41 protein-coding genes, 7 tRNA genes and 2 pseudogenes are annotated in these 49660 nt (G+C 72.4%); 25 read left to right on the forward strand and 25 right to left on the reverse strand.

Going from position 1 to position 49660, the window contains the following annotated elements; all coding sequences use genetic code 11:
* Positions 1-51 precede the first annotated feature (51 nt).
* A complete protein-coding gene (locus AB0M46_RS35710) occupies positions 52-2049 on the reverse strand; it encodes a hypothetical protein (protein ID WP_363343504.1) in 1998 nt (665 codons plus the stop codon).
* Positions 2050-2155: 106 nt separating this feature from the next.
* Between AB0M46_RS35710 and AB0M46_RS35715 the strand changes: the two genes are divergently transcribed.
* Entirely contained in the window at positions 2156-2458 is a 303-nt protein-coding gene (locus AB0M46_RS35715) for a hypothetical protein (protein WP_363343506.1), read from the forward strand.
* Between the two features lie 3 nt (positions 2459-2461).
* Here the strand turns inward: AB0M46_RS35715 and AB0M46_RS35720 are convergent, their stop codons facing one another.
* The 3 genes from AB0M46_RS35720 to ung form a co-directional block, all read right to left on the reverse strand.
* Positions 2462-3121 (reverse strand): response regulator transcription factor, encoded by a 660-nt coding sequence (locus tag AB0M46_RS35720; RefSeq protein ID WP_363343508.1) that lies wholly within the window; start codon positions 3119-3121, stop codon positions 2462-2464.
* Positions 3122-3423: 302 nt separating this feature from the next.
* Entirely contained in the window at positions 3424-5211 is a 1788-nt protein-coding gene (locus AB0M46_RS35725; protein ID WP_363343510.1) for a DUF5931 domain-containing protein, read from the reverse strand.
* Between the two features lie 28 nt (positions 5212-5239).
* Complete coding sequence (gene ung / locus AB0M46_RS35730) at positions 5240-5914, reverse strand: uracil-DNA glycosylase (protein WP_363343512.1); 675 nt, start codon at positions 5912-5914, stop codon at positions 5240-5242.
* Positions 5915-6005: 91 nt separating this feature from the next.
* Between ung and AB0M46_RS35735 the strand changes: the two genes are divergently transcribed.
* Positions 6006-7304 carry a hypothetical protein gene (locus AB0M46_RS35735; RefSeq protein WP_363343514.1) on the forward strand — a complete coding sequence of 433 codons (1299 nt, stop codon included), beginning with the start codon at positions 6006-6008 and terminating at the stop codon, positions 7302-7304.
* On the opposite strand, the gene AB0M46_RS35740 is transcribed toward AB0M46_RS35735, so the two are convergent.
* Complete coding sequence (locus AB0M46_RS35740) at positions 7294-7956, reverse strand: class F sortase (protein ID WP_363343515.1); 663 nt, start codon at positions 7954-7956, stop codon at positions 7294-7296. The genes AB0M46_RS35735 and AB0M46_RS35740 overlap by 11 nt on opposite strands.
* On the reverse strand, positions 7953-8399 hold the full coding sequence (locus AB0M46_RS35745; RefSeq protein ID WP_363343517.1) for a hypothetical protein: 447 nt from the start codon (positions 8397-8399) through the stop codon (positions 7953-7955). Before AB0M46_RS35745 ends, AB0M46_RS35740 begins: the two co-directional genes overlap by 4 nt.
* 234 nt (positions 8400-8633) lie before the next feature.
* On the opposite strand from AB0M46_RS35745, the gene AB0M46_RS35750 reads away from it, so the two are divergent.
* On the forward strand, positions 8634-9917 hold the full coding sequence (locus tag AB0M46_RS35750) for a citrate synthase (protein ID WP_363343519.1): 1284 nt from the start codon (positions 8634-8636) through the stop codon (positions 9915-9917).
* Positions 9918-10078: 161 nt separating this feature from the next.
* Entirely contained in the window at positions 10079-10696 is a 618-nt protein-coding gene (locus tag AB0M46_RS35755; RefSeq protein WP_363343521.1) for a hypothetical protein, read from the forward strand.
* A 439-nt stretch (positions 10697-11135) separates the two neighbouring features.
* On the opposite strand, the gene AB0M46_RS35760 is transcribed toward AB0M46_RS35755, so the two are convergent.
* Both AB0M46_RS35760 and AB0M46_RS35765 read right to left on the reverse strand, forming a co-directional pair.
* A complete protein-coding gene (locus tag AB0M46_RS35760; RefSeq protein WP_363343523.1) occupies positions 11136-11465 on the reverse strand; it encodes an STAS domain-containing protein in 330 nt (109 codons plus the stop codon).
* Between the two features lie 95 nt (positions 11466-11560).
* The gene (locus AB0M46_RS35765; RefSeq protein WP_363343524.1) at positions 11561-12526 is read right to left on the reverse strand and encodes a sodium:calcium antiporter; all 966 of its coding nucleotides are present in this window, start codon (positions 12524-12526) and stop codon (positions 11561-11563) included.
* A 243-nt stretch (positions 12527-12769) separates the two neighbouring features.
* Between AB0M46_RS35765 and AB0M46_RS35770 the strand changes: the two genes are divergently transcribed.
* The 12 genes from AB0M46_RS35770 to AB0M46_RS35825 all read left to right on the forward strand — a co-directional run bounded on the left by AB0M46_RS35770 (position 12770) and on the right by AB0M46_RS35825 (position 16122).
* Positions 12770-13546 (forward strand): hypothetical protein, encoded by a 777-nt coding sequence (locus AB0M46_RS35770; RefSeq protein ID WP_363343526.1) that lies wholly within the window; start codon positions 12770-12772, stop codon positions 13544-13546.
* A gap of 52 nt (positions 13547-13598) precedes the next feature.
* Positions 13599-14012 carry a response regulator gene (locus tag AB0M46_RS35775; protein ID WP_363343528.1) on the forward strand — a complete coding sequence of 138 codons (414 nt, stop codon included), beginning with the start codon at positions 13599-13601 and terminating at the stop codon, positions 14010-14012.
* A 70-nt stretch (positions 14013-14082) separates the two neighbouring features.
* A complete protein-coding gene (locus AB0M46_RS35780; RefSeq protein WP_363343530.1) occupies positions 14083-14703 on the forward strand; it encodes a hypothetical protein in 621 nt (206 codons plus the stop codon).
* A 97-nt stretch (positions 14704-14800) separates the two neighbouring features.
* On the forward strand, positions 14801-14926 hold the full coding sequence (locus AB0M46_RS35785; RefSeq protein WP_363343532.1) for a hypothetical protein: 126 nt from the start codon (positions 14801-14803) through the stop codon (positions 14924-14926).
* A gap of 56 nt (positions 14927-14982) precedes the next feature.
* Positions 14983-15055, forward strand: a tRNA-Trp gene (locus AB0M46_RS35790).
* 34 nt (positions 15056-15089) lie between these two features.
* A tRNA-Leu gene (locus AB0M46_RS35795) sits at positions 15090-15163 on the forward strand.
* 54 nt (positions 15164-15217) lie between these two features.
* Positions 15218-15661, forward strand: coding sequence for an HNH endonuclease (locus AB0M46_RS35800; RefSeq protein WP_363343534.1), 444 nt, complete (start codon positions 15218-15220; stop codon positions 15659-15661).
* 46 nt (positions 15662-15707) lie between these two features.
* Positions 15708-15780 (forward strand) — tRNA-Ala (locus tag AB0M46_RS35805).
* Between the two features lies 1 nt (position 15781).
* Positions 15782-15855 (forward strand) — tRNA-Leu (locus AB0M46_RS35810).
* Between the two features lie 8 nt (positions 15856-15863).
* Positions 15864-15948, forward strand: a tRNA-Ser gene (locus AB0M46_RS35815).
* Between the two features lie 11 nt (positions 15949-15959).
* Positions 15960-16032, forward strand: a tRNA-Arg gene (locus AB0M46_RS35820).
* Positions 16033-16036: 4 nt separating this feature from the next.
* A tRNA-Ser gene (locus tag AB0M46_RS35825) sits at positions 16037-16122 on the forward strand.
* 16 nt (positions 16123-16138) lie between these two features.
* Here AB0M46_RS35825 and AB0M46_RS35830 read toward each other — a convergent pair.
* From AB0M46_RS35830 to AB0M46_RS35840, 3 genes are all read right to left on the reverse strand, one after another.
* Complete coding sequence (locus AB0M46_RS35830; protein ID WP_363343536.1) at positions 16139-17041, reverse strand: glycosyltransferase family 2 protein; 903 nt, start codon at positions 17039-17041, stop codon at positions 16139-16141.
* Positions 17042-17355: 314 nt separating this feature from the next.
* Positions 17356-20058 carry a hypothetical protein gene (locus AB0M46_RS35835; RefSeq protein WP_363343538.1) on the reverse strand — a complete coding sequence of 901 codons (2703 nt, stop codon included), beginning with the start codon at positions 20056-20058 and terminating at the stop codon, positions 17356-17358.
* Positions 20059-22572: 2514 nt separating this feature from the next.
* A complete protein-coding gene (locus AB0M46_RS35840; protein WP_363343540.1) occupies positions 22573-23961 on the reverse strand; it encodes an MFS transporter in 1389 nt (462 codons plus the stop codon).
* Between the two features lie 77 nt (positions 23962-24038).
* Here AB0M46_RS35840 and AB0M46_RS35845 point away from each other — a divergent pair, with 77 nt between their 5' ends.
* Entirely contained in the window at positions 24039-24617 is a 579-nt protein-coding gene (locus tag AB0M46_RS35845) for a hypothetical protein (RefSeq protein ID WP_363343541.1), read from the forward strand.
* A gap of 1 nt (position 24618) precedes the next feature.
* On the opposite strand, the gene mgrA is transcribed toward AB0M46_RS35845, so the two are convergent.
* The 11 genes from mgrA to AB0M46_RS35900 form a co-directional block, all read right to left on the reverse strand.
* Positions 24619-25617 carry an L-glyceraldehyde 3-phosphate reductase gene (mgrA, locus tag AB0M46_RS35850; RefSeq protein WP_363343543.1) on the reverse strand — a complete coding sequence of 333 codons (999 nt, stop codon included), beginning with the start codon at positions 25615-25617 and terminating at the stop codon, positions 24619-24621.
* A 123-nt stretch (positions 25618-25740) separates the two neighbouring features.
* Positions 25741-27444, reverse strand: coding sequence for a S8 family serine peptidase (locus tag AB0M46_RS35855; RefSeq protein WP_363343545.1), 1704 nt, complete (start codon positions 27442-27444; stop codon positions 25741-25743).
* A gap of 99 nt (positions 27445-27543) precedes the next feature.
* A complete protein-coding gene (locus AB0M46_RS35860; protein ID WP_363343547.1) occupies positions 27544-27789 on the reverse strand; it encodes a ribosomal protein L7/L12 in 246 nt (81 codons plus the stop codon).
* 81 nt (positions 27790-27870) lie between these two features.
* Positions 27871-29001: a dipeptide ABC transporter ATP-binding protein gene (locus AB0M46_RS35865; protein WP_363343549.1), complete on the reverse strand. Its 1131-nt coding sequence runs from the start codon at positions 28999-29001 to the stop codon at positions 27871-27873.
* Between the two features lie 11 nt (positions 29002-29012).
* Entirely contained in the window at positions 29013-30092 is a 1080-nt protein-coding gene (locus AB0M46_RS35870; RefSeq protein WP_363343551.1) for an ABC transporter ATP-binding protein, read from the reverse strand.
* A gap of 52 nt (positions 30093-30144) precedes the next feature.
* Positions 30145-31146 (reverse strand): ABC transporter permease, encoded by a 1002-nt coding sequence (locus tag AB0M46_RS35875; protein WP_363343553.1) that lies wholly within the window; start codon positions 31144-31146, stop codon positions 30145-30147.
* A gap of 151 nt (positions 31147-31297) precedes the next feature.
* Complete coding sequence (locus AB0M46_RS35880; protein WP_363343578.1) at positions 31298-33061, reverse strand: ABC transporter substrate-binding protein; 1764 nt, start codon at positions 33059-33061, stop codon at positions 31298-31300.
* A 203-nt stretch (positions 33062-33264) separates the two neighbouring features.
* Positions 33265-34266, reverse strand: coding sequence for an ABC transporter permease (locus AB0M46_RS35885; protein WP_363343555.1), 1002 nt, complete (start codon positions 34264-34266; stop codon positions 33265-33267).
* 490 nt (positions 34267-34756) lie between these two features.
* Positions 34757-35572 (reverse strand): exodeoxyribonuclease III, encoded by an 816-nt coding sequence (locus tag AB0M46_RS35890; RefSeq protein ID WP_363343557.1) that lies wholly within the window; start codon positions 35570-35572, stop codon positions 34757-34759.
* 19 nt (positions 35573-35591) lie between these two features.
* Positions 35592-36602 carry a LacI family DNA-binding transcriptional regulator gene (locus AB0M46_RS35895; protein ID WP_363343580.1) on the reverse strand — a complete coding sequence of 337 codons (1011 nt, stop codon included), beginning with the start codon at positions 36600-36602 and terminating at the stop codon, positions 35592-35594.
* A 299-nt stretch (positions 36603-36901) separates the two neighbouring features.
* Positions 36902-37285: a hypothetical protein gene (locus AB0M46_RS35900; RefSeq protein ID WP_363343559.1), complete on the reverse strand. Its 384-nt coding sequence runs from the start codon at positions 37283-37285 to the stop codon at positions 36902-36904.
* An 85-nt stretch (positions 37286-37370) separates the two neighbouring features.
* Here AB0M46_RS35900 and AB0M46_RS35905 point away from each other — a divergent pair, with 85 nt between their 5' ends.
* Together AB0M46_RS35905 and AB0M46_RS35910 are read left to right on the forward strand one after the other, a co-directional pair.
* Positions 37371-37895: an AAA family ATPase gene (locus AB0M46_RS35905; protein ID WP_363343561.1), complete on the forward strand. Its 525-nt coding sequence runs from the start codon at positions 37371-37373 to the stop codon at positions 37893-37895.
* Positions 37896-38043: 148 nt separating this feature from the next.
* Positions 38044-38166 carry a hypothetical protein gene (locus AB0M46_RS35910; protein ID WP_363343562.1) on the forward strand — a complete coding sequence of 41 codons (123 nt, stop codon included), beginning with the start codon at positions 38044-38046 and terminating at the stop codon, positions 38164-38166.
* Positions 38167-38180: 14 nt separating this feature from the next.
* Here AB0M46_RS35910 and AB0M46_RS35915 read toward each other — a convergent pair whose 3' ends face one another.
* Positions 38181-41327: a penicillin acylase family protein gene (locus AB0M46_RS35915; protein ID WP_363343564.1), complete on the reverse strand. Its 3147-nt coding sequence runs from the start codon at positions 41325-41327 to the stop codon at positions 38181-38183.
* Between the two features lie 183 nt (positions 41328-41510).
* On the opposite strand from AB0M46_RS35915, the gene AB0M46_RS35920 reads away from it, so the two are divergent.
* The 3 genes from AB0M46_RS35920 (at position 41511) to AB0M46_RS35930 (ending at position 45598) form a co-directional block, all read left to right on the forward strand.
* A complete protein-coding gene (locus AB0M46_RS35920) occupies positions 41511-44423 on the forward strand; it encodes a DEAD/DEAH box helicase (RefSeq protein WP_363343566.1) in 2913 nt (970 codons plus the stop codon).
* Positions 44420-45034 carry a DUF3105 domain-containing protein gene (locus AB0M46_RS35925; RefSeq protein WP_363343568.1) on the forward strand — a complete coding sequence of 205 codons (615 nt, stop codon included), beginning with the start codon at positions 44420-44422 and terminating at the stop codon, positions 45032-45034. The genes AB0M46_RS35920 and AB0M46_RS35925 overlap by 4 nt, the downstream gene beginning before the upstream one ends.
* Before the next feature lie 69 nt (positions 45035-45103).
* A complete protein-coding gene (locus AB0M46_RS35930) occupies positions 45104-45598 on the forward strand; it encodes a YcxB family protein (RefSeq protein ID WP_363343570.1) in 495 nt (164 codons plus the stop codon).
* A 47-nt stretch (positions 45599-45645) separates the two neighbouring features.
* Here AB0M46_RS35930 and AB0M46_RS35935 read toward each other — a convergent pair whose 3' ends face one another.
* Both AB0M46_RS35935 and AB0M46_RS35940 read right to left on the reverse strand, forming a co-directional pair.
* A complete protein-coding gene (locus AB0M46_RS35935; protein ID WP_363343572.1) occupies positions 45646-46500 on the reverse strand; it encodes an NAD-dependent epimerase/dehydratase family protein in 855 nt (284 codons plus the stop codon).
* A gap of 128 nt (positions 46501-46628) precedes the next feature.
* A complete protein-coding gene (locus AB0M46_RS35940) occupies positions 46629-47666 on the reverse strand; it encodes an NAD-dependent epimerase/dehydratase family protein (RefSeq protein WP_363343574.1) in 1038 nt (345 codons plus the stop codon).
* A gap of 114 nt (positions 47667-47780) precedes the next feature.
* On the opposite strand from AB0M46_RS35940, the gene AB0M46_RS35945 reads away from it, so the two are divergent.
* The 3 genes and pseudogenes from AB0M46_RS35945 to AB0M46_RS35955 form a co-directional block, all read left to right on the forward strand.
* Positions 47781-48434, forward strand: a complete 654-nt coding sequence (locus tag AB0M46_RS35945; RefSeq protein ID WP_363343576.1) for a glycosyltransferase family 2 protein — start codon at positions 47781-47783, stop codon at positions 48432-48434.
* A gap of 84 nt (positions 48435-48518) precedes the next feature.
* Positions 48519-49148, forward strand: a pseudogene (locus tag AB0M46_RS35950) (DUF2064 domain-containing protein); the annotation flags it as partial.
* A 266-nt stretch (positions 49149-49414) separates the two neighbouring features.
* Positions 49415-49660, forward strand: a pseudogene (locus tag AB0M46_RS35955) (hypothetical protein); the annotation flags it as partial.

A 49660-nucleotide genomic window follows, 5' to 3' on the forward strand; every position in this document is an offset into this window, starting at 1 on the left:
GCCCGTGCTCGGTCGCCGACAGTACGCCGACGAGGCCGTCTTGTTCGAAGATCAGGTGCCGGTGGAGTGCAGGGCCGCGGCCACGGTCACGCCCGCGCCGGCCGTGGCGGTCGCGACGGTCCCGGCGTTGGCGCACCGCCGGCCCAGCAGCCGCGCGGCCAGGGTGACCAGCGCCAGCCCGGCCGTGGCGCCGAGGAGGGCGGGCGGGATGGGGCCCTGTTCCGCCGTACCGAAGCCGAGGAGGCGCGACCCGGCGGCACCGGCCACGGGCAGGCAGAGCAGGGCCACGACGGCGGCCGGGAGGCCGAGACGGCGATCGGCCGCGCGGGCGGCGAGCACCATGGACAGTCCACCGAGGACGGTGTAGGCGGCCAGGGTGACCCCTGGTCCGGCCAGCCCGGCCAGCGCCAGGTGCACGGCCACGAACGGCGCGACCGCGACCGCCCACCGGTCGGACCGCAGCGCGGCGAGAGCGAGCAGGGCCAGCGCGACACCGTCCACAGTGCACACCAGGGCCGGCGCGGGCGCGGTCAGCGCGGCGGGCGCGGCGAAGGCGACGAGGGCGGCCGTCGTCCACGGTACGGCGCGGTGGCGCAGCAGCAGCCACAGCCCGACGCCGAGCAGCGCCAGGCCGGCCGGCTCCTGCCAGTCGAAGAGCCGGCTCGCCAGCCAGTCGGCCCGCGGATGCCACGCGGGCAGCGAGTGGGCGACGGTCTGCACGGCGCCGAGGGCGGCGAAGTACGCGTACGGCGCGGCGAACCCGGCCGTCACCACCAGGGCGCCGACCCTGGTCCCGCGGCGAACCTTCTCCGGCGTCACGATCGCGACCCCGGCCAGCAGCAGGGCCAGGGCGGCGAACGCGGCGTAACGCTGCTCCGGGAACAGCTCGGCGGCCATGCGCGCCCCGGCGGGCGCGAGGAGGCCGACCGCCACGCCGGCGCCGAGCTGCACGGTCCGCTCGTGGGTCAGGCCGGCGACCACGACCAGCGCGGCCAGCAGCACCATGACGGCGAGGATCCGGGCGGCTCCCGCCACCCCGTCCACAGTGGCCAGTGCGTGCAGGGCGGGCGGCAGCGCCGACAGCACCGCGACGCCCGCCGCGATCCAGGCGAGCCTGTCGACGGTACGGCCGATCAGCACGCCGACCGCCGCGGTGCCCACGAACACGAGGGTCCAGCCGGTCGCCCCGAAGCCGTGGTGCAGCGCCAGCAGCGGGAGCACGGGCTGGACGGCCACGACGGCGGCCAGCCGCGGCGCGCGCAGGCGGGTGGCCAGCGCGTACCCGCCGGCGATGGCCGCGGTGACGGCGAACGTCAGCCCCGCGTACGTGGCCGGGATGGTGGCCTCGGCGAGCCCGGCGAGGTCCGCGTACCAGGCGGCGTACCCGTCGAGGAGCACGAGCAGCACCCCGAGCGCGGCGAACGTCTCCGCGGTCGCGCGCAGCCGCCGGGCGAGGGCCACCGGCGGGACGGCGAGGGTGAGCAGCGTGACGACGGCGAGGATGGCCGCCCGGCCGAGGACGCCGAAGCTCGCCCAGGCGACGGCGGCGAAGACGATCGCGGCGCTGCCCAGGAGCAGGCCGCCGAGGATGAACAGGGCGTTCTGCACGGTGCGGGGGGCCGCCTCGGGCCGCTGCCCGAGGAGCGCCTCGCCCGTGGGCGCGGTCCCCGCCGGCCACGGCATCGCCCCGGCACCGGCGGGCTCCGCCCCGGGCCCGGCCAGAGCCGCGGTCGCCTCGGCCGGCCAGGTCGCCTGGGCCGCGCGCCGGGCTGCGGTGTCCCGCGGCGAGAAGGCCGGCAGCGTCGCGGCGGCCACGGCGGCCTTCACCCGCGCGGCGAGCACGTTGCGCTCGGACTGCACCGCCGTGTACCGCTGCACCGCCGCCCCGTAGCTGTAGCGGGCCGCCTCGACCTCGGCGTACAGCTCGATCGTGCGGGCATTGAGGCGCAGAACCTCCGCGGCCTCGGGGTACGGGGGCCGGCCGCAGCCGCTGCAACCGGTCTCGAGCCCGGCGGCGGCGCCGCAGAACGGGCAGGGATAGCTCACCATGCCGATCAGGATGCCCTCGGGCGGCCACCCCGCGGATCCGGTGCGCTACTCAAAACCGCCTGAGTACCGTCTTCCTGCGCCGTCGCCGGAGCGGCATGCTGTCGGGATGCGGTTACTGACCGAGGCCGAGTACCTCGCGACGATGGAGCCCGAGCCGGCACGCATCGGCCCGGAGGCCGAGCCCCCGTTCGACTTCTGGACCTACTTCGACGAGATCCCGGAGCCGGACCTGGGCGGCCACGACTTCTCCGCCGGCGACGTCACCTACGCGTGGCACATGCCCGCCCGCAACCTGCAACACGTCCTGGTCGACTGCGAGCAGCCGAACGTCTTCCTCGTCCTGGTCCTCGACCTCGACCGGTCCGAGGTCCTGGGCCACTACCTCCTGGACATCTACGGCGTGGCCTGAGCCTCACTCGTCGAGCCCCCGCTCGATGGCGTACCGCACCAGATCCACCCGGCTGTGCAACTGCAACTTCCCGAGCGTGTTCTGCACGTGGTTCTGCACCGTGCGGTGGGACAGCACCAGCCGCTCCGCGATCTCCTTGTACGTCACGCCCTTGGCCACCAGCCGCAGCACCTCGGTCTCCCGCTCGGTGAGCCGCGGCGCGTCGGGGTCCTCGGCCCGCGTCAGGCCGGCCAGCCGCCGGAACTCCCCGAGCACCAGCCCGGCCAGCCCCGGCGTGAACACGGGATCCCCGTCCGCGGTCCGCCTGACCGCCGCGAGGAACTCCTGCCGGGCCGCGGACTTGACGAGGTACCCGGTCGCCCCCGCCTTCACCGCGTCGAGCACGTCCTGCTGCTCGCCGCTGGCCGACAGCATGAGGATGCGCGCCTCCGGGCACGACCCGAGAATCCCCTGGATGACCTCGACCCCGGACCGGTCCGGCAGCTGCAGGTCGAGCACCACCACGTCGGGCCGCACGGACGCGGCGATCCGCACCGCCTGGGCGCCCTCCCCGACGGCGGCCACCACCTCGTACCCGCCCTCGGTGAGGTCCCGGGCCACGCCTTCGCGCCACATGGGATGGTCGTCGACCACCATGACCCGCAGCATCGCCCCGTCGTCCATCCCAGCACGATAGACGCCGCCCGCACACCCCTTCCGCCCCGAGCCCATCGAATCCCACGATTCGCACGAACCCCGCCACCCCACCCGTCGATCCCGGACCGCGAGCCGCCCCGGGCTTGCGCGTGGCGGCGGCGGGACCAGGCCGGGCGATGACCGGTGCCGTTCGGGTGTTGCGTGCCTGGCGGCGGGTCGGGCCGGGCGGAGGCCGGTGTCGCCCGGGGATTGCGTGGGTGGCGGCGGCGGGGTCGGGCTGGGCGGTGACCGGTGTCGCCCGGGATTGCGCGGGTGGCGGCGGAGTCGGGCTATTTCGGGACGTTGAGTTCGACCTCGGTGCCGGCGCCCGGCGTGGAGGTGACGGCGACGGTGCCGCCCAGGTCGCGTACCCGGCCGCGGATGGACTGGGCCACACCCAGGCGCCCGGCGCGCTCGGCCTCGGCCAGCCGGCCGTCCGGGATGCCGCGGCCGTTGTCGCGAACCGTGACGGTGATGGAGTCGCCGAGGTCCTCCAGCAGGATCCAGGCCCTGACGTCGCCGCCCGCGTGGCGGGTGACGTTGTCCAGGGCCGCGGCCACGGCGGCGGTCACCTCGGCGGCGACCGCGGACGGGAGCAGGACCTGGGTGGCGGGGGCGGCGATCGTCACCGTGGCCGAGCCGTAGGGGTCGAGCAGCGTCCGCAGATCGGCGAGCTCCGCCGGGGCGGGGCCGGTCCCGGGCGGCGGGGTCCCCCGCGCGGCTCGCCGGGCGGCGGCCTTGGCCAGCCGTGGGAACCGTCGCGCGAGCGCGGAGCGGGCCGGCACGGCAGTGGATGCGGCGGACGCGGGCCGCGAACCGGCCGGTGCCCGGGGCGCGTCGCCGGCGTTGACCGGCGACGAACCCGCGCCCGTGGCCACGAAACCGGGTGCGGCGGTGGCAGCGGAGACCGGTGTCGCGGCGGTAGCGGAAGTCGGCGTGGTGGCGGTGGCCGCGGAAGCAGGCGTGGGCGCGGCAGCGGAAGTCGGCGCGGCGGTCGTGGCCGCGGAAGCGGGCGTCGGCGTGGCGGCGGTGGCAGCGGAAGCAGGCGTCGGCGTGGCGGCGGAAGTAGGCGTGGGTGCGGCGGGGGAGGTCGGCGTGGCGGTGGTGGCGGCGGAAGTCGCCGTCGGCGTGGCGGAGGAGGCAGGCGTGGGTGCGGCGGCGGAAGTCGGCATGGGCGCGGCGGCGGACGTCGGCGTGGTGGCGGCGGACGCCGGTGTGGGCGCGGTAGTGAGGGCGCCGGGCCGGGCCGCGGACGGTGCGGAAGAAGAACGCCCGTGGGTGGGAGAAGAAGGCGTGGGGGCGGGAGCAGAAGGCGTGGGGGAGGAGGGTGCGTTGGGGGCGCGGCGGGGCCTGCGCTGGGGCGGCGGGGCCGAGGTGACCAGGGTGCGCAGGACGGCCTCCTGCTCCCCGGCCAGGCGGCCCAGCTCCGCGGCCTCGCCGCCCAGCTCCGCAGCGCGGCGCTGGACCAGGGCCAGGACCTGCAGGACCGAGTCGTGGATGCCACGGGCGAGGCGCTCGCGCTCGCGGGTGGCGGCCTCCAGCTCGATGGCCTGCTGCATGCGGGACTCGGCGTCGATGGCCAGGCGGGCGATGTGGCCCACGCCGATGCCGGCCAGGATCATCAGGACCGGGCCGTTGGCGGTGGCCTGGGAGAAGCCGTTGCGCACGACCACGTCGGCGGCGCTGAGCAGGATGGCGGCGATGGCGCCGCGGCGGCGGCCGCCGGAGATGGCCCAGGCGACGACCGGGGCGGCGACCCAGGCCATGGGCAGGGTGGGGGCGCCCAGGCCCAGGCCGGCGGGGGCGACGATCCAGCGGGAGGCGAGCAGGCAGCCGGCGGCGACGGCGAGGTCGGCGGTGAGCAGGGGCCAGCCGCGCCGCTCGGGGCGGGCGTAGGCCAGGCTGCTCACCGCCGTCCACACGGCCATCAGGCCGACGATCAGCCAGCCGCCCGGGGGCCAGGCGTAGTGCCGGAAGTTGTTGAGCATGAGCACGGCGGCGTAGCCGAGGGCGGTGATGCGGAAGACCAGCAAGGCCCGCCAGAGCGGACCCTCCAGCCCCGATCCGGTGCCCGGCACGGTTGGCCGCTCGCCGCCGCGGACCATGTCAGACCCAGTGCACCGGGGGAAGGCCGGCCTCGTCGAGGGCGGCGTTGACCTGGCTGAACGGGCGGGAGCCGAGGAAGCCGGCCGGGTTCATCGGGCTGGGGTGGCCGGCCTCGATGACCCGGTGCTGGGGGTTGGTGACCAGCACGGCCTTCTTGCGGGCGTAGCCGCCCCACAGCACGAACACCACGCGCCGCTCGAAGGAGTTCAGCGCGTGGATGGCGGCGTCGGTGAAGTGCTCCCAGCCGTGGCCGGCGTGTGAGGCGGCCTTGCCGGCGCGGACGGTCAGGACCGCGTTGAGCAGCAGGACGCCGTCGGCGGCCCAGGGGGTCAGGTCGCCGTTGGCCGGCGGCGTGACGCCGAGGTCCTCGCGCAGCTCCTTGTAGACGTTGCGCAGCGACGGCGGGACCGAGACGCCGGGGCGGACCGAGAAGCTCAGGCCGTGGGCCTGGCCCTCCTTGAAATACGGGTCCTGGCCCAGGATGAGCACCCGCGCCTGCTCGGGCGGGCACAGCCGGAACGCGGTGAACAGGTCGGGCAGCGGCGGGTAGACCGGGCCGGCCGCATACTCGGCCTCGACATACGACTGCAGGCGTTGCACCACCTCCAGGTCGAGGTGCGGCTTCATCACGTCCCGCCAACCGGCGGGGAGGAGTTCCAGCAGATCCAACGACATGCACGGCACTCTACGAGCCGGGTACGACAGTTCTGCATCGGCGTTTCCGAGTACCGGCTGAAAGTAGTATCGAAACGGATAAAATGGGCCCATGACGCAGGTCGGACCCGTTGGCGGCGGCGGTGAGCCGCTCACCGTGCTGTGGGCCTGGCGGCAGCGGCTCGAGGAAGCGGACGAAGGCCGGCAGAAGGAGCCAACCGGCGAACGCCGCGGGAATCCCGCAGATGCTGGGGGAAACGCCGGGCCAAAGAACAGCATCGCACAGGACGGGCCGGTCGACGGGCCGAAACAGGGCGATCAGGGCTATCTGCCGCAGCTGCAGGCGCGGCTGCGCGACGCCGTCGACGATGTGCCGGCGGTGGTACGGCGGCTTTGCGACGCGCCGCCGCAGGAGCGCACGATCCTGCACACGGCGATCGCCGCGGACCCGGCGGCGGCCGGGCGCGGCCTCGCGTGGCTGCTGGAGCACTTCGGCCAGCCCAGTGCCGTCGTGCCCGCCCTGGCCCGGTTCGCACCGGCGATCGAGGCGCTGCTCACGGGGCGCGGCCGCCAGCTCGACCTCTTCGGCGACGCGCTGGTGGCGGCGGTGCGCGAGGCCCGCGGGGAGCGCTGGGCCGACGAGGACGCCGCGGCCTGGCGCGACGGCTGGCGCTTCGCGGTCGGCTGGCTGCGTCAGGCGGCCCAGCTGCACCACGGCGAGACGCCCTTCTGGACGGGCACCGTCCTGGCCCACGACCGGCGCCGCGACGACGTGGCGGTGCTGACCGTGCGCACCGACCTGCCGTACCCCTTCCGGGCCGGCCAGCGGGCCATCGTGGAGTGCCGGTCGGTGCCGGGGACGTGGCGGCCCTGCTGGATCGGCGACTCGCCGGCGGCCGACAGCCACATCGAGATCCACGTCCAGGCGCGGCCCGGCGACCGGGCCACCGGCGCGCTGGTGCGCGACACCCACCCGGGCGACCCGATCCGGCTGCACCGGGCCGAGGGCGACTTCGTCATCGGGCGCGGCGCGACCGGGGCGGTGCTCATCGTGGCCGAGGACGTGCACGTCACCCCGATCAAGGCGCTGCTGTCGGAGCTGGCCGAGCGGCGCGACGAGCGCGTGGTGCATCTCTTCTGGGGCGTGTCGACCCGCGACGACCTCTACGACCTGGAGTCGCTGCGCGAGCACGCGGCCCGCTGCGCCCACGCCACCGTCCACCCGGTGGTGGCCCGCGGGCCAGCCCACCCGTACCTCTCCGGCTCCCTCCCGCAGGTCGTCGTCGACTTCGGCGAGTGGACCTCCCACGACGTCTACGTCAGCGGCAGCCCCCTGGCCGTCGGCGTCATGCGCAACATGCTGCTGCAGCGCGGCGTGCAGGCGCGCCGCATCCACGGCGTCACCCTGTGAAGCGGGCGGTCACGACCGTGTTGCCGAGGTAGTTGGCGGTCCGGCGGTCGAACGTCCCCCCGCAGGTGACCAGCTCCAGCCGGGCGTCCGAGGCCGGGCCGTACACCAGGTCCGCCGGGAAGGCCGACTTGTCGAACAGCCGCACCGCCTCGACCGCGAACGTCGCCGCCGACCCGTCCTGCCGGGTCACCGTGATCGCGTCGCCCGGCCGCAGCCGCCCGAGCTCGTAGAAGACGGCCGGTCCGCTGGCGGCGGTGTCCACGTGCCCGACGAGCACGGCGTTGCCCCGCTCCCCGGGGGTCGGCCCCCGGCGGTACCACCCGACGGTCTTCGGCTCCTGTAGCGACGGCGGCTGGAGCATGCCGTCGCCGGAGACGTCCACCCGCTCCACGGGAGCGTCCACCCCGATCGTGGCGATCGCCACCCGCACCGGAACGGACGCCGACGTCATGACCCTTCCCGTGAGTCCGGACAGCCCGGAGACGACGGGCACGACGGGCGGCCCGGAGCCGAGCGAGGTGCCGATCAGCGCCACCCCCGCGATCACCAGGGCGATGACGAACAGCGCGGGCAGCGCCCGCCAGCGCCCGTCGGGGCGAACGAGCGCGGTCGAGGCGCCGGGGTGCCGGCGGTGGCGGTGGGGCGAGGTCACACCGCCCGGCGTCGCAGCGCGAGCGCACCCGCCGCGCCGACGGCCAGCAGGCCACCGCCGGCGGCCATGAGCGCGTGGTTCGGCGGCCGCGAGGTGGCGCCACCGCCGGTTGGCACCCCGCCCGCGGGCGAGACCACCAGCTGGACGACGGCCGACGTGCCGTCCCCGCAGTCGATGCTGACGTTGAACGTCCCCGTCTGCGTGTTCGCCGGGATGCCGACGGTCACGGAGAAGACGCCCGAAGTCTTCCCCGGCTCCATCGGGATGCGCTCGGGCAGCCCCAGCGGCCCGCCGGCCACGTCCGCGTCGCGTACCCCTTCGGCGCAGACGACGCTGAACGTGACCGGGTTGCCGGCCGTGACGGTGTCCGGCGTGACCGCGCCGCTCGGGCCTGTGGAAGGGGCGAGCGCGACGGCGCCGAGCGCAGCGAGGAGAGTCTGCATGTGCAACATATCACCAGAAACCCGGGTGAATGGTGCACACCCCCGCTGGGCGGTGGGACGATGAAAACTCGGGAGTGAGAAAACTGGAGAGTAGGAAATGTCGCAGTCGAGCGCCCCGCCGCAAGCTGCTGGACATTCATCTGTAATCCTGCGCCGAGGCGCCATAAGCGCCGGTCGCGGGCGATGGCGGCCGCGGCCAGCAGCCGGACTGCGGACGAGACGGGAACGACGCTTATGAGTGAGTACAACATCACATACCCGGATGGCGAACTCGACCTCAAGGTTCGCAAAGCGACCGAGGGACCGTCCGGCCTGGAGATCGGGTCGCTACTCAAGCAGACCGGGCAGGTCACCCTCGACACCGGCTTCGTGAACACGGCCTCCTGCGTATCGTCGGTCACCTACATCGACGGCGACGAGGGCATCCTGCGCTACCGCGGCTATCCGATCGAGCAGCTGGCCCAGGGCTCGACCTTCCTGGAGACGTCCTACCTGCTCATCCACGGTGAGCTGCCGAGCGCGCAGCAGCTGGAGGCCTTCACCAACCGCATCCAGCACCACACCCTGCTGCACGAGGAGATGCGCCGCTTCTTCGACGGCTTCCCGCGCGACGCGCACCCGATGGCGGTCCTGTCCTCGGCCGTCAGCGCGCTGTCCACCTTCTACCAGGACAGCCTCAACCCGTTCGACGAGGAGCAGGTGGAGATCTCCACCATCAGGCTCATGGCCAAGGTGCCGACCATCGCGTCGTACGCCTACAAGAAGGCCATCGGCCAGCCGATGCTCTACCCGGACAACTCGCTGGGCTATGTCGAGAACTTCCTGCGGATGACCTTCGGGGTGCCGGCGACGCCGTACGAGATCGACCCGGTCATGGTCAAGGTCCTCGACATGCTCCTGCTGCTGCACGCCGACCACGAGCAGAACTGCTCCACCTCCACCGTCCGGCTCGTCGGCTCCTCGCACGCGAACCTCTTCGCCTCTGTATCGGCTGGCGTCAATGCACTCTTCGGTCCGCTGCACGGCGGGGCCAACCAGGCCGTGCTGGAGATGCTGCAGGACATCAAGGCCGCCGGCGGCGACGTGGCGTCCTTCGTGCGCAAGGTCAAGAACAAGGAGGACGGTGTCAAGCTCATGGGCTTCGGACACCGCGTCTACAAGAACTACGACCCCCGCGCCGCGCTGGTCAAGAAGGCCGCCCAGGAGGTGCTGGGCCGCATGGCGCAGCCCGACCCGCTGCTCGACCTGGCCATGCAGCTCGAGGAGATCGCGCTGGCCGACGACTTCTTCGTGTCCCGCAAGCTGTACCCCAACGTCGATTTCTACACGGGTCTCATCTACAAGGCGATGGGCTTCCCGACCACCATGTTCACGGTCCTGTTCGCGCTCGGCCGGCTGCCCGGCTGGATCGCCCAGTGGCGCGAGATGATCAACGACCCGGACACCAAGATCGGTCGTCCCCGCCAGGTCTACACCGGTTACGGGGCCCGGAATTACACCCCGATTGCCGCTCGGTAAAGACCCGCTGCGCCGAGCGGTTCTTGCTCGTTTGTCTACTTGACGGAGATCGACCCCAGCTGTCTCATACATGAGTCCGTCTGGGGTCGTTGTCCGTTTTCGACTGGAGCAATCGGAGCAGCATGAGCGCGCCAACGTTGTCGCCGTTACTGTCCGCAGCGGTGCAGGACCGGACCTCGGGCGCCACCGGGGTGGCCCGGCAGGTGCTCGACGGCCTGGCCGAATTCCTGTACGATCCGGGCGCCCTGCGCGCGATGGTGGCACCCCTGCCCGGACTGCTCCCCGGCTACGCCTCGATGTGGCACATCGCCCGGGCGGCCCACGCCACCGACCCGGGCCCGGCCCTGCGGGCCATCCGCGAGCAGCTCGACCGCGACGTCGAGCGCTCGGTCGCGACCGCCGTGCGCGTCCTGCAGCAGCGCGCCGGCTGGGTGCGCACCGCCCCGAGCAGCGCCCTGGTCAAGGCGACCGTGGCCGGCCTGCCCGCCGGCACCGTCGACGTCCCCGGCACCGAGGGCCTCGCCCCGGTCACCGGGCTGGCCGGCGCCGACGCGATCAGCCCCACCCGGGTCCTCAACATCAAGGGCACCCTGCAGCTGGCCCGGGCGGTGCCGACGATCATCGTCACCACCTCGCTGAAGCTCGTGCCGGAGCGCGTCTTCGAGGGCCTCGGCTCGCCGCTGTTCGAGCGCATCCCGCTCGAGGCCTTCTGGGCCGTCGTCCTCGACGGGGAGCTGCTCACCCCGGCGGAGGCCGGCCGCCGCGCCGGGCAATGGTGAGGCGAGGAACCGCTCACCCCGGCCGATGAGCCCGCGTTGGGCGCCGCGCCGCGTTGGGCGCCGCGCCGCGTTGGGCGCCGCGCCGCGACGGGCGCCGTGAGGGGCAACGGCGCGGCGACGCGCTGCGCCCCCACGAGGGCCGCCCGGCACGCCGGGCAAACGGTAAACCTTAATTCCAGCTCAACGAGGAAACCCAGTCCTGGCAACGATTTGTGCGATCGTGTGCGGTCATGTGTTCCACATTGGACAGATCCACACGGTCCGGAAGACGGCACGAATTAGGGGCTGTGCAGCGGCTCGCCGGGGGAGTACATTTCGTGCCAACCCAAGGACGGCCGGGGCCGCCGCTTCCCCCGTGGCGGCGGCCCCGGTCCTTGGATCGACGTTCGGCGTGCTGAGCCCGCGGAGGCCGGCCCGACCGCATCTCGCTCGATCGAAGCTAGCCCTTCTGCGAATCCCCAAGATCGACCGGCACGCCCGATACGGGCGCGTCGTCCGGCATGTCGGGGAGCCCGAACAGCTCGGTCAGGCCGGTAATCTGCAGCAGACGGTGCACGAATGGTGACGGGCTGTGCACCTCCATCGTGCCGCCGACCTCGCGCGCCTTGTTGTTGATGGCCACGAGCGTCCCGATGCCGATCGAGTCCATGAACGGCACCCGGCGCAGGTCGACGGTCAACCGGCTCGGCCGGCAGGTCTCCACGGTCTCGAGCACCACGGAGCGCAGCGCCCCCACCGTCGCCGCCTCCAGCGGCCCCAGCACTTCCACCTCGACCGTGCCACCAGGAACGTCCCCGGAACGATGCGTCCGGACCATTGCCTCGCCCATTCGACCCGCGTACCCAGCCTCCCGAACCAAAAACGTCACGGGCTGGCCGAGATCAACAACGGCAGCATGAGACCGTACGCGCACAACAGCACGCATGCCTCCGGCCGGGTGATCCGGCTCCCCCGCTTGAGCAGCAGCCAGGCCAGCACGCCGGCCAGCACCATCGCGGTGACCGCGGCGAAGCCGAACGGCGCGATGCGGTCCCGCCCGGCCGCCAGCCCCACCACCGCACCGCCGATGAGGCTGTTGAACAGGTTGCTGCCCAGCAGGTTGCCGACCATGAGGTCGCCCTCGCCGCGCCGCTGCGCCTGCACCGACGTCATCAGCTCCGGCAGCGACGTGCCGCCGGCCACCAGTGTGAAGCCGATCACCGTGTCGCTGACCCCCCAGCTGAGGGCCAGCGTGGAGGCGTTGGCCACGACCAGTTGCGCGCCGCCCAGGGTGGCGGCCAGCCCCAGGGCGATCCGGATCGCCTCCACCCACCAGCGGCCGGGCGGCGGGGACGGCTCGACGAACGCGGCGACGTCGTCCGGCAGGGGATCATCCGGCGGTACCCGGGAGAGCCGCACCAGCAGCACCAGCGCGCCGATGCTGAGCAGGGCCAGCAGGACCCCGGCCACGAGCTTGAGCCCGACCAGCGCGAACGCGCCGAACACGCTGACCCCGGCGACCATCAGCGGCGCCTCGCGCACCGGCACCGACGATCGCACCAGCACGGGCGAGACGACCGCCACCACGCCCAGGATCAGCGTCACGTTGAGGATGTTCGACCCGACCAGGTTGCCCAGCGCCAGGCCGGCGTTGCCGCGCACCGCCGCGGTGCCCGAGACCACGAACTCCGGCGCGCTCGTGCCCAGCCCGATGACCACGACCCCGACGATGACCGGCGCCACCCGCAGCACGGTGGCTAGCCGCCCGGCCCCCACCACCAGCTGGTCGGCGCCGAAGGTCAGCAGCACCAGGCCGGCGAGACCGAGCCCGGCCACCAACAGGGTCGACATCGGCCTCCTCCCGCGCGCGCCTGGGTCGACACCATACCGGCCCGGCCGGTGAAGATCGACGACCGCCGCGAAATCCGAAACCGGTTCCGGCGGATTGACCGCCTCCACGGCTGGCGCAAAAGCGCGGAGCGCTCTACAGTTTTCAGCGAGACCGGCGTCTTCCCCCGTGGATGCCGGTCTCACCATGTTCCGGCCACATTTTGGGCCTGCCTCCACTTTGGACCCCCACGGTAGGGTGTGGCGGTGCAATGTCCTAGGTGCGCGGCCGAAGGCGTCGACGCCGCCGGCTACTGCGTCAACTGCCGCCTGTACCGCGGACCGGTCATGCCGCCGCCCGGGTTCGCGCCGCCCCCGGCCCCGCGCAACCCGCTGCTGATCCCCGGCATCATCTTCGGCGTCGTCTGCGCGCTCGTGGTCGCCGCGGTGATCGTCTACGCCGCCACCGCCGACTCCGGCGGCACCCCCGCCGCCCAGGCCAGCGCCGCCGCGAGCCCGACCGCCACGGCCGACCGGCCGAGCCCCACCGCCGCGGAGGTGCCGGCCTCCGCCGAGCCGAGCGCCTCCGGCTCCGCCCAGCCCAGCTCCTCCGCCGCGCCGCTGTGCCTGCTCGGCGTGTGGCTGGAGACCCAGCACGACGAGCAGGTCCAGGTCGTCAACGTCGGGGAGTTCACGTTCAGCGGCGCCGGCGCCTACCAGCGCTACAGCGACAGCGGCCGCGTCGTCGTCGACTACGGCGACGGCCTGCACCTCAAGGTGAACGGCACCAACAAGTACGAGTACATCCTGGCCGGCGTGATCTCGTACCAGTACAAGATCGACGGCGGCCTGGTGACCTACTCCTCGCCCTCGCCCAGCGCCGACGGCACCGAGACCTTCGTGGTCAACGGCCGCGTCGCGCAGAGCGGCAAGCTGCAGGCGCGCGCCCCGCGCCCGATGCGGCCGAACTGCGGCCCGGTGGCCATGACGCTGGCCAACGACACGCTGCACATCGACCTCAAGCGGACCAGCCCGACGCCGTAGGTTTGCTCAGGTCGCGCACCCGGCGGCCGATCTGGCGGCCGAGGAGGGCCGCATGGACAACAAGCTCGCCATGGTCATCGACGACTCGCGTGCGATGAGGGGAATCCTGAAACGGATCCTGCTCCCGCTCGGCTTCGAGGTGCGCGAGGCGACGAACGGCAAGGACGCGCTCGACCAGATCTGGGACGGCGACCTCAAGCCGGCCCTCGCGCTCATCGACTGGAACATGCCGGAGATGAACGGCCTGGAGTTCGTGATGGCCGTGCGCAAGCAGAAGCACCTGCGCCAGATGACGCTCATGATGGTCACCACCGAGAGCGAACACGGACAGATCGTGCGGGCCCTGGCCGCCGGGGCCCACGAGTATGTGATCAAACCGTTCACCGCGGAGGCGATCGTCGACAAGCTGACGTACCTCGGACTGGTGCCGCTGGAGGGCTCCGAGCCCGCGACCACCGGATCTTGACCTGAAACCGCAATGTTCTCGGTCCGATAGGCGACGGAAGAACCCCAGGCGCCGAACTACCGTGCGACACATGACGATCGACTTCCCGCACGGCTGGTGGGGTACGGACCTGGGCACCGCCCGGGCGAGCATGGGTACCTACGAGCTCTACCCCACCGAGAGCCTGCCGGCCGTCGACCCGTCGCGCTTCGACGGCACCTTCTCCTGGCTGGTCCCGGACGCCCCGCACGACCCGCTGCGGGCCATGGAGGTGGCCGCGCTCGGCGAGCACATCGTCCTGCCGGCGCCCTTCAAGCGGTTCATGAGCAGCCAGGTGCTGATGGACGCCATCCCGTCGTGCACGGGCTGCGACTTCGACCTCGCCCCGCGCCCGGTGCCCAGCCCGGTCGAGCCGAGCGCCCAGCTCGTGCGGTTCCTGCGCGACCAGCGCGATGCCGTCATCTGGTATCTCTACCTGCGCCCCGGCGCCGAGCCGTTCGTGCTCGCCTCGCCCTGGCTGCTCGAGGTCGTCGGCCTCGAGGAGGTCGACCGGGACACCCTCGTGGCCAACATGGTCCACGCCTCCGACAGCTTCGAGCAGTTCGTCCACCGCTTCTGGCTGGAGAACTCGCTGTGGTTCAGCGTCAACGAGGGCGACGAGTCCACCGACGAGATGAACCTCTACCTCGCGCATTACCAGGCCGCCATTTAATGTCTTGCGCCACCACGGTGGCGGCCCTATCTTTGAATACGTCAAGGACACAGAGACCACGAAGAACGCGACGGGCATCCAGAAGGGGGACGGGACGATGATCGGACACCGCGAGTCACGATTGGCCGCGCTCGCCGCGCGCCGTCGCGCCGTGCTGTCCGCCGGCGTCTCGTCCTGGCTGCTCAGCGGCCTGGCCGAGTCCTCGGGCAGGTTGCGGGATTAGGGGCACGTCCCCGAAGCCACCGCAGCCGCCCGGTCGACCCGGGCGGCTTTTTTCATACGGGTGTAGCTCAACTGGCAGAGCACCGGCCTCCAAATCCGGCGGTTGTGGGTTCGATTCCTACCGCCCGTGCATTGCATTATTAATCGTCGATTATCTATTTATCGCCGTGGTAGCCCAATCGGGAGAGGCGCCCCCCTCAAACAGGGGCCAGTGCGGGTTCGACTCCCGCCCGCGGCACGCAACATCGTTTGGTTGTGCAAGTCCGAAGTACAGATGAAGGGAGGAGGCCCGGTGACCGCGGTTCTCGTGCTCAATGCCGACCTCGGACCCCTGCACCGGGTCTCACTCCGCCACGCCATCCGCATGCTCCTGCGTGAGGTGGCCGTCGTGCACGAGGCGGAGCCGGACCGGTTGATCGGGGTCTACCCGCTCCCGCGGGTGGTGCGGCTCGTGTCCTACGTCGTCACCCGCTGGCGGTTCAGCGGCGGGCCGGCCTGGTCGCGCGCCGGCGTCCACGCCCGCGACGGCCGCCGCTGCGGCTACTGCGGGGCCGAGGCGACCACCATCGACCACATCATGCCCCGCTCGCGCGGCGGCCGGAACAGCTGGAAGAACACCGTTGCCGCCTGCACGGGCTGCAACCAGCGCAAGGGCGACCGCACCCCCGCCGAAGCGGGCATGGTGCTGCGCGTCAAGCCGTCGATCCCGACGTGGGGCGCGCTCGTCCAGCGCTGACACGGGCCCCGGCGGGCGGCTCATCACCGCCCGCCGGGCCTCCAGAGGGCCTGTAGCTCATCAGGGAGAGCGCCGCTCTTGCACAGCGGAGGTGACCGGTTCGAGTCCGGTCAGGTCCACGCCCGGGTAGCCCAAGGGGAAGAGGCACCTGATTCAGGGTCAGGAGGTTGGAGGTTCGAATCCTCTTCCGGGTACGCAGTAAGGAGAGTTGGCCGAGAGGTAAGGCTGCGGCTTGCTAAGCCGTCGACGGGGGAGACCCCGCGGGGGTTCGATCCCCTCACTTTCCGCGCACGTCCACGCCCTTGTAGCTCAGTGGAGAGAGCGCCTGGCTACGAACCAGGAGGCCGGAGGTTCGAATCCTTCCAGGGGTACCGAGGAGAGGCCAGCCGACTGGTGCCGGCACCCGTCTCGAAAACGGCGTTGGGTTCACGCCCGTGTGGGTTCGACTCCCACCCTCTCCGCACCGGCCGTCGGCCGTCAGCCGATCGGCCCCTGCCCGAACGCGTACCGGGTCAGCACCCGCACGCTGCCCGCGCTGCGCTGCTTGGCCGCCGCCGGCAGCATCGTCAGCGCGTGGATGCGCGAGGACAGGTGCCAGCGCGCCGCCCTGGCCGCCCGCGGCCAGCCGTGCTCGTCCATGCGCGCCGCCGCGGCCAGGAAGAACGCGCGCGCCTCGCTGAACCGGTTCCCGGTCACCGCCGAGGACGCCGACAGGCTCCCCCCGTGCCGGCGGTACTGGAACACCACCTGCTCGTCGGCGACCAGCGTCCCGCCCTGGCGGACCAGTTCGAGGATCAGCTTGAGGTCCTGGATGACCTTCAGCTGCGGGTCGAACCCGATGGCCTGGATCTGCTTGGTACGCCAGGCCAGCGACGGGAAGTAGAGCCAGTTCCCGCGCAGCAGGCTGACGGCGAGTTCCTCCCCGGTCATGGTGAGCGTCCCGTTGATCTTCGGCGCGTACACCCGCCGCTTCGTCGCGTCCGCGAGGGTCCGCACCGAGACCCCGTCGGCCCCGACGACCTCCACCCCCGGCTGCACCAGCGTGGCCTCGGGGTGCGCCTCGACGAGCGCGTGCACCCGCTCCACGTAGCGGGGCAGCAGGACGTCGTCGCACCCCATGATCACCATGAACGGCGCCGAGGCCTGGTCGACGCACTGCTGGAAGTTCCGGGTGATCCCGAGATTCTGCGGATTGCGACGGTACTGCACGCGCGGATGCCCCAGCGCCGCGAAGTATTCGGCGATGCCGGTCTGCCGGTCCGCCGGGTTGTCGTCGAAGACGGTCAGCTGCCACCGCTCGTCGGTCTGCGCCATGATGCTCTCGACGGCGATCTTCAGCAGCTTCAACTCGCCGTAGTGCGGCAGCATGATGTCGAGCACGGGTGCGATGGTAACCGCCACCGGATCCGCCCCTTCCCAGCGTTACCCGGATATGTCCGCCACTTGCGCCCGGCACATCCGGCATCCCGGGTCTACGGTTGCGACCCGGGTTCATGTCGCATCGAGGTTCGACGACCTGTGAGCGCCCGCGGGCGCGCGTTTGCGGTGCTCGGCACCCTCGGGTGTCCTTGCGGCCCCGCTGGAGCCGCTACGGGCCGCACGGACCGGTCTCGATGCCTGCCGGATGCGGACGGGTCGCACAAAAAATTCCGGCCCGGCCGTGACAACGGCCGGGCCGGTTCGAAGCGTCTTAATCAGTGCCGGGCTCGCCGCGGACCGGCCGGGGGCTGGCCCGCCGCGGCGCGCTTGGCGGCCTGCTCCTCCGGGGAGCCGGAGTCTTCGTCCCACGCCTTCGCCCGGCGGATCTCGTCGAAGAACCCGAGCAGCCGGTCGAGCTCCTGCGTGCTCGTCTTGTCGTCGGGCCGGGCGTTCTTGCCCTTCTTGTTGTGCGAGCGGATCTCCCGGCCCGTGTTGAGCGAGGAGCCGTCCTCCCCCGGCTCGCTCTGCTCGTCCGGCATCGGCGCCCGCTGGGCCGGCATGCGGCCCGTGGGGTCCTCGTGCTGCCGGGCGGGCGGCGTGACCGGGTCGAAGTGGTGCTCGTCGTAGTTGGGCGCGTCGAAGCTGTACCCCTGCTGGGCCGGATGCAGCGGCTGGTCCTCGCGGTGGAACGCGCGCGGGGGAGCGACGTGCAGCTCGGGGTGCATCCCGCCGTAGGTGTTGCCGTTCGGCCCGTGCCCGTTGTGACCGTTGTTGTAGCCGTTCGGCCCGGTGTAGCCGTTCGGCCCAGGCTGACCGTTAGGTCCAGGCTGACCGTTCGGCCCAGGGTGACCGTTGGGGCCGGGGTGACCGTTCGGCGTCGGGCCGGGGACGACCGGGACCATCGGCGCGGTCGCCTCCGGGTTGGGCCGCCCGCCGTTGCCCGCCACGGGGAAGGCGCCGGTGGCGTCGGCCGGCCGCGGCCGCGGCTTCGGCATCGGGGGCTCGGCCGGGTACCCGCCGGGCCGGGCCGGGCGCTGCGACCCGTTCGGCGTCAGCGGCGCGAACGAGCCGGTCGGCTCGCCGACGGGCGGGAACGCCCCGGTCCGCTGCCCGTCCATGGCGGGCGGGAAAGGCCCGGTGCGCGGCGCGTCCGCAACCGGCGGGAACGCCCCGGTCCGCTGTCCGTCCGCAACCGGCGGGAACGCCCCGGTCCCCGGCGCGTCCGCAACGGGCGGGAAGGAGCCGGTGCGCTGCCCCCGGCCGTCGTCGTAGCCGTTGCCGTTGTGGCCGTTGCTGTCGTAGCCGTTCGTCACCGGGAAGGAACCCGTGCGCGGCCCGGCGTCGAAGCCGTTGACCCGCGGCGCGTCGAACGCGTTGGTGCGGGGCTCGTCGAACGTGGTGCCGCGCGGCGCGTCGAAGTCCGCCGTGCGCGGCTCCTCGAACGAGCCCGTGCGCGGCTCCGGGTACCCGCCGAAGTCTGGCCGGGCCTCGTAGGTGCGCCCGACCACCGGGTGCGCGCCGGACGGGTGGCCGTTGGCGGGCCGGCCGTCCACGAGGTAGGGCCCGTCGGCGTCCCCGTGCCGACCGCCGCCCGCGTGCCGGGGCGCGTCCTGCACGGCCGGGAACGAGCCGGTGTTGCCAGACGAGGCCGGCGGGGCGATGAGCTCGACCTCGCCCGGCTCCGGCAGCGAGTCGAGCAGGCCGGTGGCGAGGATGAACACGGTCGGGGCGGCGCCGCGCGGCACGGTGAGGTACGCGCGCTTGCGGGCATCGATCGGCAGCTTCTCCAGCACCTCGGCGATCATGTGCGCCGGCGGCGGCAACTCGGCCGCGTTCGGCGCGCCGACGATCACGGCGCAGCGGTTCACGTCGACCGGAACGCCACGGATCCAGTCGGCCGGGTCGTTGAGGTGCTCGGGGCGGATCCACAGGCCCGCCTGCACGACCTCGACCACCCAGCCCGAGCCCAGCGAGAAGGTCGCCTGCCCGGCGGGCGTGCCGAGCACGTCGGGGCAGGGGTTGATCCAGTCGACCGGGCGGGGCGCGCCGGTGCGCGGCGCGTGCCACAGCTCGCGGGCGAACGTGCGCCAGCGGGGCAGGCCCTTGGCGTCGATGGTGACCACCGCGCGCTGCCCGGCGGGCGCGCACAGCGGCAGGCCGGTGCGCACGTGCACGGCCCGGCCCAGGACGTCGGCGACGACGGGGCCGACCGGGCCGTCGGCGATGGGGTTCTGGCCGTACGGCGTGAAGACGCACCGGTCGGACGCCAGCGTGGGGATCGCCGCGACGGCGTGCGCGAGCTCGTCGCGGTGCAGCGGCTGGTCGCCCGGGTGGCCCAGGATGAGCGCCGGGTTCTCCTGGTCGGTCGGCACCGAGTAGGCCAGGTCCGTCACGCTGCCGACCCGGCGGCGGTGCAGCCACAGGCCGGCCGGGATCTGGTCGAGCACGAGGTCGCCGGGCAGCTCGGGCATCTCGGTGCAGAGGTCGGACTCCCAGGCCGGGGCGGGGAAGCGCCAGCCGACCCGGACCGGCTGCACGCCGGTGCGGAAGCGCCAGAAGCCGCCGGGCCGCTGCTCGCCGCGCCCGACGGGGGCGAAGAGCGAGCCGCCGGGCACCCCCAGCAGCGGGCCGGCGGCGGCGATGACGTCGATGCCGAGCCGCATGGCGATCATGTGGGCGGCCGCGGGGCGCTCGTTGGTGGCGCAGGCGCCGTCCCAGGCGACGAACCGCATCGCGGAGAACCCGCGCGGCAGCCCGTTCGCCAGTACCTCGGCCAGCTCCTCGATCATCGCGGGCTGCAGCTTCACCGTGTGGGAACTGATCACCACCGCGCACTCGGCGGACCCGTGCGGCGAGACGACCAGCGCCGCCGAGCCCGCGCTGGGCTCCTCACCGGAGTGGACGACAGCACCGGCACCGAGCCAGGACACCTTCATCCCGGGCCAGTGCCGCAGCCGCACCTGCATCGCCGTGCTCATGCGGACCTCTCAGCACTATGGAGCCATGCCCCGACGTGGGCGGCTGCCGACCGCGTGGCCGCCGTCCCGGCTGGGGGCCGCGAGCGGTCCAGCGTGTCCGGCGCGCTAGCTGCGAGCGGGCAGCAACGAATCAAGATCGCCCTCCGTCGGGTGTGCCACGAGCGGTGCGGTGCGGAGGGGGTTCCACACCGATCCCCGCAGGGCGGCTCTGCCGGATCGTACCGCGCTGAGTGACGGACGCAACCATCCTGTTTGTCCGCGGACCCGCCAGATTTGTCCGGCCAGCGGGGTGATTGCGACCGATTTGACAGTGTTGAAGGGGAGTTTTCCGGAGAGTTGCCCATGCATCGAACCGCAGTCTGACGAATACTGGCTGTCACCTTCGGGCCGGAACGGCGTCGCGCCGTCATGGTCATCGGGATCGCGCCGGTCCTCGCCGCCGCAGTTTCGCTGAGCGCCTGCAAAAACCTCTCCAATCGGTACCTCGGCGGCCGGGCGGATCGCCGGGCCTGTTCTCCTGCATACCCGGCGAGCGGGGTGTTCGTCCTGTATGACACAACCGGGCAATACGGCCCGATGGGCGAGCGGTACGCGTCCAAGCAGGGAATCTGGCCTCCCGTTTCGATGTCTTGCAGGCCGCGCCAGTGACGAAGTACACGTGCGGATCTGCCGGAAAACACCAGTTGAAGATCTATTTCTGATCGACGGATGACGAGCCCCTGCCCGCGAACTTCCGGACCGGCGTGCCTGTCGGCGGGCCCGTCCTGCGGCCCGGCGCCAACCCGTGGGGGCTGATCCGGAAGCGCCCGGAATCGGCTTTTCGACAGCGATGATCGACGATGCCGCGCCCGCGGAGATCCATTAGGGCGGCGTCGTGTTGACAAGGAATCGGCACCTGCTCGTATCCGGGAGCCGAGGCGATCGCGCGATAGTCGCCCGCGCCGGCCGTGTAGTGCGTGAACTTCCGCAGGTCCGGGGGGTCGTCAGGCCCGCCTTGCGCCGCTGCGGGCGGGCCGCCTCCAGTCGGGCCCGGGGTCAACTGTCGGGAGCAGGAAATCGGCGAAGGCTGGATAGCGGTCGTCGGCATCGGCGAGGGGATCTCGGCGACGAAGGTCAGCGCGCCGCGCCCGGGAGGCCGCCGTGCCGCCGGGCGGCCCGGCCTCGGCCGGCTTCCTGGCGTGGACGCCCTGGGCGGGGGTTGCGCGAACCACGGCGGCCGGTTCTGCAACGGCATCCTGGGCGGCCCGGGTGCACGCTGCGTGAGCCAGTTCTTCCCGTACCTCGTAAAAGACGCATTTGGTACGCCGCTCATCCCCGAAACACTTGGAAACGTTGCAACACAAAGATTTAACCAAGCAGAGTGTCCGACTTGTCCCGGATATCCGGACCTCGGCCAAGCGTCGATCGGTCGTCCGCGACAACGTGGCGATCTTCTTCGACCACCAGTTCCCGGGGCCACGATACCTTCCGCAGTCGATCGAAGTCATACAGTCACAATGATGTTCCTTCGCCGCCGCCCCTTCACTTCTCTGACGGCCGTGCGCAATCCGAAGATTGGAAGCCCTCCAGTCTTTCAGTCTTAACTGACAACCCTCCTCTCTGGTTGAGCGTTTCAGCACTTCAGCCCGGGTCGCGGCCCGCTCGAACCGCAAATCCGCACCCCGCCGCATTTACCGCCACAACTCCTTGCCCCGCGGCACGAAGTCCCCCTTCCGTGGGCCCAGCCCGGGCGTGTCGACCCCTTCCATTACGGACATGACAGAAATTTCCGCATTTCTTCATGACCCCCACGCCAGCGCGACCCGGAGCGGCTGAATGAAAAGCCGGATCGACAGCGCGACTCCCAGGCGGCACGTGCGGGCGCAGACCGCGATACCGGCAGCACCTGCCCGGCGCGTTGCGGGCGGTGCCGTGGTCACCCAACCGGAAGTCAGCGCGGCGCCGCGGGCCGTGCGGTGCGCCGGCGCTGTGTTCGGCCTGGGGAGAGTCGACGCCGCGGCCCCGAGGCGAGCGAGTGGCTGGCAAGGCGGCGAGGGAGCCAGCCGGGGAATGCGCGAGCGCGCCGGGCGGGAGCGAGGAGGCCGAGGTGGCAGCGGGTGAGGGCATGCCGGGAGCCGAGGTGGCCGCGGGTGAGGACGTGTCGGGGAGGGGGAGACCGCGGTGGTAAGGGGGTGCCGGGAGCCGAGGCGGCCGCGGGTGAGGGCGTGTCGGGAGCGGAGGCCGCGGTAGTGAGGGGGTGTCTGGAGCCGAGGCGGCCGCGGGTGAAGGCGTGTCGGGAGGAGGTGGCCGCGGCGGGCGAGGGCGTGCCGGGACCGGAGAAGGCCGTGGTGGTGAGGGCGTGCCTGGGGCCGAGGAGCCGTGGCGGCGGTGGGCGGCGAGGGCGTGTCGGGAACCGAGGTGGCCGTGGCGGCGGTGGGCGGCGAGGGCGTGCCGGGAGGCGAGGTGGCCGCGGCGGCGGTGGGCGAGGACGTATCGGCGGCTGGGGAGGAAGCGGTGGCGGTGGGCGAGGGCGGGTCAGCGGGCCGGGAAGACAGCGGCGGTGGCGGACGGCGAGGACGTGTCGTCGGCCCGGGAAGAGGCGGTGGTGCCGGGCGAGGACGCGTCAGGGGCAGGGGAGGCCGGGGAAGCCGCGGCCGCCCCGGAAGGAGCCGCGGCGCCAGGGGCCGGGGAGGCCGCGGTGGCGGCCGGCCCGGCAGGAGCCGCGGCGGAAGGAGCCGGGTCGGGGGACGGGGCAGTGGGAGCGTCCAGGTGGCGGAAGGCGAGCAACGCGGCGGCGATGGCCGCGCCCAGCAGGCCGACCGCCGTGAAGCCCCACGACGGGGAGCCGCGGTCGATGGCCCAGCCCGCCAGCGGCGAGCCGATGGCCAGGCCCACGGTCAGGGAGGAGCCGTGCCAGCCCATGGCCTCGCCGCGGGCCGACGGGGGGACCAGGCGGCTCACCAGGTCGGCGGAGGCGGTCAGGGTGGGTGCGCACAGGACGCCGGCCGGGAGCAGGGTCAGGAAGAGCAGGGGCCAGGCGTGGCCGACCAGGCCGGCCGGGATGGTGAAGAGGCTCAGGCCGGCGAGCAGGGCGACCAGGGGGACGGCGCGGGGGAGGGCGCCGTACACGAAGCCGCCGATCAGGGAGTAGATGCCCCACACGGCCAGCAGGGCGCCCACCAGGCCCACCTGGTCGGCGCCGCGCAGGGTCGCGACGATGCCCAGGTCGGTGCCGGCGAGCACGACGGTGGTGGCGGCGGCCGCGGCGCACACGGCCAGGAAGCGCGGGGTCAGCCAGTCGCGGCGGCGGACCGGTGACGGCGAGGGGCCGGCCGCGGACGAGGGCTCGCGGACGGGGGGATTGGTGACGAAGAGGGCGGTGCCGGACAGGACCAGGGCGGCGCCGATCGACCACATCGCGGTGCGGCCGGACAGTGTGCTCATGAGCAGCACGGCCAGGGGCGGGCCGGCCATGAAGGACAGCTCGACCGACATCGAGTCCAGGGCGTAGGCCTGGCGGCGGTGCTCGGCCGGGACCAGGGCCGCGACCGACTGGCGGATCACCGAGAAGACCGGCAGGGAGAAGACGCCGGCGACCACGGAGCCGGCCAGCAGTGCCGGATAGGCGAGGAACGGCGCCACGGACCAGAAGGCGGCCTCGGCCAGCGTGGTCACCACCAGCATCGGGCGCAGGCCCCGGCGGTCGACGAAGCGGCCGTTGAGCGGGCCGCCCAGCGCCGTGCCGACGGTCAGGGCGGCGCCGACCAGGCCCGCGGCGCCCCAGCCCCGGTGCAGGTCCTGCGCGACGTGCAGCGTCATGGTCACCCCGATGGCGGTGATCGGGATGCGGGCCAGCAGGGCCAGGACCATGAGCGAGCGGACGCCGGGGAGTGCGAGGACTTGACGGTAGGGGGCGAGGTGCATGGGGCCATCATGGCGTGGGGGTACGACAGAAAACGAAGCAAATACCGGCGGAACCCGGCCGGGCTCAGCGTGGTCCAATGAGCAGGACCTATGGATGGAGTGACACGACGATGAAGTCCCGGATGCTCGCTGCCGCCGCCCTGCTCACATTGGCCCTGGGTGCCTGCTCGGACGGCACGGCCGACCAGGCCGGCACCTCCGCGAGCGGCGTGCCCACGACCACGGGGACCGCTGTGAGCAGCGCCACCGCCACGGCGCCGGCCGGACCGAGCGGCGGGCCGCAGACCACCCCCGGCTCGACGTCGACCCAGGGCAACGCGACGCAGACGGACACGCTGGTTGCGTTCACCCGCACGGGTGGGCTGGCCGGGGTGAACGACAAGCTGACCGTGCGGCCCGACGGGTCCTACACGATCCAGACGAAGTCCGGCTCGAAGAACGGCAAGCTCAGCGGCGACGAGCTGGCCGCGCTCAAGGCGGCGCTGGTCTCGACCGACTTCAACAAGATGCCGACCGTCAACGACAACGGGTCGGTGGCCGACGGGTACACGTACACGATCACCTACGCCGGCAAGCAGATCACGGCGAAGGACGGGGCCATCCCGCCCGCCCTCCAGCCGGTGATCAGCGCACTGGGCGGCTTCCTGAGCAAGTGAGCTACGCGGCGTCCTGGGCCAGCAGCGCGTCGATGCGGGCGAGCTCGTCCGCCGACAGGGCCAGGTTTTCCAGGGCGCCGAGGTTGTCCAGCAGCTGCTTGACGCTCGACGCGCCGATGATCAGCGAGGTGACCCGCTGGTCGCGCAGCGCCCAGGCGAGCGCCAGCTGGGCCAGGGTCTGGCCGCGCTCGCGGGCCACCTCGTCCAGGGCCCGGATGAGGTGCAGGCGGGACGGGGTCAGGTCGCTCTCGTTGAGGAAGCGGCTGGTGCGCACCCGCGAGTCGTCGGGGATGCCGGCGAGGTAGCGGTTGGTCAGCAGGCCCTGCGCGAGGGGGGAGAACGGGATGCAGCCCGCCCCCTCGGCCTCCAGCACGCCGAGCAGCTCCGGCTCGATCCAGCGGTCGAGCATGCTGTACCGCGGCTGGTGGATCAGCAGCGGCGTGCCGAGCTCGCGCAGGATCCGGGCCGCCGCCGCGGTCTGCTCGGGGCTGTAGTTGGAGATGCCGACGTACAGGGCCCGCCCGGAGCGCACCGCGGCGTCCAGGGCCCCCATCGTCTCCTCGAGCGGGGTGTCCGGGTCCGGGCGGTGGGAGTAGAAGATGTCGACGTAGTCCAGGCCCATCCGGGACAGGGACTGGTCCAGCGAGGCGAGCAGGTACTTGCGCGACCCCCACTCCCCGTACGGTCCCGGCCACATGTCGTAGCCGGCCTTCGTCGAGATGACGAGCTCGTCGCGGTACGGCCGCAGATCCTCGGCCAGGATCCGGCCGAAGTTCTCCTCGGCCGAGCCGGGCGGCGGCCCGTAGTTGTTGGCCAGGTCGAAGTGCGTCACGCCGGCGTCGAACGCCCGCCGCAGGATCGAGCGCTGCGTCTCCCGCGCCCGCTCGCTGCCGAAGTTGTGCCACAGCCCCAGCGAGATGGCCGGCAGCTTCAGGCCGCTGCGGCCGCTGCGTCGGTAGAGCATGTTCTGGTATCGGCCCGAAGCCGCCTCGTACACCACGCCCATGATCCTAAAGAGGATGCGCCCCGGCCAGCCAACCGGTGAGCAGGGCCGGCGCTATGCTGGGAGGCCGCCTCGTACCGCGGGCCTGAACCGCCCGCGGCACGAGACGGCCGGGAGCCGTTAGCGGCGCTCCCACCAGGCGTGGGTGGTCACCGCGGCGTAGGCGTCGACGATGCCGAAGCCGTAGAACCCGTTGAACTGCGTGCCGCCCTCGCAGGTCGCGTCGAACTCGGGGGAGCGCCCCACGTCGACGTAGGAGACCGTGCGGGGGTTCGGGCAGGCGTGTGCGGCCGCGGAGGAGTACAGGATCCACTCCACCTTCCACGGCTCCAGGCCGAAGCCGTTGCGGCCCTGCTTGGCGCCGTGCGCGCTGACGATCAGCGCGGCGACGCCGGCCGCGTGCGGCGAGGCCATCGAGGTGCCCTGCAGGTAGGTGTAGTACCCGCACTGCCCGGCCGCGTTGCACTGCTTGAGCACGGAGTTGGCGAACGCGGGCAGGACGTTGCCGTCCGCGTCGACCGAGCCCTCCTCCTGCAGCACCTTCTTCGGGTACGTGGACAGGATCTCGTTGCCCACGGTCCGATAGGTGTCGGTGCCGAGGCCGTCGCGGAAGTAGCCGCCGGGGGCCGCGACACCGATGTTCTCGACGCCGTAGTTGGAGTAGTCCGACTTGTTCAGCGACGGGCCCAGGGCGGACACGCCGACGACGAAGGGGCCCTCCGTGGGCAGGTCCCAGCAGGACCGGTTGTCGATCGGCCGGTCGTAGGCCGTGTCGGCGGGGTAGTCGGGGCTGGAGACGTCCGTGCGCGGGCGGCCCTCGTCCTCGTGGTTGTTGCCCGCCGCGGCGACCAGGGTCACGCCCTTGAAGTGCGCGTACGTGAGCGCGCGGAACATCGCCTTGATGATGGTGCGCTGCTCCGCCTGCGCGGCCGGGGCGTCGGCCGGGTTGGCGGTGCAGTTGTACAGCCACGGGTCGACGTAGAACGACATGTTCACCACGTCGATGCCGTTGTTGGCCGCGTGCACGAGGGCGTTGACGACCGGCTCCAGGAAGAAGTACCCGGAGTCCTGCCCGCCCTTGAGCTCGACCAGCGACACGTTCGGCGCGACGCCGGAGATGCCGAAGCCGTTGGCCGCCGCGCCGATCGTGCCGGCGACGTGCGTGCCGTGGCCGCCGTCGTCGGTGCCGACCGGGTCGAGGCAGCTGGCGACCTCGCACGGGCCGTCGATGTCGACCTTGTCCGGCGCGAAGTTCTTCGACAGCGCCCAGTTGAAGTTCGGGGCGATGTCGGGGTTCGACGCGTCGACACCGGTGTCCAGGATGCCGACGGTCACGCGCTTGTCGCCCGCGTTGACCTTCCGCGCCTGGTCCGACTTGACGGCCGACAGGCCCCACAGCTTGTCGTCGAGCGGGTCCAGGCCGGCCGTCGCCGGCTTGTCGGCGCCCTTCTTCGCGGCCGCGGCCGCCTGCTGCGCCTCGCGCTCGATGTCGCCGGCCCGGTCCTTCTTCGGGGACTTGCCGATGGCGACCTGGTGCGTCGCGCCGACCAGCTGCGGCGCCGCCGCGGCTTTCTCGACGAAACCGTGCTGCGGCGCGAGCACCGTGAACATGCCCACCGAGTCGTTGGTGCCGAGGACCTTGCCGCCGGCCCTGGTGATGGCGGCCGTGGCGTCGGCGACCGAGACGTTGTCCGCCGAGACGACCGTGTACTGCGTCGTCGCGGCGGACTCGGCGCTGGCCGGGGCCGACATGAGCCCGGCCGCCGTCACCGTCAGCGTCGCGGCGACGACCGCGGCGCCGGTGAGCCTCTTGTTGAATCCCACATAACCTCCCTGGTCGAGGGGATGTGGGACATGTAACAAGAGTTGTCGCATCGGCGAAACCCTTTCCCGCCCCGGCGGGGCAAAGGCAAGGGGCACGCTTCAGACGGATCGGGCGATCCGCTCCACCGCGGCCTTCGCCTCGACCAGCCCGCAGCCGGTCACCTCCCGGTAGATCTTGATCGCGGCGATGAGGTTGTTGGCCCGCAACGCCTGGGTGAACTCCGGCGGCATGGAGTCGGTGCCGGGGAAGGCGTCGGCGAGCTGCGGGTCGAGGCCGAAGTGGCGGTACAGGAACGCGACCTGGCGCTCGAGGCGGGCCAGGCGGGAGGCGTCGTCGGCGTACATCGGGCCACCGTAGGCCGTCCGGCCCGAAACGACAGTCGGGGAGCCGCCACATGGCGACTCCCCGACGATGTTGCGTACCCGTCAGACGATCGGCTCCGCGAACGGGTCCTCGGCCGTGTCGACGGGGATCTCCGCCGCGGCCGCGCGGGCCGCCGCCGAGCCGCGGGCCGAGCGCTCCACGTCGGTGAGCGGGAAGTGGCAGGCGACGACCTGCCCCGGGGCCAGCTCACGCAGCTGCGGCACCTCCTGCGCGCACTTGTCCTGCGCCTTCCAGCACCGGGTGCGGAAGCGGCAGCCCGACGGCGGGTCGATCGGGCTGGGCACGTCGCCGGTGAGCAGGACGCGCTCCCGCTGCGCCTTGTCCCGGCGGCCCGGGTCCGGCACCGGCACCGCGGACAGCAGCGCGAAGGTGTAGGGGTGCAGCGGGTTGGCGTAGAGGCCGTCCCGGCCGCCGACCTCGACCACCTTGCCGAGGTACATCACCGCGACCCGGTCCGAGATGTGCCGGACCACCGACAGGTCGTGCGCGATGAAGACGTACGTCAGGTTGAACTCCCGCTGCAGGTCGTCCAGCAGGTTCACGACCTGCGCCTGGATCGACACGTCCAGCGCGGAGACCGGCTCGTCGGCGATGATCAGCTTCGGCTGCAGGGCGAGCGCCCGGGCGATGCCGATGCGCTGGCGCTGGCCGCCGGAGAACTCGTGCGGGTACCGGTTGTAGTGCTCGGGGTTGAGACCGACCAGCTCCAGCAGCCGCTGGACCTCGCGCTTCTGCCCGTGCGCCGTCTTGATGTCCTGCACCTGCAGGGGCGCCCCGACGATCGAGCCGACCGTGTGCCGCGGGTTCAGCGACGAGTACGGGTCCTGGAAGATCATCTGGACCTCGCGCCGCAGCGGGCGCATCTGCCCGACGCCGAGGTGCGAGATGTCCCGCCCCTCCAGCAGCACCTGGCCGCCGGTGGGCTCGAGCAGGCGGGTCATGAGCCGGCCGGTGGTGGACTTGCCGCAGCCGGACTCGCCGACCAGGCCGAGCGTCTCGCCGGTCTTGACCGCGAGGTCGATGCCGTCGACCGCGCGGACGGCGCCGACCTTCCGCTTGATGAACGCGCCCCGCATGATCGGGAAGTGCTTCTCCAGGCCCCGCACCTCGAGGAGGTTCTCGGTGCTGCGCTGCGGTGCCGCCGCCGGCTGGGGTTGGGTGCTCGTCGACACTGTCGTGCTCCTCAGAGGTTCGGGGCGATGTCCGACTTGAAGATGGCGTTGCGCTCCGCCGGCGGGATGTGGCAGGCGACGCCGTGCTCGGGCGTGCCCTCCGCCAGGGTCGGCTCGACCGTCTTGCAAGGGATGCCGTTGCGCTGCACGTAGGGGCAGCGCGGGTGGAAGGAGCAGCCGCTCGGGAGGTTGATGAGCGACGGCGGGTTGCCCTTGATCGGCACCAGCCGGTCGCGCACCTCCCGGTCGACGCGGGGCATCGACGAGAGCAGTCCCCAGGCGTAGGGGTGCTCGGGGCGGCGGAAGATCGCCTCCGCGGTGGTCTGCTCGACGCACTTGCCGCCGTACATCACCAGGATGTCGTCGGCGACCTCGGCCACCACGCCGAGGTCGTGCGTGATGATGATGACCGCGGAGTTGAACTCCGACTGCAGGTCGCGGATCAGGTCCAGGATCTGCGCCTGGACCGTCACGTCGAGCGCCGTGGTGGGCTCGTCGGCGATGAGCAGCTCCGGGTTGTTGACCAGCGACATGGCGATCATCGCCCGCTGGCGCATACCGCCGGAGAACTGGTGCGGGTAGTCGTCGACCCGGCGCTGGGGCTGGGGGATGCCGACCCGGTCGAGCATCTCGATCGCGCGCTTCTTGGCCTCGGACTTGCTGACCTTGTGGTGCACCCGGTAGGCCTCGATGATCTGGGCGCCGATCGTGTAGTACGGGTGCATCGCGGTCAGCGGGTCCTGGAAGATCATCGACATCTTGTTGCCGCGCAGCAGGCGCACCCGCTCCGGCGCGGCGCCGATGAGCTCCTCGCCGTCGAGCCAGACCTCGCCCGAGATCTGCGCCGAGCCGCGCCGGTGCAGGCCCAGGATGCCCAGGCTGGTGACGCTCTTGCCGGAGCCGGACTCGCCCACGATGCCGAGGGTCTGGCCGCGCTCGAGCTGGAACGTCAGTCCGTCGACGGCCTTGACGATGCCGTCGTCGGTCTTGAAGTGGATGCGCAGGTCGCGCACGTCCAGGAAGGACTGCGCGGGCTTCGAGCCGCTGCCGCCCGGGTTGGGGACGGCGTCGGTGAGCAGGCTGCTGGACATGCTCACTCCTTTCCAGGGGTGCCGTGAAGCGGGGACCGGGACGCGCGAAGGGTCATGAGAGCCGCACCCGCGGGTCGATCACGGCGTAGAGCAGGTCCACGATCAGGTTGGCCATGACGATGAAGAAGGAGGCGAACAGCGTCGCGCCGAGGATGATCGGCAGGTCCTTCTGGGTCACCGCGTCCACGCTCAGCTTGCCGATGCCGGGCAGGCTGAACACGCGCTCGGTGAGGATCGCGCCGCCGAGCAGCGTGCCGAGGTCGAGGCCGAAGATCGTCACGATCGGGGTGAGCACCGCGCGCATGGCGTGCTTGCCGACGACGACCCGCTCCTTCAGACCCTTGGCGCGGGCGGTGCGGATGTAGTCCTCGCCGAGGGTCTCCAGCATCGTGGCCCGCGTCAGCCGCGCGTAGTTGGCGGCGAAGAGCAGGGCCAGGCTGACCCAGGCGAGGAAGAGCTTGTTGGCCCAGCCGAGGGGGTCGTCGACGAAGTTGATGTACTCGCCGCCCTTGAAGATCTTCCACTCGTGCACGAACAGGGACTGGAAGACCAGACCGGTGAAGTACACCGGCAGGGACACGCCGGCGAGCGCGAGGACCATCACGGCTCGGTCGGAGAACTTGCCGCGTCTCAGCGCGGATATGACGCCGCCGGCGACGCCGCCGATGAGCCACATCAGCGCCGCCCCGATGGCCAGGGAGATGGTGACCGGCAGGCGGTCCAGCAGCAGCGGCCAGACCTCCCGGTCGGTGCGGAAGGAGTAGCCGAAGCACGGCGCCGAGCAGTGCGTGACCGTCGGGCCGCTGTTGTAGTCCCGCCCGACGACGAGACCCTTCACGAACTTCGTGTACTGGATGTAGATGGGCTTGTCCAGGCCGAGCTTGACCCGGGTGGCCTCGACGTCGCGCGGGGTCGCCGACTTACCGACGTACATCTCAGCGGGATCGGCGTGCGCCGCCTTCGGAATCAGGAAGAAGATCGCGAAGGTGACCATGGAGACGGCCACGATGAGCAGTGCCGCGGTGACCAGGCGGCGCAGAATGTAGTTGATCACGTGTGCGGCCTGACGCCGGCCGGCTCGACGGGGTTCCCGTCGCACCGGCCGGCGCCGTGGCCCTCACCTGCCTTCTGTACTCGTGAAGGGCGGGTTACCGGCTGTTCAGGCTTGCTGCTGCGTCAGCTGGTGACGTGTACCGACCCGGAGGTCAGCTCACGACGCCGAGGCTGCCGAAGTCGTACATGCCGTAGTACTGCGTCACGAAGACGTTGGTGACGCGCGGGTTGCGGTAGTTGAGCGCCTTGTCGTAGACGAACGGCACCATGACCGCCGCGTCCATGACCTTGTGGTCGATCTGGGCCCAGATGTCGGCGGCCTTCTTCGGGTCCGTCTCCGCCTTGGCGTCGTCGATCAGCTTGTCGATCTCCGGGTCGGCCAGCTCGGCGTAGTTGTTGTTACCCGACTGCTGGATCATGCGGCCGTCGACCAGCACCTGCAGGAAGCCGTACGCGGTCGGGAAGTCGGCGCCCCAGCCGGCCATCATCAGGCCGTAGCCCTTGGCGTGGACGTTCGACGGCGCACCGATGGTCGAGCGGAAGTACAGCGACGGCTCGGTCGGGTCGAGGCGGGCGTTGATGCCCACGTTCTTCAGCGCCGCCTGCAGGGCCTCGGCCGTCTTCGGCTCCTTGCCCTGGCTGCGGGTGGCGATCACGGTGTCGAAGCCGTTCGGCTTGCCACAGGCCGCGAGCTCTTCCTTCGCCTTGTCGATCTGCGGCTTGCCCGACTTGGTGTTGTACGGGTCGTAGTCGTCGTGACCCGCGATGGTCGGGGGCAGCATGTTGAAGGCGATGTCACCGCCGGCGTCGGCGCCACCACGCGCGGTCTGCATCGTGACCTTGTCGGTCGCGTACTGCACGGCCTTGCGGCAGTGGATGTTGTCGAACGGGGCGACCTTGGTGTTGATCGAGAAGTACCGGATGAAGCCGGTGTTCGGCTCGTCCGCGTTCTTCTTCTTCTCCGCGTCGAGCAGGACCTTCGGCTGCGCACCCTGCTGGACACCGGTCTGCGCGGTGTCGATGTCGATCTCGCCGCTCAGCAGCTGGTTGTCGATCTCCTCGACCGCGGTGCCGATGGTGAAGTCGATCTGGTCCGGCAGAGCCTTGCGGACCGTGTCGGTCTTCGGGTCCCACTGGTCGTTGCGGACCAGGACGGCCTTCTTGCCGTTGTCGTACGACTGGAACTTGTAGGGGCCGCTGGAGACGGGCTTCTCACCGTACTTGTCACCGGTGTCCTTGGCCGCCGGAACCGGCGCGGCGCTGGGCATGGCGAGCAGGTAGCTGAAGTCCGACAGGGCTTCCTTCAGGTGGAACACGATGGTGGTGTCGTCCGGCGTCTCGACCGACTTCAGACCCAGCTTGTTCGGGTCGGTGTCCTTGTACGGGCCGGGGTACTTCTGGCCCTGGTCGAGGACGTCGACGAGGTAGGTCGGGCCACCGGAGAGCACATCCTGGGCGAACACGCGCTCGATGCCGTACTTGACGTCCTTCGAGGTGATCGGCGAGCCGTCCTCGAACTTGATCCCGGACTTGAGCTTGAACGTGTAGGTCTTGCCGCTGTCGGTGATCTCGGGCAGCGCCTGGGCCAGGTCGGGAACCAGCTTCAGGCCGTCCTCGCCCGGCTTCGACTCGTTCGTCAGCAGCGAGCGGACGTAGAAACCCTTCATGAAGTTCCACACGTACGCGTAGTAGGCACGCGCCGGGTCGAACGAGTCCGGGTCGGCGTTGTTGACGAGCTTGAGCGTGCCGCCCTTCTTGTCGGACGGGTTCACCACGCCCTTGGTGGCGGCGTTGAAGCCGGACACCCCCTTGGGGCCGCTGCTCTCGGCAGGCTTGGCGCTGTCGTTGCCTGATCCACAGGCGGACAACACCAGGGCGAAGGCGACCGAACCGGCTGCCAGTGCCCCTGTCCTCATTCTCACGGGATTTTCCCTCCTTGTTTGGCACGACCCGCCGAGGGACGGGCCGTCCGAGCTGTGCTGCGGTGCGAGTTGCAGTCCGGGGGCCGCACAGGGTCGACCGGGGTGGCGGCGGTCGGACGCGGTGGTAGCCGCATTGAGGTCCTCGGCTGGCATAGTCGGGTGCTACGCGAAGGGCCCGAAGCCCGACCGGCTCAGGGTTACCGGTTGGCCTTCGGGTCGAGGGCGTCGCGCAGGCCGTCGCCGAACAGGTTGAAGGCGAGGACCATGAGGAAGATGGCGAAGCCGGGCACGAACATGTACATCGGGTCGTACTCGTAGTACTGCACGGCGTCCGAGAGCAGCCGGCCCCATGAGGGAGTGGGCGGCAGCACGCCGACGCCCAGGAACGACAGCGCGGCCTCGAACAGGATGTTCGTGGGGATGATCAGCGTCGCGTAGACGAGGATCGGCGCGACGAGGTTCGGCAGCAGCTCGCGGAAGAGGATGCGGCTCGGGCCCGCACCGATGCTGCGCGCCGCCTCGACGAACTCGCGTTCCCGCAGGGAGAGAGTCTGGCCGCGCACGATGCGCCCGATGTACGGCCAGCTGAAGAACGCGATCACCGAGATGACCACGCCGATGCGCCAGCCGGTGGAGACCGGCACGACGGAGATCAGCGCGATCGAGAAGAGCAGGTAGGGAAACGCCAGGATCAGGTCCATGAGCCGGCTGAGCAGGTTGTCGACCATGCCGCCGAAGTAGCCGGCGACGACGCCGAGGACCACGCCGATCGTGACCGCCGCGATCGTGGCGGCCAGCGCCACGAGCAGGGAGACCTGGGCGCCGTAGATGATCTGCGAGAACAGGTCGCGGCCGCTGACCGGCTGCACGCCGAGCAGGAACTCCTTGCTGACGCCGCCCCAGGTCCCGACCGGCGGGATGCCGCCGAGGCTCGTGTCGAGCTTGTCTTGGTGGAAATCGTTGACCGGGTGGCCCCAGACCTTGTTGATGAGAGGGGCGAACACCGCGACCAGCACCAGGAAAATGATGAACCCGCCTCCAGTCAGCGCGATCTTGTCGCGCTTGAGCCGGGTCCACGCAATCTGACTGAGCGAGCGGCCTTCGATGGCCTTCGCGGGAACACCGGCAGGCGTGGCGGTCGCCTCTTCGACCGTCGGCACCTGCTCGTCGCTCTTCGACGTGACGGGTCCCATAGTCATGGGCGTGGTGCCCCTCTCCCCGGCCGCCTGCCCGCCCAAACCGCCAGCGATGGCCGTCGCGCCGTGAAACGAGCATGCGTCGGCCAGACCGGGGCCCGTGGCAGTCAGCAGCCGATCGGCTGTGTCTTCGTGGACTCCTGGTGCCCTATCCGCAGGTTCGGTCCACGGGCAGAGCGTGCACGAAGCCGACTTGGTGGTGTCGCCTTCGTTGGAGGAACCCTGTCTCCCGTTTGGCCGATCGTCAAGGGTCACCCCCTGTCCTGTAACCAAGTCCACGCCGCGCCGTGATGAGGGCGTGATCCAAGCACAACGACTTTTGGATCATACACTCCCGAAACGGGCGAATTACCGGCGAATCGTAACGGTGTGATTACGCAACGTGCCCGAAACATCGCGGCAAGACCGCAGAGAACGGGCTATCCAGGACGATCGTTGATCGTTTCACACTTAACAGTACGGTCCGGTCAGAGATGATGGTGACACAGCGTGCTCAAATATCGAAATCGATCACCACTGGGGCGTGATCGGACGGACCCTTGCCCTTGCGGGCCTCCCGGTCGATGTAGGCGCCGCCGACCGCGTCCGCTATGGCCGGGCTCGCGAAGATCAGATCGATCCGCATCCCTTTGTCCTGATGGAACATGCCCGCCCGATAGTCCCAGTACGTGAATGGATTGGGGCCTTTCATGGGCTTCGGCACGATGTCGGACAGCCCGGTGGCCAGCAGGGCCGCAACGGCGTCGCGCTCGGGCTTCGTGACGTGGGTGGCGCCGGCGAAGGCGGCGGGGTCGAACACGTCGGAGTCGGCCGGGGCGACGTTGTAGTCCCCGCAGACCGCGACCCGCTCGCCCGCCGCGAGGTCCGCCGCCACCGCGGCGCGCAGGGCCTCGAGCCAGGTGAGCTTGTACCCGTAGTGCGCCGACTCCGGCGTCCGCCCGTTGGGCACGTAGACGGACCAGACCCGCACCCCGCCGCACAGCGCCGAGACGGCCCGGGCCTCCCGCCGGGGCTCGCCGAAGAGCGCCTCCTCGCCTCCGGGCTCGCCGGCCCAGCCGGGGTCCCCGTCGAAACCCCGGCGCACGTCGTCGAGGCCCACCCGGGACAGCAGGGCGACGCCGTTCCAGCGCCCCTCGCCGTGGTGGGCCGTCGCGTAGCCCAGCTCGGCCACCTCGGCGGCCGGGAAGGCGTCGGCGGCGACCTTCGTCTCCTGCACGCACAGGACGTCGGGCCCGGTCTGCTCGAGCCACGGCAGCAGGCGGGGCAGTCGCGCCTTGACCGAGTTCACGTTCCAGGTGGCAAGTCTCACCCGAGCCACCTTGCCACTGTCAGGTCGATTCGCGCTTCACCAATTCCGTGGGTAAGAGCAGAACGGGCTCGATCTGCTCGCCGCCCGCCATCCGCAGCACCTGGCGGGCCGCCATCCGGCCGAGGTCGGTGATCGGCTGGCGCACGGTCGTCAGCGGCGGCTCGGTGTCGCGGGCGAAGTCCATGTCGTCGAAGCCGACCACGGCCACGTCGTCGGGCACCCGGCGGCCGGCCTGGCGCAGCGCCCGCAGCGCCCCCTCGGCCATCGCGTCGGACGCGGCGAAGACGGCGTCGAGGTCCGGGTCGTCGCCGAGCAGCTGGCTCATGGCCAGGGCGCCGGACTGCCGGGTGAAGTCGCCGACGGCCACCAGTGAGCGCCGGCCGGTGTCCTGCATCGCGGCCCGGTAGCCCTTGAGCCGGTCGATGCCGGCGCTCATGTCCTGCGGGCCGGCGATCGTGGCCACCCGGCGGCGGCCGGTGTCGAGCAGGTGGTGCACCGCCGTGCGGGCCGCGTCCTCGTTGTCGACGTCGACGTACGGCACGGAGGACTGGATCAGCAGCCGGCCGTTGCAGACCACCGGCACCCCGGCCCGGCTCAGCCGCTCGGGCAGCGGGTCGGCGCCGTGCATCGAGAAGATGATGGCCCCGTCGACGTGCCCGCCGGTCGCGTAGCGCTCCACCCGGTCGTGGCTCGGCCCCGACGGGCCGACCATCATGAGCACCAGCTGCTTGTCCACGGCCTCCAGCTCCAGGCTCACGCCCCGGATGATGCCGGAGAAGAACGGGTCGTCGGAGAACACCCGGCTCGCCGTTTCGGAGGCGACCAGCGCGATCGAGTCGGTGCGCTGGGTGACGAGGCTGCGGGCGGCCTGGTTGGGCACGTAGCCCAGCGCCTCGACCGCGCTGAGTACCTTGTCGCGGATCTGCGGCGCGACGGAGGTCGACCCGTTGACCACGCGGGAGGCCGTGGCCCGCGAGACTCCGGCGCGTTGTGCGACGTTTTCCAGTGTGGGCCGGTCCCGCCCCGACATCACCATTGCGGTGTCCCCCATATCTGTTCTGCCGGACCATCATGACTGAAGCTCAGCAATGTGTAGCGCACAAAAATGACGGGCGATGGAGCATGCCGCTCCATCGCCCGTCGCACCCTCACACCGGTTACACCCTGATCACGATTCGCCGGTCCGATCCGCCGGTCTGCCGGACCGCCGCCTCGGCCGGAGAGCGCTCTCAAGACTGGAATCAGACTGGCTCATGACTAGCCCAATGTCAATCACAGAATCGGTTGAGAGCGCTCTCTGGAATATGTTGTGGGAAACGCCAAATCCCCTTATGCCGCCTGGCGGCGCCGGCAGGCCTCCAGGTGCGCGGCGATCACGGCCGGGGTGGCCGAGCGCACGCAGGCGTCGGCACCGGCCTCCAGCACGTCGACCGCGGCCTGGTGGTCGCTGTAGGGGCTGAGCACGGCCACGATCGAGGCGGCCGGGTGGCGCAGGCAGGCGGCCGTGACCGTCCTGGGGCCGGGGTCGTCGAGGACCACGATGTCGGGCTCGCGGCAGCCGGCCGGCATCTCGGCCCGGCGGGTCACGAACCATCCGGCGGGCAGATACCGGTCCAGGTCCGCGAAGCGTCCGGCCGGAGTGATCATCAACACGTCGATGCGGCGGTGTTCGGCGGTGGCCGGGGTGCGCTGGGGAAGGGTCAGGATCGTCATGCCTCCTTTATCCCGTGTCGGCCTGACATCCCCCTCGATCCCACCTGCGAGAATCCTGGAAGCCGGCCGACGTGAGGAGGCGCCCGTGATCGTGTGGCTCAACGGCCCCCTGGGCGTGGGCAAGGCGACCCTCGCGGCCGAGCTGTGCCGGCGGGCGGCGCAGGCCCGCGCGTTCGACGCCGAGCGGGTGGACCGGGTGTTCCGGCGCACCGCCGGGCTGGTCCGCCACGGCGACCACCAGGACCTGCCCGGCTGGCGGCCGGCGGTGGTGGCCGCGGTGGCCCGGCAGGCCCGCGGGGCCGACCCGCTGCTGGTGCCGATGACCGTGCTGCGCCGCAAGCACCTGGAGGAGCTGCTGGGCGACCTGCGCGAGCGCGGCCACGAGGTGCGCCACCTGTTGCTGGACGTCTCGGCGCCGGTGCTGGTCGAGCGGGTCGAGGCCGACGAGCGCCCGGACGCGGGCGGCTGGCGCCTGGACGACCTGGGCGCCTACCTCACCGCCCGGCGCGACCTGCGGGCGCTCGGCGCGGTCGTGGACACCGACGACCTGCTCGCGCGGGAGGTCGCGGACGAGGCCGAGGCGCTGATCGACGGCTGGCGGGCGACCTGAAATACGGACACCCCTCGCGGAATTGACCCGGGGGCCGGCCGTAGGCGAGGCGGACGGCCTTCCCCCGCGGCCGGGTGTTGCGGCGCAGCGTCGCCGCGGCGGCGGGTGCCCGCGCTCGTCGGCGCCGCCGCCCGGCTTCGCCCAGCACGTGCTCGTCGAGTTGCTCGCCGGCACGTGCGTGCTCAGCCGGGCGGGGCGCCACGTCACCCGGGCGGCGGCGGAGGCGGGGCTCGACGAGCTCCCCGCCGGCCGCCACCGCGCGGTGATCTAGCGGTGCGATCCGGGCTACACGGAGTACACCTCGAACTCCCACAGCGAGTAGCCGTAACCGGTGCCGCGGGCCACGCCCGTCATGCGCACGTAGCGGGCGCTGACCGGCGCGAACGTGACGTTGTCGAGCCCGCCGTTGCCCGCGTCGACGGTGGCCGCGGTGCTCCAGGAGCTCCCGTTGGCGGAGGTTTCGATGCGGTACCGCGACCCGTACGCCGATTCCCACCGCAGGATGACCCGGCGTACCGGCTGGGCGGAGCCGAGGTCGACGGTGATCGACTGGTTGTCGGTCCACGCGCTGCTCCACCGCGTGGTCGGGTTCCCGTCCACCGCGGCCCCGGCCGAGTAGCCCAGCTGCGTGCCGCTGGCGCTCACGCCGCGGCCCTGGGCCAGGTTGGTCAGGCTGTCGCCGCGCTTGGCCGGGAACGACACCACCTGCTGGTACGTCGGCCGGTTCTGCCAGGAGATCTTGTCGTGGGTGATCCCGCCGAGCGGCGACTGCACGATCGTGTCGGCGCACCACTGGTCGCCGGCCGAGCAGTACTTGTCGCCCGGGTACGTGGTCGCGGCCGGCTCGGCGGTGGCCGCCGCGAGCGTCGTGACCAGCACCTGCCTGCACGCGGCCAGGTTCCCGCCGCCGCAGTAGGTGCGGCCCAGGCCGCCGCGGACCGGGTCGCCGAGGACCGACCGGAGGTCCTTGTCGAGGTACCCCCACCAGCCGTACTGGAACGAGGACCCCTTGTGGCTCTGGCTCTGGTTCAGCGAGCCGGCGTTGGTCGGCCCGGTGAACCCGGACGGCGACTCGTCGATCTGCAGCGCCGAGGTCAGCGCCGCGTAGACGTCGTCGCCGAGCCCGGGCCGGAAGGTGCCGTCGATGAGCTTGGGCCACCAGGCGTCGAACGTGCGGATCGCGTCGGCGTGCTGGTAGACGTGCGAGCCGGGGGAGGTCTCCACCCGCTTGCCCCCGGCGGCCAGCCACGCCCGCAGCCCGGCCACGGTGGGATCGGTGCCGGTCCCGGCCGGGTCGAGGATGCGCAGCAGCTCGGGCAGCAGGTGCTCGGCCCGCAGGTCGGTCACCGCGGCGTCCTCGACGACTTTGACCACCCCGGCCCGGTCCACCTTGCCCGCGGAGAGCGCGGTCCTGACCCGCTTGTCGAGCAGATCCGCGCGCTGCACGGCGCCGAAACTGAAGTTTCCGTCCGCCGCCGAGAAGTCCTTACTTTGCTTGTTATTCCAAGAGACGAAATAATCCTGCCCGGTCGACTGCGGATGCTGGGTCACCGGAATGTAGTCGGCCGTATTCGTATCGGCATTCCAGCCGGACCATTCATAAGCCGGCTCGGCCTTCGTCGGCAGGTTCGGGTTCGCCCCGGACTTGCGCACCGGGTTGCTGCCCGAGTTGAAGTAGGCGGTGTCGGTGGCGTTGACGTAGAACCAGTTGAACGCGTACCCAACGTCGGACGCCGAGGCGATGAACTGGGCCGGCGTGCCCATGGCCGAGGGGTCGTTGAACGCCTGGAAGCCGATGGCGGAGTCGGCCTCGTGCCGGTAGGTCGAGCGCAGCTGGGCGAAGGCGACCGGCTGCCCGGCGACCGTGCCCCGCCAGGCCACCAGGCCGTACTTGGTCCGGTACGTGATCAGCTGGTACGACCCGGCCGGCGTGGAGTCGGCGACGGTCGGCGTCCAGGCGTTGTTCTGGATCAGCGCCTCCATCGGCGTGCAGGTGCCGTGGAAGAGGTACGCGCTCGACGCCGTCGTCGCCGCCGACCCGTCGGTGTTGCACAGCGGTACCGCGTAGGTGTCGGTGATGTCCTGCTCGGCCGAGGTGGCGCTCCACGCGTAGTCCTGCCCGCGGCCGAGCAGCACGTAGAGGTTGAGCCCGGCGAAGGCGACCCCGTGCGCGCTGACCCCCGGCCCCTGCAGCTCCTGCAGCATGAGCAGCTGCGGCGAGAAGTACCCGGTCTGCGGCCCGAAGACGGCGATCGGGTGGCCGGTGGCCGAGTGGGCCGCGTCGACCACCACGGCGTTGGACATGCCGCGCCTGGTCGCCGCGCCCGGCGTCAGTCCGGCGGTGCTCGTCGCCGAGCCGCTCGGGCTGAACACCACCGGCTGCGCGCTCACGCTGCCTACGTCCGGCAGCGCCACGCCCGGCGCGTCCGGGTCGGCCGCGCCGTAGGGGAACGACTGCCCGTCGTGCAGGGTCAGCACCGCCTCCTCGTCGTTCTGCTCGCGGAAGGCGGCCCACAGCCGGTCGCCCTCGGCGGCGCCGTAGCGGGCCCGCGCGGTCACCCGGACGAGGGCCGACTCGACCTCGCCGCCCCCGCCGCCGCCGAAGAGGCCGCCGACCACGCCGGCGATCGCGATCAGATCGGTCGTCTGGAACGGCTCCGGGCCGCCGGCGTTGGTGATCGCGTCGAGGTGCCCCGTGAGCACGTACTCCCCGGGGCAGTTGCGCGCCGCCATGCAGGCCGCGATGTAGGCGTTGATGCCGGCCACGTACTGCTGCACGTCGTCGTAGAGCTGGGCGCCCCGCGTCCCCTTGGTCCGCAGCGCGGCCACCTGGGCCTGCAGGTCGGCCTCGGTGTAGGGGGCGTTGCGCCAGATGCTCTGCTCCAGCTCCCGGTTGCCGGGCGCGCCGCCGGCGAACGGGGTGACCTTGCCCCGCCCGACCCGGCGCATGAGGTCCATGACGAACAGCCGGTCCTCGGCCCCCGCGTAGCCGGCGCCGAACATGGTCCCGGCCCGGGTGGTGCCGGTGACGTGCGGCACGCCGAGCGCCTTGTCCCGCACGATGGTGACGTCGGAGCGCGGGCTGTAGCTGCGTGCGACCTGACCGGCCGGCACGCCGAAGGACGCGCTGTTGTAGAAGGACGAGATCTGTTCGTCGGTGAGCCCGGTGTAGGCGGCGACGAGGTTCGCGTAGGGCCCGAGCTGGTCGGCCGAGTGCGCCGGCCGGGTGCCCAGCGCCTGGTGGGCCAGGATGTCGGCGAGGGTGGCGTTGCCGTTCTGGCCCGGCGGCAGGATGTCGTTGCACTGCTCCAGGCAGTAGTCGTTCGGGGCGAGCACGGCCGCCTGGGCCGGGCCCGTGAGGGCGGGGGCGACGAGCGCGGCGGAGGCCAGCAGCAGGGCCCCCAGGGCGCGTTTGACGAGAGGCAGGGACATGGCGGATCCCTTCCGGGGTTGCGAGTCAACATGAAAATGACTCGGATTACCGGATGGTAACAACGACGCCTGTCACTGGGTAGCGCCCGGCCCGGGTTTGTTCGGGCGAAGCCGCGACAAAAGCCAGACCGGGCGCCGGGTCTCGCACCATCGATACGCAGGGGTTCCACTACGCTTCTGCGGGTGCTCGTGGTCCATGCCCTCTGGGTCCAAGGCCGGGTCGGCCTGTGGGCCGAGGACCCGTCGCTGCCCGCGCCCGGCGGCCGCCGCCACCCGTTCGCCGTCGCCGGCCTGCGCCTGGACGGCGACGCCGGTGTGACCGCCGAGCGCACGCTGACCCTGCCGACCCTGAACCGCCGCCCCGAGGCCTCGCCCGCCGTCACCGGCACCGCCAAGCCGCGGCCGTGGCTGGTCGACACGGTGGAGTACCACCCGGACGACGCCCTCGGCGTGCTGCGCGGCCTGTCCGCCATGGCCGGCGACGACCTGGTCCTGGCCGAGTCCACCCGCTGGTTCGCGGCCGCCGGCGGGTTCGCCGCCGCCCTCGTCGCCCGCGGCCGGATGCTCCCCGCCGTGCTCGGCGAGGAGGCCTTCTGGCGGCCCGTGCTCACCGGCCGCGACGCCGCCCACGCCCGCGCGCTCGCCCTGGCCCTGCCCTCGGCCGCGCTCGCCGCCGGGCCGAGCGCCACCCGCGCCGAGGCGACCGCCGAGATCGTCGACGCCCTGGTCGACGCGGCCGCCCGGGCCACGCTGGGCGCCGGGGAGGCGACCGGCTGGCTTGCCGCCCTCACGGGCCGCGACCGGCTGGTCGACGCCGGCCCGGCCGAGCGCGAACGGCTCGCCACGGCCCTCGCCGCCTGGGAGGCCGACGCCGTGGGCGGCGCCGTGCGCGCCTGCTTCCGCCTGGTCGAGCCCCAGGACGAGGAGCCGGACTGGACGCTCGAGTTCGCGCTGCAGGCCGCCGACGAGCCCACCCTCGTCGTCGACGCCGACCGGGTCTGGCGCTCCCGGGGCGCGCTCAAGGCCCTGCAGCGGCACATCCCGGCCCCCCAGGAGACGCTGCTGGCCGAGCTCGGCCGGGCCAGCCGGCTCTACCCCGACCTCGAGGACGCCCTGCGCGAAGCCCGCCCGACCGCCCTGCGCCTGGACACCGACGGCGCCCACCGGCTGCTGAGCGAGGCCGCCCCGCTGCTGGCCGCGGCCGGCTTCGGCGTCGTGCTGCCCGGCTGGTGGCGCCGCGCCTCGGCCCGCCTCGGGGCCAGGCTCACCGCCAAGACCGCATCCGGCGGGGCCGCCCCCGGCACCGTCGCCCTGGACAGCGGCCTCGGGCTCGCGGCCGTCGTGGACTACCGGTGGGAGCTGGCCCTCGGCGACGAGCCGCTCACCGAGGACGAGCTGCGCCGGCTCACCGACCTCAAGGCGCCGCTGGTCCGGCTGCGCGGGCAGTGGGTCGAGCTCGACCCGCGCCGGCTCGCCGAGGGGCTGTCGTTCCTGCGGCGGCAGCGCGAGCAGGAGGCGATGACCGTCGCCGACCTGCTCGACCTGGCCGGCGGTGCGGCCGAGGGGCCCGGCGGGCTGCCGGTCGTCGAGGTCACCGCCGACGGCTGGCTCGGCGACCTGCTCAGCGGGGAGACCGAGCTGCGCATCGGCGACGCCGGGGTGCCCGATGCGTTCTCGGGGCAGCTGCGGCCGTACCAGCTGCGGGGTTTGAACTGGATGCGCTTCCTGGAGGCGGCCGGCCTCGGGGGCATCCTCGCCGACGACATGGGCCTGGGCAAGACGGTCCAGCTGCTCGCGCTCATCGCCGGCGCCGCGCCCGGCCCGACGCTGCTGGTCTGCCCGATGTCGCTGGTCGGCAACTGGCAGCGCGAGGCCGCCCGCTTCGCCCCCGGGGTGCGGGTGCACGTCCACCACGGCGCCGACCGCTCGCGCGAGCTCGACCCGGCCTCGTTCGACCTGCTCGTCACCACCTACTCCGTGGCGACCCGGGACGCCGAGCAGCTGCGCGCCGTGCCGTGGCACCGGATCGTGCTCGACGAGGCCCAGGCCATCAAGAACGCCGCCACGAAACAGGCCGCGGCGGTACGCCGCCTGCCCGCCCGCCACCGCATCGCCGTCACCGGCACGCCGGTCGAGAACCGCCTCGCCGACCTGTGGTCGATCATGGACTTCGCCAACCCGGGCCTGCTGGGCAGCGCCGTGAAGTTCAAGGAGCGCTACGCCGAGCCGATCGAGCGCGACGGCAACGAGGCGGCGGCCGAGCGGCTGCGCCGCGTCACCCAGCCCTTCGTGCTGCGCCGGCTCAAGACGGACCGCGGCATCATCGCCGACCTGCCCGAGAAGCTGGAGATGGACGTCGTGTGCGGCCTGACCCCCGAGCAGGCGAGCCTCTACCAGGCCGTGGTCGAGGACATGCTGGCCCGCATCGACAGCAGCGAGGGCATCGAACGGCGCGGCCTGGTGCTGGCCACGATGACCAGACTCAAGCAGATCTGCAACCACCCGGCCCTGGCCCTGCGCGACGGCAGCCGCCTGCCGGGCCGCAGCGGCAAGCTGGCCCGCCTCGAGGAGATCACCGAGGAGATCCTGGCCGCGGGGGAGCGGGCACTGATCTTCACCCAGTACGCGGAGTTCGGCGCCATGCTGCGGGCCGAGCTCTCCGCCCGCTTCGGCCGCGAGGTCGCCTTCCTGCACGGCGGGCTGGGCAAGGCCGCCCGCGACACGCTCGTGGCCCGCTTCCAGGAGGCCGGCCCGTCCTCGCCGCCGCTGTTCGTGCTGTCGCTCAAGGCCGGCGGCACCGGGCTCACGCTTACCGCGGCCAACCACGTCATCCACGCCGACCGCTGGTGGAACCCGGCCGTGGAGGACCAGGCGACCGACCGGGCCTTCCGCATCGGCCAGCGCCGGGCGGTCCAGGTGCGCAAGTTCGTCACCGCCGGCACCGTCGAGGAGAAGATCGCCGGGCTGATCAGCGACAAGCGCGGCCTGGCGGCCCGGATCGTCGGCACCGGCGAGGGCTGGCTCACCGAGCTGTCCACCGCGGAGCTGCGCGGCCTGCTGACCCTGGATCCCGGGGCGGTAATCTCGCCGGCATGAACAACCGCACGCTGGTGGTGACCCTGGTCAGCATCCTGGGGGTCCTGGCCCTGGCCTGCACCGCCGGCGTGGTGGGCGTGGCCTGGTATCTCTCCCACAGGAGCGAAGCCGGCCCGGCCGCCGCCACCGACGAGGCGATCCCCGGCCTGATCGACTACCGCACCACGCATCCGGACTGGCTGCAGCGCACCCACGTCGACCCGTCGGTGCAGGTCGAGTACCCGATGAAGCCGGCCGCCGGCGGCAACCACCACCCGGTCTGGATGCGCTGCCTGGGCGACGTCTACCCCAGCCCGGTCGACGAGGGCAGCGCCGTGCACAGCCTGGAGCACGGCGCGGTGTGGGTCACCTACCGGCCCGGCCTCGCCCCGGCGTCGATCGAGGCCCTGGCCAAGCGCGTGCGCGACCACGACTACATGTTCATGAGCCCCTACGAGGGTCAGTCCACGGCCGTGTCGCTGCAGGCGTGGGGATACCAGCTGCAGCTCGACTCGGCCAAGGACGCGCGCATCGACGCGTTCATCCGCAAGTACCGCCAGACCGCGTCGATGGAGGCGGGCGTCCCGTGCAGCAACGGCACCACGTCGGCATCGCCCTCGTCGCCGTCCTGACGCCGGCGGGTGCTGCGCGAATCCGCCACCGCACCCGGGCGCGCACACTCCCGGGACTATCGTTCTCGCGTGCAGATCCGATTCGACGTGCCGGCCGATCCCACCTATCCGGGCCGGGTGGCGGCGGTGCTCAGCAGCGTCCGGCTGCGCCGCTACGGCTACATCGGCGCCACGCTGGCCGGCCTCGGGGTGATCGGGCTGGCGATCTCGCGGGTGGCCGACTGGGGTGAGCAGTTCCAGCCGCTGAGCATCGCGCTGGTGGTCGGCGGCGTGCTGTCCATGCTCTACGCGCCGTGGGTGCGCCACAAGGCCCGCCGCCGCTCCAGCGGGTACGCCGTCGAGGGCGACTACGACATCACCGACGACAACATCATGATGCGCAGCGGCTCGGAGACCGGCGGGATCGCCTGGGACGGGGTCTCGCGGGTGGTGGACACGCCCGAGTTCTGGATCGTCTACGTCGGGCGGATGCCGGCCACCGTCATCCCGCGCCAGTACATGTCGGCCGAGGACGCCGAGACGCTGCGCGCGTTCATGGCCGAGCACGGGCTGCTCGGCGAATAGGGCCGGCCGCACGGGCCGGCCCCTCTCGCTCGCGCGATGCCGATGGGTCAGGCGGCGCGCAGCTCGTCGAGCAGCGACGGCCCCGACGGCGTCCAGCCCAGCGAGCGGGCACGGGCGCCGGAGGCCTGCTGGTCGAGCAGCAGCGCGTCGGCGAACGGGCCGCTGAGGCGGGCCCGCGACTCGTCGGCCGTCTCCGGCGCGACGCCGGCGCCGGCCGAGGCGGCCTCGGCGATCTCGCGGACCGTCAGGTTGGTGCCGGACACCGCGAGCAGGCGGCCCAGGGCCTCGCCGCGCTCGACGACGAGGCGGTACAGCGCGGCCACGTCGTCGACGTGGACCGGGGTCCAGTGCTGGGTGCCGTCGCCGACCAGGCGCACCCGGCCGGCCTCGTCGCGGGCCGGGGCGAGGACGCCGGCCGGGATGCCGCCGCCGTGGCCGTACACGATGCCGGGCGCGAGAATCGTGGCGTTGAGGCCGCTGTCGAGCACGGCCGCCTCCACCTCGAGGCGCCACGCGGTCAGGGCCGGCGGGGCGAGCGGGGACTCCTCGGTGATGTCCGGGTTGCTGCCCCAGATCCACACGCCCGAGGTGTGCACATACGGCTTGTCGGTGCCGCCCAGCGCCTGCGCCGCCGCGGAGGCGATCGCGCGGTCGAACCGGGCGCCCTCGGCGTCGCCGGTCGCGGCCAGGTGCACGACGGCGTCACCGGCCGCGAACCGCTCGGCGGCCCAGGCCACGTCGAACAGATCGCCGACGGCCGCCTCGGCGCCGGCCTTGCGCACCTTGGCCGCCGCCTCGTCGTTGCGCACCAGCGCGGTGACGGCGTGGCCGCCCGCGACGAACTGCGCGAGCGCTGCCGCGCCCAGGTATCCGGTCCCGCCGGTCAATACGATTCTCGTCATGGCGCGACGGTAGATGGCTACCGGCCTTGATGCGGCATGACCTTCCCCACGCCTCTCCGGAGGAATAAACTCCCACCTGACCCATAGGATTACAGGCTAACTCCGCTTCGCAGGAACATGTGCCCGGGTCAACCGCGCAACGGGGCGGTGGCGAAGCCGCGGAGGCCCTCCTGCGGCCCGATCGCGGCCCGGAAACCGAGCTCGCGGCGCGCCCGCGCGGGCGAGGCGACCACGTGCCGGACGTCCCCGGCCCGGAACTCGCCCGTCACGACGGGCTCGGGGCCGGCCATCGCGGTGGCCAGGGCCGCGGCCATCGCGACGACCGTCGTCGGTCTCCCGGAGCAGACGTTGTACGCCACGGTGCCCACCCGCTCGCCCGTCGCCCCCACCGCCAGCACGTTGGCCGCCGCCACGTCGGCGACGTGCACGAAGTCGCGGCGCTGGGCCCCGTCCTCGAAGACCCGGGGCGCCCGGCCGGCCTCCAGGGCGGAGCGGAAGATGGCGGCGACCCCGCTGTACGGGGTGTCGCGGGGCATCCCGGGCCCGTACACGTTGTGGTAGCGCAGCGCGACGACCGAGCCGCCGCACGCCGCCGCCCACGCCGCCGCGAGGTGCTCCTGGGCCGCCTTCGTCGCCGCGTACACGCTGCGGGGCCGCACGGGCGCGTCCTCGCCGACCTCGACCGGCTCCAGCGGCCCCGCGCAGCGCGGGCAGCGCGGCTCGAACCGGCCGGCGGCCAGGTCGGCCGGGTCGCGCGGGGCCGGGTCGACCGGGCCGTGGGCCGGGCAGGCGTAGGCGCCCTCGCCGTAGACCACCATGGAGCTGGCGAGCACCAGCCGGCGCACCCCCGCGCCGGCCATCGCGGCCAGCAGGACGGCGGTGCCGAGGTCGTTGCAGCCCGCGTACTCCGGCAGGTCGGCCAGGTCGACGCCCATCCCGACGAGCGCCGCCTGGTGCACGACCGCCTCGACGCCGCCGAGCGCGGCCGAGACCGCCGCGGGATCGCGCACATCCGCCCGTACCAGTGACGCGGGAACGTCCGCAGTGCGACGGTGTGCCATCGGGTGCAGCGCGTCGAGCGCCACCACGTCGTGGCCCGCAGCGCGCAGGGCGGCGCTCACGTGCCCGCCGATGAAGCCGGCCGCGCCGGTGACGAGGATGCGCATGACCCCCAACCTAGGCGCGGCGGGCGCCCGGGCACGGCCCGCGTTCGCGGTTCGTAATGGTCCGTCAGCTTCTCGTAAGACCTTGGCGGCCGGTCGATGCGTAGCGTCCGGCCCATGCCCGATGTCGTACTGCCCTGTCTCGACGAGGCGGCCGCACTGCCCTGGGTGCTGTCGCGGATGCCGGCCGGCTACCGCGCGATCGTGGCCGACAACGGCTCGTGCGACGGCTCGCCCGCGCTCGCCGCCGCGTTCGGCGCCACGGTCGTGCACGCCACCCCGCGCGGCTTCGGCGCCGCCGCCCACGCTGGCCTGGCCGCCGCGACCGCCGACGTCGTGTGCTTCATGGACGCCGACGGCTCCTTCGACCCCCGCCAGCTGCCGCGGGTCGCCGAGCCGGTCGCGGCCGGGACGCACGACCTGCTGCTGGGCCGCCGCCGCCCGACCCGCCCCGGCGCCTGGCCGGTCCACGGCCGCCTGGGCAACGCGGTGGTGGCGTGGCGCCTGCGCCGCACCACGGGCATGGTCGTGCACGACCTGGGCCCCATGCGGGCCGCCCGCCGGGAGGCGCTGCTCGCCCTCGGCCTCACCGACCGCCGCTTCGGCTACCCGCTGGAGATGATGCTCCGCGCCGCGGCCGCGGGCTGGCGCATCGGCGAGGCCGACGTCGACTACGCGCCGCGCGCGGCCGGCGGGCGATCCAAGGTGACCGGCTCGGTCCGCGGCACCGTGCGCGCCGTGCGCGACATGTCCCGGGTGCTGGCGTCATGACCGCGTCCCGCGTCCGGCACCTTGTGGGACATGCGTCGTGATCGCGCTTGTATCGATGCGCGGCATGTCCCGGGGCCCGGTGTCGTGACCGCGCCCCGCGTCCAGCTGTTGCTGCTGGCCAAGGCGCCCGTGCCCGGGCGGGTGAAGACGCGGCTCTGTCCACCGTGGACGCCGGCTCAGGCGGCCGCGCTGGCCGCCGCGGCGATCGCCGACACCGCCGAGGTGCTCGCCGCGACCCCGGCGGCGGCCCGGACCCTCGTCGCCGACGGTGCGCTGGCCGCCCCGCCCGGGTGGGGCCGGGTCGCCCAGCGCGGGGACGGGCTCGGGGAGCGGCTCGCCGCCGCGTACGCCGACACCGCCCGGCCCGGCCTCGCCACCCTCCTCGTCGGCATGGACACCCCGCAGCTCGGCGTCGGCCACCTGGTCGCCGCCGCGGCCGCGCTCGCCGGGGCCGACGCGGTGCTCGGCCCGGCCGAGGACGGCGGCTGGTGGACCCTCGCCCTGCGCGATCCGGCCGCCGGTGCGGTGCTGGCCGGCGTGCCGATGTCCACGCCGGACACGTTCGAGCGCACCCGCGCCGCGCTGGCCGGGCTCGGCCTGCGGGTGGCGGTCGCGGCCACGCTGCGCGACGTGGACACCGCCGCCGACGCGTACGCGGCCGCCGCCGCCCGCCCGGACGGCCGCTTCGCCCGCGAACTGTCCACACTGGACCCGCGATCGTCCGCCGGTTCGACCGGGCGTGAGCGGTCGCCCGCCAGCTCCGCCGGGCGTGAGCAGTCGTCTGCCGGTTCGGCCGGGCGCGAGGGGTCGTTTGCCGGTTGCGGCCTGCGCGGACGGTCGTTTGCCGGTTCCGGCCTGTACGGGCGGTCGTCTGCCGGTTCCGGCGTGCGTGAGTGGTGGTCTGCCGGTTGCGACCTGTGCGGGCGGTCGTCCGCCGGTTCTGGCTGGTGCTGGCAGGCCGGCGTCGTGGAGGGCGGCCGGTGACCGCGCCCGTGGCCGTGCTGGGCGCGGCGCTGCGGCGGGCCGGCCGGGGCGAGCCGGCGGGGCTGGTCCTGGTCCGCGCCGACGGGGCCGAGGCGACGCCGGTCGACCCCGGCGCCTGGCACCATGGGCGCCCCGGCGACCCGTCGCTGGTCGAGCGCTGCCCGGACGGCACCGTCGACCTCGGCTGCGGCCCGCCGCAGATCCTCGACATGGACATGAGCAAGGGCGCCGCCCGCGCCAAA

Origin of the sequence: Dactylosporangium sp. NPDC051485 (genome assembly GCF_040682015.1) — a bacterium.
Classification (GTDB): domain Bacteria; phylum Actinomycetota; class Actinomycetes; order Mycobacteriales; family Micromonosporaceae; genus Dactylosporangium.

Excerpts from the sequence above, each read along its gene's own strand:
- AB0M46_RS35710 (WP_363343504.1), bottom strand. The coding sequence starts at position 2,049 with ATGGTGAGCTATCCCTGCCCGTTCTGCGGCGCCGCCGCCGGGCTCGAG.
- AB0M46_RS35715 (WP_363343506.1), top strand. The coding sequence starts at position 2,156 with ATGCGGTTACTGACCGAGGCCGAGTACCTCGCGACGATGGAGCCCGAG.
- AB0M46_RS35720 (WP_363343508.1), bottom strand. The coding sequence starts at position 3,121 with ATGGACGACGGGGCGATGCTGCGGGTCATGGTGGTCGACGACCATCCC.
- ung (WP_363343512.1), bottom strand. The coding sequence starts at position 5,914 with ATGTCGTTGGATCTGCTGGAACTCCTCCCCGCCGGTTGGCGGGACGTG.
- AB0M46_RS35735 (WP_363343514.1), top strand. The coding sequence starts at position 6,006 with ATGACGCAGGTCGGACCCGTTGGCGGCGGCGGTGAGCCGCTCACCGTG.
- AB0M46_RS35745 (WP_363343517.1), bottom strand. The coding sequence starts at position 8,399 with ATGCAGACTCTCCTCGCTGCGCTCGGCGCCGTCGCGCTCGCCCCTTCC.
- AB0M46_RS35750 (WP_363343519.1), top strand. The coding sequence starts at position 8,634 with ATGAGTGAGTACAACATCACATACCCGGATGGCGAACTCGACCTCAAG.
- AB0M46_RS35765 (WP_363343524.1), bottom strand. The coding sequence starts at position 12,526 with ATGTCGACCCTGTTGGTGGCCGGGCTCGGTCTCGCCGGCCTGGTGCTG.
- AB0M46_RS35775 (WP_363343528.1), top strand. The coding sequence starts at position 13,599 with ATGGACAACAAGCTCGCCATGGTCATCGACGACTCGCGTGCGATGAGG.
- AB0M46_RS35780 (WP_363343530.1), top strand. The coding sequence starts at position 14,083 with ATGACGATCGACTTCCCGCACGGCTGGTGGGGTACGGACCTGGGCACC.
- AB0M46_RS35785 (WP_363343532.1), top strand. The coding sequence starts at position 14,801 with ATGATCGGACACCGCGAGTCACGATTGGCCGCGCTCGCCGCGCGCCGT.
- AB0M46_RS35835 (WP_363343538.1), bottom strand. The coding sequence starts at position 20,058 with ATGAGCACGGCGATGCAGGTGCGGCTGCGGCACTGGCCCGGGATGAAG.
- AB0M46_RS35840 (WP_363343540.1), bottom strand. The coding sequence starts at position 23,961 with ATGCACCTCGCCCCCTACCGTCAAGTCCTCGCACTCCCCGGCGTCCGC.
- AB0M46_RS35845 (WP_363343541.1), top strand. The coding sequence starts at position 24,039 with ATGAGCAGGACCTATGGATGGAGTGACACGACGATGAAGTCCCGGATG.
- AB0M46_RS35860 (WP_363343547.1), bottom strand. The coding sequence starts at position 27,789 with ATGTACGCCGACGACGCCTCCCGCCTGGCCCGCCTCGAGCGCCAGGTC.
- AB0M46_RS35870 (WP_363343551.1), bottom strand. The coding sequence starts at position 30,092 with ATGTCCAGCAGCCTGCTCACCGACGCCGTCCCCAACCCGGGCGGCAGC.
- AB0M46_RS35880 (WP_363343578.1), bottom strand. The coding sequence starts at position 33,061 with ATGAGGACAGGGGCACTGGCAGCCGGTTCGGTCGCCTTCGCCCTGGTG.
- AB0M46_RS35885 (WP_363343555.1), bottom strand. The coding sequence starts at position 34,266 with ATGACTATGGGACCCGTCACGTCGAAGAGCGACGAGCAGGTGCCGACG.
- AB0M46_RS35895 (WP_363343580.1), bottom strand. The coding sequence starts at position 36,602 with ATGTCGGGGCGGGACCGGCCCACACTGGAAAACGTCGCACAACGCGCC.
- AB0M46_RS35900 (WP_363343559.1), bottom strand. The coding sequence starts at position 37,285 with ATGACGATCCTGACCCTTCCCCAGCGCACCCCGGCCACCGCCGAACAC.
- AB0M46_RS35915 (WP_363343564.1), bottom strand. The coding sequence starts at position 41,327 with ATGTCCCTGCCTCTCGTCAAACGCGCCCTGGGGGCCCTGCTGCTGGCC.
- AB0M46_RS35925 (WP_363343568.1), top strand. The coding sequence starts at position 44,420 with ATGAACAACCGCACGCTGGTGGTGACCCTGGTCAGCATCCTGGGGGTC.
- AB0M46_RS35935 (WP_363343572.1), bottom strand. The coding sequence starts at position 46,500 with ATGACGAGAATCGTATTGACCGGCGGGACCGGATACCTGGGCGCGGCA.
- AB0M46_RS35940 (WP_363343574.1), bottom strand. The coding sequence starts at position 47,666 with ATGCGCATCCTCGTCACCGGCGCGGCCGGCTTCATCGGCGGGCACGTG.
- AB0M46_RS35945 (WP_363343576.1), top strand. The coding sequence starts at position 47,781 with ATGCCCGATGTCGTACTGCCCTGTCTCGACGAGGCGGCCGCACTGCCC.